The sequence below is a fragment of the Pseudomonas sp. EA_65y_Pfl2_P74 genome (assembly GCF_963970575.1).
Taxonomy (GTDB): Bacteria; Pseudomonadota; Gammaproteobacteria; order Pseudomonadales; family Pseudomonadaceae; genus Aquipseudomonas; species Aquipseudomonas baetica_A.
In genome coordinates this window covers 1-57,082 of the sequence record NZ_CAXAOQ010000028.1, presented here as the reverse complement: position 1 = coordinate 57,082, position 57,082 = coordinate 1, and the positions used below count along the sequence as shown (strand labels likewise).

Sequence of the window (57,082 nt, the reverse complement as noted above, 5' to 3'; positions counted from 1 at the left end):
GACTTCGTACCATCCGGACATGCTCGTTTCTCCTTGGCGGTTGAGAGGTTTCGCGCCAATGAGTAAAGACCAGCCTCAGACTTCTGTCGCCTGAACCAGCCTCTTCGCAAGCAAGCGGCTCCCACATCTGGAACGCATTCCCCGTGTGGGCGCAGGCTTGCTCGCGAATGAGGCGACTCGGCCCCGGCTATTTCACCCGCGCCCGCACCACCGACAACGGCGTCTCAGCCACCCGGCGCTGACTCAGATACCGCGTACAACTCACCCGCAAAAACGACGCAAAGTTCACCACCTCTCCGCGATAATCCATCACCTCTTCGTACAGTTTGGCGATCAACTGGTTAGTGGTCATACCGTCGACCTCGGCGATTTCGCTGAGGATGTCCCAGAACTGGTTCTCCAGGCGCAACGTCGTCACCACCCCGCAGATGCGCAATGAACGCGAGCGCGATTCGTAGAGGATCGGGTCGGCCTTGACGTAGAGCTCGCACATGGGCGAATCCTCGTTACAGGGTGATTTGGGTGCCCAGCAGACCGAGGAACCCGGCCAGCCAGTTCGGATGCGCAGGCCAGGCCGGCGCGGTGGCCAGATTGCCTTGAACGTGGCCGTCGGTCACGGGGATGTCGATGTACGTGCCGCCCGCCAGTCGGACTTCCGGCGCGCAAGCCGGATAGGCGCTGCATTCACGTCCTTTTAGCACGCCCGCTGCCGCCAGCAACTGGGCGCCGTGGCAAACAGCAGCAATCGGCTTGCCGGCCTTGTCGAAGGCGCGCACCAGTTCGAGGACTTTTTCGTTCAGACGCAGGTATTCCGGGGCACGACCGCCGGGAATCAGCAGCGCATCGTAATCGGCCTCGCTGACCTTGGCGAAATCGAAATTGAGTGCGAACAGGTGACCGGGTTTTTCGCTGTAGGTCTGATCGCCTTCAAAGTCATGGATGGCGGTGCGCACGGTGTTGCCGGCAGCCTTGTCCGGGCACACGGCGTGGACGGTGTGACCGACCATTTGCAGGGCCTGGAACGGCACCATGACTTCGTAATCTTCGACGTAATCGCCGACCAGCATCAGGATCTTTTTCGCGGCCATGGGGAGGACTCCTCTGGGAAAGGGCTTGCGGGAGTATTCAAGGTAGACCTTATCGGGACGAGCAGGTAATAACCGACTACTACCGAGTTATCGTTCTTCGCGGGCAAGCCAGCACACAGGTTCTGCGTCGATCACAGGTTGTGTGTGGGACGCAAATACTCTGGGGCGAGCTTGCTCGCGAAGGGGCCCTGACAACCGACAGCTTCGTTGACTGTCAGCACGCCTTCGCGAGCAAGTCGAATCGGCGCACCGCCGCTGTCACAGGATCAGAGGTAACCATCCGCGCGCAGCAGGGTTTCCAGGCAGTGCTCGCTGATGTTGTAGAACGCCTTCAATTCCTGAATCTTCACCAGCAACTGAGCCGGGTCCACCGGTTCGGCGCGTTTGACCGCCAGAATCATCTTGTTCTTGTTGGTGTGATCCAGCGAGATGAACTCGAACACCTTGGTTTCGTAACCACAGGCCTCAAGGAACAGCGCACGCAGACTGTCGGTGACCATCTCCGCTTGCTGCCCCAGGTGCAAACCGTATTGCAGCATTGGCTTGAGCAGCGCCGGGCTCTGGATCTGCAAGCGGATCTGTTTGTGGCAGCACGGCGAGCACATGATGATTGAGGCGCCCGAACGGATGCCCGTGTGGATGGCGTAATCGGTGGCGATGTCGCAGGCATGCAGGGCGATCATCACGTCCAGCTCGCTCGGCGCGACGCTGCGCACATCACCGCATTTGAATACCAGCCCCGGGTGATCCAGCTTTGCCGCAGCGCTATTGCACAGGTTGACCATATCTTCACGCAACTCGACGCCGGTGACTTCGCCCTCGGCCTTCAAGGTGTTGCGCAAGTAGTCGTGAATCGCAAACGTCAGGTAACCCTTGCCCGAACCGAAATCCGCGACCCGCACCGGTTTGTCCAGCGCCAGCGGTGACGAGGTCAGGGCATGGCTGAACACTTCGATGAACTTGTTGATCTGCTTCCACTTGCGCGACATGGCCGGGATCAGCTCATGCTGCGCGTTGGTTACGCCCAGATCCTTGAGGAACGGACGGCTCAGCTCCAGAAAGCGGTTTTTCTCACGGTTGTGCTCAGCGGACGGAGCCTCACGCAATTGCTGAGGTTTGCTCCTGAAGAGCGAAGGCTTGCCCTTTTTGCTGTATTCGAGCTGTGCTTCGTCAGTCAACGCCAGCAAATGCGCATTTTTGAACGAGGCCGGCACCAGCGCGGCGATCATCGCTACGCCTTCCAGCAACGGCAGGTTCTTGGTGATGTCGCGGGTCTTGTAGCGATAAACAAAGGACAGGTTAGGCTGCGCCTTGACCGTCACTGGTTTGATGATGACCCGTTGCAAATCCGCCTCTTCGCCGACGTACTTGGCCAGCACCAGTTTGATGAAGCCGTTCTGTTCGAGGCTGGTTTGCAGCAGTTCGATGAACTGGGCGTGGTGATCCGGCGCAGATGGCGCGGTGGGGGCGGTGACGGACATGAACAAGCGGCCTCGGACGGGGCGAATCGGGAATGGCGGGTATTTTAGGGGGGATGCGGGTTGGGGACACGCTCTTATTTACCGAACGGCATAAACTGCGCCGGCCCCCTCACCACAAGGGACTGCTGCGCCCTGAGATTTAACCCAACACCACCAACCGATTCGGCAATTCATTGCGTACCTGCGTCACCGGCACATGCACTTTGAGCAATTCGCCACACGCCTCGATGCAGGTGACAAACCCTTGCAGCGTGCGCCCCTGCCGCACCTGCTCGGTAAACGCCGCGACAATGGCATCCCAGCTTTTATTGTCCAGTCGCCGGGAAATCCCCTCATCCACCAGAATCTCCACGTACCGCTCAGCCTCGCAGACAAAAATCAGCATCCCGGTGCTGCCCACCGTGTGATGCAGGTTCTGTTCGAGAAACTGCCGACGCGCCAGATTCGAGGCGCGCCAGTGACGCACCCGGCGAGGCACCAGATGAGTGGTGATCTTGGGCAAGCGAAACAACAGGCACAGCACAATGAAAATGCCCCACTGCACCAGCAGCAGACTGCGCATGGTGAGCCAGCCGGTCAGGTAATGCACAACGCCTGGTACCACCAGCGCCAGCAGGCTGGCCCACAGCAACGGGATGTACGCGTAATCGTCGGCGCGGGCGGCCAGCACGGTCACCAGTTCCGCATCGGTGTCGCGCTCGACGCGGGCGATCGCCTCGGCGACTTTGCGTTGTTCGTGTTCAGTCAGTAATGCCATGTCAAAGAGTGCCTGCTCATTATTGTTGTGTGCTCACCAGCCGCCCGACGAACCACCGCCGCCGAAACTGCCCCCGCCGCCGCTAAAGCCCCCGCCTCCACTGCCGCCGCCAAAACCTCCGCCACCACCGGAGCCGCCACGGCCGGCGGGAAGGATACCGAGCATCTGGCAGACAAACACCGTCAGGATGAACAACATCACTAAAAACACGAACAACGTCGGGTGCCGCGAGATGAAATCATCGGAAGGATCACCGCCGGGTTCATACACCGTTGACGGTTCGTCCAGCGGATTGCCCCCCAGCACCACCAGCATCGCCGCGACGCCATCGCTGATGCCTTTGCTGAAGTGGCCGGTCTTGAACGCGGGGGTGATGACTTGATGGATGATCACCGACGCCTGCGCATCGGTCAGCCGGTCCTCCAGGCCATAACCGACTTCAATGCGCAATTTGCGCTCGTCCCGGGCGACGATAAGCAATGCGCCGTTGTTTTTGTCTTTCTGGCCGATGCCCCAGTGCCGGCCCAGTTGCACGCCAAAATCTTCGATGGTGGTGCCTTGCAGATCCGGCAGCGTCACCACGACCAATTGCTCGCCGGTCGCCTGTTCGTGCGCCTGCAACTGCTGGCTCAGTTGCGCACGCACTGACGGCTCGATCATCTGCGCGTCATCCACCACCCGCCCGCTCAGCGCCGGGAACGTCAACTCGGCCCGGGCGCTGACGGCGAACAGCCACAGCATCAGCACCAGGCCCATTTTCAACACACGCATGGGCAACCTCGGATCAGAACTTCACTTCGGGCGCCTTTTCTGCACCGGGGGTGGTGGCTTCAAAGGTTTCGCGGATCGGCAGGTCGCTGTACATCACGCTGTGCCAGAGGCGTCCCGGGAAGGTGCGGATTTCAGTGTTGTATTTCTGCACCGCCAGAATGAAATCGCGCCGCGCCACGGCGATACGGTTTTCCGTGCCCTCAAGCTGCGACTGCAGGGCCAGAAAGTTCTGGTTGGCCTTCAGGTCCGGATAACGCTCAGAGACCACCATCAAACGGCTCAACGCGCCGCTCAGTTGATCCTGTGCCTGTTGGAACTGCTTGAGCTTTTGCGGGTTGTCGAGGGTGCTGGCATCCACCTGGATCGACGTCGCCTTGGCCCGCGCCTCGATCACGGCGGTCAGGGTCGCCTCTTCATGCTTGGCGTAGCCTTTCACCGTTTCGACCAGATTGGGGATCAGGTCGGCGCGGCGCTGGTACTGGTTCTGCACTTGGCTCCAGGCCGCTTTGGCCTGCTCGTCGAGGGTCGGGATGTTGTTGATGCCACACGCGGTCAATAGCGTGGCCAGCACCAGCAATGTGGCGACCTGCAGACGCGAGCGGTTGATTGGGCTGACATTCATCAAAGTGATGCTCCTTGGCACATTTCATTAAAAACCGTCGGCGAAAACTTCGGGACCGGCTCTTGGGGCATAATCGGCCTCGTCACTGGAATGCGACGGGCGAATGGGCTAAAAAGTGCCCTGCGCGTTCACGCTACCGAGTGTCGGCTGTGGTTTTTTGGCTCGGTATTTTTGAGCCGGCACCCGAACAACAATAGTCGCTCCCAACATTTTGGCTGGCCGGCATTGCATTGCCGCTTGGGCCCTTGAGAAAAACATTCATGAAGAAGCTGTGTTTGCTGGGTCTGCTCGTCAGCCTGGCCAGTCATCACGTATTGGCCGCCACGACCCCGGCGCCCCTGGAAAACAAGGACGCGTTCATCAGCCACCTGATGAGCCAAATGACCCTCGAGGAGAAGATCGGCCAGTTGCGCCTGATCAGCATCGGCCCGCAAATGCCCCGCGAACTGATCCGCAAGGAAATCGCCGCGGGCAACATCGGCGGCACGTTCAACTCCATCACTCGCCCGGAAAACCGGCCGATGCAGGACGCGGCCATGCGCAGCCGTCTGAAGATTCCGATGTTTTTTGCGTACGACGTGATCCACGGTCACCGTACGATTTTCCCGATTCCGCTGGCCCTGGCATCGAGCTGGGACATGGACGCCATCGGCCTGTCCGGACGCGTGGCGGCCAAAGAAGCGGCGGCCGACAGCCTCGACATCACCTTCGCGCCGATGGTCGACATCTCCCGCGATCCGCGTTGGGGCCGCAGCTCCGAAGGTTTCGGTGAGGACACCTACCTGACCTCGCGCATCGCCAAAGTCATGGTCAAGGCTTATCAGGGCCAGACCCCGAGCGCCGCCGACAGCATCATGGCCAGCGTCAAGCACTTTGCCCTGTACGGCGCGGTCGAGGGTGGTCGTGACTACAACACCGTGGACATGAGCCCGGTGAAGATGTACCAGGATTACCTGCCACCGTACCGCGCCGCGATTGATGCCGGCGCCGGCGGCGTGATGGTCGCGTTGAATTCGATCAACGGCATTCCGGCCACCGCCAACACCTGGCTGATGAACGATTTGCTACGCAAGGACTGGGGCTTCAAAGGCCTGGCGGTCAGCGACCACGGTGCGATCTTCGAGCTGATCAAGCACGGCGTGGCCCGCGACGGTCGTGAAGCGGCGAAGCTGGCGATCAAGGCCGGCATCGACATGAGCATGAACGACACCCTGTACGGCAAAGAGCTGCCGGGCCTGCTCAAGTCCGGCGAGATCGAACAGAAAGACATCGACAATGCCGTGCGCGAAGTGCTCGCGGCCAAGTACGACATGGGCTTGTTCAAGGACCCGTACCTGCGCATCGGCAAGGCTGAAGACGATCCGGCCGACACCTATGCCGAAAGTCGCATGCACCGTCGCGAGGCCCGTGAAGTGGCGCGTCGCAGCCTGGTGCTGCTGAAAAACCAGAACGAAACCCTGCCGCTGAAGAAAACCGCGAAAATCGCGCTGGTCGGCCCATTGGCCAAGGCGCCGATCGACATGATGGGCAGTTGGGCGGCGGCCGGTAAGCCGGCGCAATCGGTGACCCTGTTCGACGGCATGAGCAACGTGATCGGCGACAAGTCGAACCTGATCTACGCCCGTGGCGCCAACATCACCAGCAACAAGAAGGTCCTCGACTACCTGAACTTCCTCAACTTCGATGCACCGGAAGTGGTGGATGATCCGCGCCCGGCCAACGTGTTGATCGACGAAGCGGTGAAAGCCGCCAAAGACGCTGACGTGGTCGTTGCGGCAGTGGGCGAATCCCGCGGCATGTCACACGAATCCTCCAGCCGCACCGACCTGAACATCCCGCAAACTCAGCGCGAGTTGATCCGAGCCCTGAAAGCGACCGGCAAACCGCTGGTGCTGGTGCTGATGAACGGCCGTCCACTGACCATCCTTGAGGAAAAGGAATCGGCCGACGCCATTCTGGAAACCTGGTTCAGCGGCACCGAGGGCGGCAACGCCATCGCCGATGTGCTGTTCGGTGACTACAACCCGTCGGGCAAACTGCCGGTGACCTTCCCGCGCTCCGTCGGGCAGATTCCCACCTACTACAACCACCTGAGCATTGGCCGGCCGTTCACGCCAGGCAAACCGGGCAACTACACCTCGCAGTATTTCGATGACATCACCGGCCCGCTGTTCCCGTTCGGCTATGGCCTGAGCTACACCGGTTTCAGCCTGAACGACATGGCGCTGTCGTCGACCACCCTGAACGCCACCGGAAAGCTCGACGCCAGTGTCACGGTGAAAAACACCGGCAAGCGCGACGGCGAAACCGTGGTGCAGTTGTACATTCAGGACGTCACCGGTTCAATGATCCGCCCGGTGAAGGAACTGAAGAACTTCCAGAAAATCATGCTCAAGGCCGGCGAACAGAAAGTCGTGCACTTCACCATCACCGAGGATGACCTGAAGTTCTACAACGCTCAGCTCAAGTACGCGGCAGAGCCCGGCAAATTCAACGTGCAGATCGGTCTTGATTCGCAGGACGTGACGCAGCAGAGCTTCGAATTGCTGTAACTATTGAGGCCACACACGCCTGTGTGAGCGGGGCCTTTGTGGGAGGGGGCTTGCTCCCGAATGCGGTGTATCAGCCAAATAAATGCTGAATGACATGCCGCCTTCGGGAACAAGCCCCCTCCCACATTGGAATCCACTGGTTTCGGAGCTGGCGTTAACCGCGCCTGTCCAGCAGGTTGACCACCAACCGATCCACCCACCCCCACACCCGCTGCTTGACCCTGCGCCACAACGGCCGACGCTGCCACTCCTCCAGACTCACCCGCTGACTCAAGCCGAAGTCCTTCTCGAAACTCGCCCGCACCGCCGCCGTCAACGACGGATCGAGTGCCTCCAGGTTCGCCTCCAGATTGAAACGCAGGTTCCAGTGATCGAAGTTGCACGAGCCGATGCTCACCCACTCGTCCACCAGCACCATTTTCAGGTGCAGGAAACACGGCTGGTATTCGAAGATCTGCACCCCGGCCTTGAGCAGGCGCGGGTAGTAGCGATGCCCGGCGTAGCGCACGGACGGGTGATCGGTGCGTGGGCCGGTCAGCAGTAAACGCACATCGACACCACGAGCGGCGGCCTTGCGCAGGGAGCGGCGGATTTTCCAGGTCGGCAGAAAATACGGCGTGGCCATCCAGATGCGTTTCTGCCCACTGTTCAGGGCGCGGAACAGCGACTGCAGAATGTCGCGATGCTGGCGGGCGTCAGCGTAAGCCACACGGCCCATGCCCTCGCCTTTATCCGGCACACGGGGTAACCGCGGCAGGCCAAAATGCGCGGCCGGGCGCCAGGCGCGACGATAGCGGTTGGCGATCCATTGCCGGTCGAACAGCAATTGCCAGTCGATGACCAATGGACCGCTGATTTGCACCATCACCTCATGCCATTCGCTGGTGGCATGGCCTGGGGTCCAGAACTCGTCGGTGACGCCGGTGCCGCCGACCACTGCCGAACATCGGTCAACCAGCAGCAGCTTGCGATGATCACGATAGAAATTGCCAACCCAGCGCCGCCAGCTCAAACGATTGTAAAAACGCAGTTCGACCCCGGCCTGGATCAGGCGCTGGCGCAGAGAATGGGTAAACGCGAGGCTGCCGTAATCGTCGAACAGACATCGCACACGCACGCCGCGCTCGGCCGCCAGCACCAGCGCTTGAACGATGGTTTCGGCACAGGCGCCCGCCTCGACCAGATACAGCTCAAGTTCGATCTGTTCTTTGGCCTGGGCAATGTTCTGGAGCATGCGCGCAAAGAATTGCGGGCCGTCGATCAACAACTCGAAGTGGTTGCCGTCACGCCACGGAAACACTGCGCCGCGCATGTCAGCGCGCCGTGAAGATCAGCACCGCACCCACCGGCACCGACAGGCTGATGGCCGACAGACCGGCCAGTTTGCGCAAGCTTTCAATCCCCGGAGCGAGATCGAAATCCTCGGCATTGATCACCAGCGGCTCCAGCGTCACCACTTGGAAACGGCGGTCATCCAGACGTGTGGCGAGCAACTCGGCCGGATATTCATGTTGCTTGCCGTGCAGGTTGACGGTCAGCGGCAAACGTAATTCAAGCTGAGCGCCAGGGGCCAGATCGTTGATCGGGCGCAGGTCGATCCGGGTGGTGATGGTCGCCGCGGGAAACTGCTCGATCTGGAACAGCTCCTTGCGCATACGCTCGTCACGCAGGGGGATGCCGCTGTTGATCGAATCCAGCTCGACTTCGACTTCGGCGCGACCATTGGGGTCGACTTTGCCGTGCAACACCAGAAAACGCTGCACTTCGGCAAGGCTGGCGTTTTTCGTGCTGACGAACGACAGCCGCGACGACTCGCCATCCAGGTACCAATTGGCCTGCGCTGGCAGCGCAGCGGCGGCCAAAAACAGGCTGGACAGGGTTGCAAACAGGGAACGGTTGAACATTAAAGACTCGTGGGGCCAATAAACCTGAGCCGAACATTAACCGCCCGTGGCGTTATTGCAAACTTTCAATCCCCACCAGTCCATTGACTGGAAAAGTTCCCGTGGGCGGGCTTGCTCGCGAAAGCGCCGGCACAGGCAACATTTGTGGTGACTGACACACAGCCTTCGCGAGCAAGCCCGCTCCCACCGGGGGACGAGCACATCAAGGATTGAGGCGGCAGCCTTGGCGTTCGCCCAACCACCGGGCACTGTTGCTGCGCCCCATGCCGCTGACGGTGATGGTCTTGCTGGCGGGCTCATCGGTGAAACGGCTGGTCGGCAGCCACTGTTTCACATAGCCCCGGCAGTATTCGGCCTCGTTGCTCATCACGTAGCGACACGAACAATATTCCTTGGCGGTGTAGGCACTGATGATGTCGGGAAAGGCCCACAGGTTTTCGCGTTCATATCCGACCCAGCCCAACAGCATGACCGACAGCACCAGCAAGAAGCGCTTCATGGCTGCACCGCCTCCAGCACGCGTTTGATCAATTCGTTGTGGCGATAGCGGCCGTCGCGATCATCGGCGTAGCGCACGATCACCAGGTTTTCGCTGGGGATGACGTACAAGGCCTGGCCCCAATGGCCGAGGGCGGCAAAGGTGTCGGGCGGTGCGTCGGGCCACGGCGATGGCGCGCCGTCCGCCGGGCGATTAAGCCACCAGTGGCCGCCGGGGACGGCTTCGTCCTGATGGGCCTTGTAGCCGGCGAAGGGTTTGAGGTTGAAGGCGAGCCAATCCCTGGGCAGCAATTGCCGATCAGCCCAGCGCCCGTCGCGGGCCATCAACAGACCGACCCGCGCCAGATCCCGTGCGGTCAGGTAGGCATAAGACGAGGCGACAAACGTACCGCTGGCATCGCGTTCCCACACGGCATGACGGATGCCCAACGGGTCGAACAGGGCCGTCCACGGATAGTCCGGATAACGCGGCGGACCGACAATGGTTTTCAGCGCGGCCGACAACAGATTGCTGTCGCCGCTGGAATAACGGAACGCCTGTCCCGGTGCCGCAAAGCGGTCATGATTCGCCGTGAACGCCGCCATGTCGCGATGACCACGGGTATAAAGCATCGCCACCACCGAGGATTTGAGCGGCGCGTATTCGTAGTCTTCCTGCCAGTCGAGGCCAGAGGCCCAGTGCAGCAGATCGGCCATTGTGATGGCGGGGTGTTTTTCCAGCGCCGGGTAAAACTTCACGGCGGGATCATCAAGCCTGAACAGGCCTTCGCCGTACGCCACACCCAGGACTGTGGCCATCAGACTTTTGCTGATCGACCAGGTCAGGTGCGGGGTGTCGGCAGTGGTCGGGCCGGCGTAGCGTTCGTAGACGATCTGGCCATCGCGGATGATCAGCAAGGCGTCGGTGCGGACACCTTGGCGAGTGGTGTCGTCGCGGGGCGGGAAAGCGTAGGCCTCCAGTTTCTCAACCGCAGGGCCAGTGAGCTGCGGGCCCGTCGGCCATTGCTCGCCGGGCCATTGCCCGGCCTGAACGGTGAAGCTGATCAGCAGCAGGAGCAGGCCTTTGAACATGGTGAGAGCTCTTGAAAATAACCTGCTGAGGGTAGTCGGGGTTTATGACAGATGTGTGGTGTTTTCAGGGCCTCTTCGCGAGCAAGTGTTCGAGTTCCTTCAGTTGAAATGCAATCAAACTGTGGCAGCGGGCGTGCTCGCGAAGAGGCCGGTCAGGCCTGCGCCAAAGCCTTGGCCAACCGCTTGGCCCTGGCCCCCGAAGCCAATTGCATCACGCCTTGATCACGCTGCCACATCGCCGCCCACTCGGAATGTCCCTCGCTCAACGCTAGATCGACTTCAGGCTTGAGCGCGTCAAACTGCGCAAACAACCCACCCAGCAACACATGCCCGGCCCGGGTATTGGGTGGCTGGCGACTCATTTCGGCACACCCGGCCAACAACGCCAGCAAGCGTAATTGCAGCGCTTGTGGCCAATCGCTGTCCTGCCCGACGCCATACAACCACGCGGTCATCGCACTCAACACATAGACATCTTCCAGGGTGCGGAACGGTTTGACGTAAGCATCCCAGCCATCCCCGGCGAGCAATTCGCACAGGGCGCCATCGAGGTGGAGCCGACCATGGCTGATGTCCGGCATCAACGGCAGCGCCGGCAGTTTTTCCACACGCACACCGGGTTCGCCGGGATACACCACCGCCAGGCTCAGGCGCGGCGTCTGGCCGGGTTCTTCACTGCGCGCGGCGATCAGCAGCCAGTCCGCCGCATCGCCAGCGGTGACGAAATCCTTGCGCCCGCTCAGATGCAAATCGGTCAGCCGCGTTTGCATATCCGCCGGGCGCAAACTGCGCTGTTCAGTCGCACACAACGCCCCAAGGCTCAGCGGTGCGCTGGGCCAAAGCATGCGCAACGCCGCTTGATAACCGACCAGAAACGCCAGCCCCGGCGTTGCCATCAACCGCCCTCCCGCCACCGCCAATTCGAACGGCGTGACGTTGCCCAGCGTGTGCAACAACGCCGCAAAACCTTCCGCCAGGTCAGCAACGACGGGCAATCGTTCACGGCTTTCAAGCAGATCGGGCCAAGGCATAAGAGGCTCCTCGTGGGTTGTCATATAAGCATCACCAAACGTTCATGGCGATGACACCGGGGCTACATAGCCTGACTTTGCACAACACGGCTGCATAAAGAAAGTCGATCGGCTGCAACCCACGACGGGTTAAAGGCCCGTACGGAGATTCACATGACTCAGATCGCCCGCATCAGCGACACCGGCAATGAACGCCGCCTGCAAGCCGAACGCCTGATCGGCGCCGAGGCCTTGCAGCAAGCCCAGGCCTTGCGCTTCAACGTCTTCAGCGGCGAGTTCAACGCCAAACTGAAAGGCGCTGAACGAGGTCTGGACATGGATGATTATGATGTTCACTGCAGCCACATCGGTGTGCGAGACCTGAACACCGGCCGCCTGGTGGCGACCACTCGTTTGCTCGACCACACCGCCGCCAGCAGCCTGGGCAAGTTCTACAGCGAAGAAGAATTCAGCCTGCATGGCCTGGCGCATTTGAAAGGCCCGATCCTGGAAATCGGCCGCACCTGCGTCGACCCGGCCTACCGCAACGGCGGCACCATCGCCGTGCTGTGGGGCGAACTGGCCGAAGTGCTCAATCAGGGCGGATACAGCTATTTGATGGGCTGCGCGAGCATCCCGATGCAGGACGGCGGCGTGCAGGCTCACGCGATCATGCAGCGTCTGCGTGAACGTTATCTGTGCACCGAACATTTGCGTGCCGAGCCGAAAAATCCGCTGCCGGCCCTGGATATTCCCTCCAACGTGATTGCTGAAATGCCGCCGCTGCTCAAGGCCTATATGCGCCTGGGCGCGAAAATCTGCGGCGAGCCGTGCTGGGACGAAGACTTCCAGGTCGCCGACGTGTTCATCCTGCTCAAGCGCGATGAACTCTGCCCGCGCTACGCCAAGCACTTCAAGGCAGCGGTGTAATGCGCCGTTTGCGGGTGTACGCGCGAGTCGCGCGAGTGCTGCTGGTGGTGACGCTGGGGTTGACCATGGCCAGTGTTTTCGGGATGTTTGAGCGCATTGGCCTGGCCCATTCGATGGAGCGCCGGCAGCGCTGGTCGCGCTTTTTCATGGCGCGCCTGAGCAACGCCCTGCCCTTTCGCGTGAGCGTTCACGGCGAGCTGCCGAAACAGCCGATGCTGTGGGTCAGCAACCACGTTTCATGGACGGATATTCCGCTGCTCGGCATGCTCACGCCGCTGTCGTTTCTGTCCAAGGCCGAAGTACGCACCTGGCCGGTCGCCGGTTGGCTCGCGGCGAAGGCCGGCAGCCTGTTCATCCGCCGGGGTTCGGGCGATAGCCAGTTGATCCGCAAGCAGATGACCCGTCACCTGCAAACCGACCATCCGCTGCTGATGTTCCCTGAAGGCACCACCACCGACGGCCGTTCGCTGCGCACCTTTCATGGTCGCCTGTTGTCGGCGGCGATTGATTCCGAGGTGATGCTGCAACCGGTAGCGATCCGTTATCTGCGTGACGGTGAAATCGACGCGTTGGCACCGTTCATTGGTGACGATGACCTGCTGTCGCACTTGATGCGTCTGTTCAGCAATGACTGCGGCGATGTCGAAGTGCATCTGCTCAAGCCGATTGCCTGTCAGGGGCGCGAGCGGGCGGCGCTGGCGTTCGAGGCACAGCAGGCGGTGCAGAAGGCGTTGTTTGGGGCGATCCCGGACACCCAACAGACCCCGATGCGCCCGGCAATCGCGGCCTGATACACAGGCTCCCACAGCGGCCGTGCCCCCTGTGGGAGCAAGCTCCCACATCAGGTTTTCAAGGGCTCGGCGTGTCGGGCGAAATCCTGAAGTTGTGGGTAGAACAACGCAAAATCCTCACTCAACGGCTCATACAAACGCCGCAATTCCTGCATCGCACCCGCCAGCTCTTGCGGCCGGGTCAAGCGTCGGGAGATCCCGCGCAACACCTGCTCCAGCACTTCAAACTCCTGATAAGACCCCAGCCAGTCATTGGCAACCATGTGCGGCGCGATCTTCGCCAGACGCTCGGGCAGTTGTCGCTCAAGCGATAGCACCCGATAGACGTCCGTCGTGAACTGCTCCAGCGGCTGCTCGGCGTACAAACGCCAGTCTCGCGCCAGACAATGGTCGAAAAACACGTCGAGGACGATCCCGGCATAACGTCTTCGAGTAGCGCAAAACCGCCGCAACGCGACGTCCACCTGCGGATGGCGATCGGTGAAGACATCAATCCGCCGGTGCAACTGGATGGCCGCCTCGACCTCCGGCGCAAACTGCCCCTGCAGCCGGCCTTTGACGAAGTCGCCATACAAACTGCCGAGTAATTGGCCCGGGCGCTGGCCACCGAGGTGCAAATGTGCGAGATAGTTCATGGGCGCAGCTTAGCACTGCGCCTTCATCGTTACACTCAACGTATCGTTATAACCCGATATACCGATTTACACGGTCGTCAGATCAAAAACATATTGGTATATCGCGAAATACCGATTTAAAGTTCGCCTCATCGCGATATAGCGCTACAGACATCACGAGCCAAGCCATGAACCTCGACCTCGACGAAATAATAAAAGCCCTGGCACACCCAGTACGACGAGACATCCTCATCTGGCTGAAAGACCCCAAAGTCCAGTTTCCGGAACAGATTCACAACCACGAGTACGGCATCTGTGCCGGGCAGATCGACCAGCGCTGCGGCCTGTCGCAGTCGACGGTGTCCGCCCACCTCGCCACGCTGCAACGCGCCGGGCTGATCAGCAGCCAGAAGGCCGGTCAGTGGAACTTCTTCAAGCGCAACGAGGACGTGATTCAGGCGTTCCTCGACGCCATCGTCAAAGAGCTCAGCGCTCCCCCAAGGAATTGATGCACATGCCCCTCTCGCTACTTATTCTGGCCTTGAGCGCCTTCGCCATCGGCACCACCGAGTTCGTCATCATGGGCCTGCTGCCCGATGTGGCGGCCGACCTTGGTGTGTCGATCCCCGGCGCCGGCTGGCTGGTGACCGGTTACGCCTTGGGCGTGGCCATCGGTGCGCCGTTCATGGCACTGGCCACCGCCAAACTGCCGCGCAAGGCAGCATTGGTCGCATTGATGGGCATTTTCATTGTCGGCAACCTGCTCTGCGCCATTGCAGGTGATTACAACGTGCTGATGTTTGCCCGTGTCGTCACCGCGCTGTGCCACGGTGCATTCTTCGGTATCGGCTCGGTGGTGGCGGCCGGTCTGGTGGCACCGAACAAACGCGCTTCGGCAGTCGCGTTGATGTTCACCGGCCTGACCCTGGCCAACGTGCTGGGAGTGCCGTTGGGGACTGCGCTGGGTCAGGAAGCCGGCTGGCGTTCGACCTTCTGGGCAGTGACCGTCATCGGTGTGATTGCGCTGATCGGCCTGATCCGCTTCCTGCCGGCCAAGCGTGACGAAGAAAAACTCGACATGCGCGCCGAACTCGCCGCCCTCAAAGGCGCCGGCATCTGGCTGTCGCTGAGCATGACCGCGCTGTTCGCAGCCTCGATGTTCACCCTCTTCACCTACGTCGCCCCGCTGCTTGGCGATGTCACCGGTGTTTCGCCAAAAGGCGTGACCTGGACCCTGCTGTTGATCGGCCTCGGTTTGACGGTCGGCAACATCATCGGCGGCAAACTGGCAGACAAACGCCTGGGCGCCACCCTGATCGGCGTGTTCGTGGCGATGGCGGTGGTTTCCACTGTGCTGAGCTGGACCAGCGTCGCGCTGATCCCGACTGAAATCACCCTGTTCCTCTGGGCGACCGCTTCCTTCGCTGCCGTGCCGGCCCTGCAAATCAACGTGGTGACCTTCGGCAAGGCTGCACCGAATCTGGTGTCGACCCTGAATATCGGCGCCTTCAACGTCGGTAACGCCCTCGGCGCCTGGGTCGGCGGCAGCGTTATCGCCCACGGTTTCGGGCTGACCAGCGTGCCTCTGGCCGCAGCCGCCCTGGCAGTGCTCGCCCTGCTGGTGACCCTGATTACTTTCCGTCAGAACGGCAATGCCGGTCTGGCTCCTGCTACCCACTGATTAACCACTTCACTGACGAGGGTTGTACACATGGCAACTATTTTCGATCCGATCAAACTGGGCGACGTCGAGCTGTCCAATCGCATCATCATGGCCCCGCTGACCCGTTGCCGCGCCGACGAAGGCCGCGTGCCGAACGCGCTGATGGCCGAGTATTACGTGCAGCGCGCCTCTGCCGGCCTGATTCTGAGCGAAGCGACTTCGGTGACACCGATGGGCGTCGGTTACCCGGACACCCCAGGCATCTGGTCGAACGATCAAGTGCGCGGCTGGGCCAACGTGACCAAAGCCATTCACGGCGCTGGCGGCAAGATTTTCCTGCAACTGTGGCACGTCGGCCGGATTTCTCACCCCTCGTACCTCAACGGTGAGGCGCCGGTCGCACCGAGCGCCATCCAGCCCAAAGGTCACGTCAGCCTGGTGCGTCCACTGGCCGACTACCCAACCCCACGCGCACTGGAAACCGCTGAGATCGCCGACATCGTCGACGCCTACCGCACCGGTGCCGAGAACGCCAAAGCCGCCGGTTTCGACGGCGTGGAAATCCATGGTGCCAACGGTTACCTGCTCGACCAGTTCCTGCAAAGCAGCACCAACCAGCGCACCGACAACTACGGTGGTTCCCTGGAAAACCGTGCACGTCTGCTGCTGGAAGTGACTGACGCCGCCATCGAAGTCTGGGGCGCCGGGCGTGTTGGTGTGCACCTGGCACCGCGTGCGGACTCCCACGACATGGGCGACGACAATCTGGCTGAAACCTTCACTTACGTGGCTCGCGAGCTGGGCAAACGCGGCATCGCGTTTATCTGCTCGCGCGAGAAAGAAGGCGCCGACAGCCTCGGCCCGCAACTCAAGGAAGCTTTCGGCGGCCCGTACATCGTCAACGAACGTTTCACCAAGGACAGCGCCAATCAATGGCTGGCGGCCGGCAAGGCTGACGCCGTGGCGTTCGGCGTGCCCTTCATTGCCAACCCGGATCTGCCGGCACGCCTGAAGGCCGATGCGCCGCTGAACGAGCCGCGTCCTGAGCTGTTTTACGGCAAAGGCCCGGTTGGCTACATCGACTATCCGACGCTGTAACTCTTAATGCAGGAACGCAAAAGCCCCGACTCGCAAGAGCCGGGGCTTTTTCTTGGGGCCCGGTATTGGGGCCGCTAACATTCCTTCACACAGGCGACACAAATTCCCTACAAAATGCGTGGCTGGCTACCGATAAACTGCGAACCGCAAACGTATATAAAAACGGGCCAATTGACATAAGCTGTGCCCATTACGCGCTTGTTTTCATCGGCGCAAACTGGGGCTCAGGCGCAGCATGTCCAACCCTGTATCGACCCAGCGCTCGGCTTCGGCATGCAGTTCGAAGCTGTCCGGGGCCAACAGCCAGCCATACAGGAGGCCATCGATATAAGCATGAATGCTGATGGCCGCTCGGGCAGTGTCGAGATCTTCTGGCAACTGGCCGCGATTCACCGCATTACGCAGGGTCAGCCCGATACGCACATTGCAATCGAGACTGGCCGTCCGGCGCTGCTGGCGCAGATCGCACATTTCATCGGTGAATTCGCACTTATGAAACAGAATTTCGTTGATACGCCGGGTCTTCGGGTCCAGAGCAACTTGATGAAACAAATGAATCAGCAGCTTGCGCATGCAGCCCAGCGGGTCGAGTTCATCCTCGCTCTCACTGGCCTTGGCCAGTTCATCCAGCGGCTCGTGCAAGCTATCGAGCATGGCCTGGACCAGGTCGGCCTTGTTGCTGAAATGCCAATAAATGGCGCCGCGCGTGACGCCGGCCATGCTCGCGATATCCGCCAGCGTCGTACGAGCGACGCCCCTTTCATAGAACGCTTTCTCTGCCGCTTCCAGAATCTGGCTGCGGGTTTCTTGAGCTTCCTCTTTGGTACGACGGACCATGACAGTAAAACCTCAAACAGGATGTTTCAGGGATGGCTGAATATCCGCTGAATAACGAGGGGGCGATCTCTCGCGGATCGACTCCCCGGCCTACAATTTCGAACCTTGCGACGTATTTTGTAACAGGGTGGATACGACGCCAAGGTGTTTACAAACAACCATGAACGTAAGTATATTCATTAGCAAGCTACTTATCCACCCGGCAGTTTTTTTTACTTCCACACTTCTTGTGCGCTTTTCGCGCGCCTGACCCGAGGATTTTCATGCAATTCAAGCCAGCTGTTACCGCTCTGGTCACTGCCGTCGCCCTGGCATCGCTGCTCAGCGGATGTAAAAAGGAAGAAGCGGCCCCAGCCGCTCCGCCTCCTCAGGTCGGCGTCGTCACCCTGCAACCACAAGCCTTCACCCTCACGTCCGAACTGCCGGGCCGCACCAGTGCGTTCCGCATCGCTGAAGTTCGCCCTCAGGTCAACGGCATCATTCTCAAGCGACTGTTCAAGGAAGGCGGTGACGTTAAAGCCGGCCAGCAGTTGTACCAGATCGATCCGTCGGTCTATGAAGCCACCCTGAAAAGCGCCGAAGCCAACCTGCGTTCGACCAAGTCGATCTCCGACCGCTACAAGCAACTGGTCGATGAACAGGCCGTCAGCCGCCAGGAATACGACACCGCCGTGGCCAACCGCATGCAATCGGAAGCGTCGCTGCAAAGCGCGCAGATCAACGTGCGTTACACCAAGGTTTATGCGCCGATTTCCGGCCGTATCGGCCGCTCTTCGGTGACCGAAGGTGCGCTGGTCAGCAACGGCCAGACCGACGCCATGGCGACGATCCAGCAGCTCGACCCGATCTACGTCGATGTGACCCAGTCGTCAGTTGAATTGCTGGAACTGCGCCGCGAGCTGGAAAGCGGTCGTCTGCAAAAATCCGGCGACAACGCTGCAGCGGTCAAGCTGACCCTGGAAGACGGCAGCCAGTACAAGCTCGACGGTAAGCTGGAATTCTCCGAAGTATCGGTCGATCCGACTACCGGTTCGGTAACCCTGCGCGCGGTCTTCCCGAACCCCGACCACACCCTGCTGCCTGGCATGTTCGTCCGCGCCCAGTTGCAGGCAGGTGTCAACGCCGCCGCCATTCTGGCGCCGCAACAAGGCGTGACCCGCGACCTCAAAGGCACCCCGACCGCACTGGTCGTCGGCGCCGACAACAAGGTCGAACTGCGTCAGCTCAAGGCCAGCCGCACCGTCGGCAGCAAATGGCTGATCGAAGACGGCCTGAAGGCTGGCGATCGTCTGATCACCGAGGGGCTGCAATACGTGCGCCCAGGTGTTCAGGTCAATCCGACCGAAGCGACCAATGTTGACACCAAGAACCCGGCCCCCGCACAGGCAGCTGATAAAGCCGCCGGCGGCAAAGGGGAGTAACCCATGTCAAAATTCTTCATCGACCGTCCGATTTTCGCCTGGGTAATTGCCCTGGTGATCATGCTGGTCGGGGCACTATCGATCCTCAAGTTGCCGATCAACCAGTACCCGAGCATTGCGCCACCGGCCATTGCGATCTCCGTGACCTACCCGGGCGCTTCGGCGCAAACCGTGCAGGACACCGTGGTTCAGGTGATCGAACAACAGCTCAACGGTATCGACAACCTGCGTTATGTGTCGTCGGAAAGTAACTCCGACGGCAGCATGACCATCACCGCGACCTTCGAGCAAGGCACCAACTCCGACACCGCGCAGGTGCAGGTTCAGAACAAACTGAACCTCGCGACTCCGCTGTTGCCGCAGGAAGTGCAGCAACAAGGTATCCGTGTGACCAAGGCAGTGAAAAACTTCCTCATGGTGATCGGCGTGGTGTCGAGCGACGGCAGCATGAACAAGGACGACCTGTCCAACTACATCGTGTCGAACATGCAGGACCCGATCTCGCGCACTGCCGGTGTCGGTGACTTCCAGGTCTTCGGTGCCCAGTACGCGATGCGCATCTGGCTCGACCCGGCCAAGTTGAACAAGTACAGCCTGACCCCGTCTGATGTCAGTGCCGCGATTTCGTCGCAGAACGTTCAGGTTTCCTCCGGTCAGCTCGGTGGTTTGCCGGCGCTGCCTGGCCAGCAACTGAACGCCACGATCATCGGCAAGACCCGTCTGCAAACGGCCGAGCAGTTCAAGGCTATTCTGCTGAAGGTCAATCAGGATGGTTCGCAAGTGCGTGTCGGCGACGTTGCTGACGTGCGCCTGGGCGGAGAGAACTCCAGCATTTCTGCCCAGTTCAACGGCAAACCGGCTTCCGGTCTGGCGGTGAAACTGGCCAACGGTGCCAACGCCCTCGATACAGCCAAAGCGCTGCGCAAAACGATTGACGATCTCAAGCCGTTCTTCCCGCAAAGCATGGAAGTGGTGTTCCCGTATGACACCACCCCGGTGGTGACCGAGTCGATCAAGGGTGTGGTTGAAACCCTGGTTGAAGCGATCGTACTGGTGTTCCTGGTGATGTTCCTGTTCCTGCAGAACTTCCGCGCCACCGTCATCACCACGATGACCGTGCCGGTGGTATTGCTCGGCACGTTCGGCATCCTCGCTGCCGCCGGTTTCAGCATCAACACGCTGACCATGTTCGGTATGGTGCTGGCCATCGGCTTGCTGGTGGACGACGCGATCGTCGTGGTGGAAAACGTCGAGCGCGTGATGGCCGAAGAAGGCTTGTCCCCGAAGGAAGCGACCAAAAAGTCCATGGGCCAGATCCAGGGCGCATTGGTCGGTATCGCCCTGGTTCTGTCGGCGGTACTGCTGCCGATGGCGTTCTTCAGCGGCTCCACGGGTGTGATCTACAAGCAGTTCTCGATCACCATCGTTTCGGCGATGGCCCTGTCGGTACTGGTTGCGCTGATTTTCACCCCGGCGCTGTGCGCCACCATGCTCAAACCGATTGCGAAAGGTGAACACGACACACCGAAAAAAGGTTTCTTCGGCTGGTTCAACCGCAACTTCGACCGTGGTGTCAGAAGTTATGAGCGCGGTGTCGGCAACATGCTGCAGCGCAAAGCCCCGTATCTGTTGGCCTATTTGCTGATTGTTGTCGGCATGATCTGGCTGTTCACTCGCATTCCAACCGCGTTCCTGCCGGAAGAAGACCAAGGCGTATTGTTCGCGCAGGTGCAAACCCCGGCCGGTTCCAGTGCCGAACGCACCCAAGTCGTCGTCGACGAGATGCGTTCCTACCTGCTGGATAAAGAGGCAGGCGCAGTGGCGTCGGTGTTCACCGTGAACGGTTTCAACTTCGCCGGTCGCGGTCAGAGTTCGGGTCTGGCGTTCATCATGCTCAAGCCGTGGCACGAACGTGACGCCAGCAACAGCGTGTTCGCGCTTGCACAGCGTGCCCAACAACACTTCTTCAGTTTCCGCGATGCGATGGTGTTTGCCTTCGCCCCGCCAGCGGTACTGGAATTGGGTAACGCCACCGGTTTCGACGTGTTCCTGCAGGACCGCGCCGGTATCGGTCACGAAAAACTGATGCAAGCACGTAACCAGTTCCTCGGTCTCGCGGCGCAGAGCAAGGTGCTCTACCAAGTACGTCCGAACGGCCTGAACGACGAACCGCAATACCATCTGGAAATCGATGACGAGAAAGCCCGAGCCCTTGGCTTGAGCCTTTCCGACATCAACAGCACGCTGTCGATTTCCTTCGGTAGTAGCTACGTCAACGACTTCATCGACCGTGGTCGGGTCAAGAAGGTTTACGTGCAAGGTCAGGCTGGCGCTCGCATGAGCCCTGAAGACTTGAACAAGTGGTACGTACGCAACAGTGCCGGGACCATGGTGCCGTTCTCCGCCTTCGCCAAAGGCGAGTGGATCTATGGCTCGCCGAAACTGGCCCGTTACAACGGCGTAGAAGCGATGGAAGTGCTCGGCTCTCCGGCGCCGGGTTACTCCACCGGTGAAGCGATGGCCGAAGTCGAAGCGATTGCCAAGAAGCTGCCGGCCGGCGTCGGTATCTCCTGGACCGGTCTGTCCTACGAGGAACGTCTGTCGGGCTCGCAAGCGCCAGCGCTGTACGCCCTGTCGCTGCTGATGGTGTTCCTGTGTCTGGCGGCGCTGTATGAAAGCTGGTCGATTCCGATCGCGGTCATGCTCGTGGTGCCACTGGGGATCATCGGTGCACTGTTGGCCACCAGCCTGCGCGGTCTGTCCAACGACGTGTACTTCCAGGTGGGCCTGTTGACGACTATCGGTCTGGCGGCTAAAAACGCCATTCTGATCGTCGAATTCGCCAAGGAACTGCATGAGCAAGGGCGCAGTCTGCGCGATGCGGCGATTGAAGCGTGCCGCATGCGTCTGCGACCGATCATCATGACCTCGCTGGCCTTCGTACTCGGTGTTGTACCGTTGGCGATCTCCACCGGCGCAGGTTCAGGCAGTCAACATGCGATCGGTACTGGCGTAATCGGCGGTATGCTCACGGCCACGATCCTGGCGATCTTCTGGGTCCCACTGTTCTTCGTCACCGTGTCGTCCATTGGCCAGCGCAAAAACGCCGGCAAGGATGACGCCAAAGAAACTCCTAAAGAGGCTGGCCAATGAGCAAGTCGCTACTCTCCCTCGCAGTCGCCGCCTTCGTGCTGAGCGGTTGCTCGCTGATACCTGATTATCAGCAGCCTGAGGCTCCGGTCGCAGGCCAGTACCCACAGGGCCCGGCGTATTCGCCGGCCCAGGCACCGGCGCAAGCTGCTGCCGAGCAGGGCTGGAAGCAGTTTTTCCATGACCCGGCCCTGCAACAGCTGATCCAGGTCTCGCTGGAAAACAACCGCGACCTGCGTGTTGCGGCACTGAACATCGACGCTTATGCGGCCCAGTACCGCATCCAGCGCGCCGACCTGTTCCCGGCGGTTTCGGCCAATGGCAGCGGCAGTCGTCAGCGTCTGCCGGCGCGTGCGTCGCAGACCGGCGAGTCGATGATCAGCAGCTCCTACTCCGCCACGGTCGGCGTCAGTGCCTACGAACTCGACCTGTTCGGTCGGGTTCGCAGCCTGAGCGAACAAGCGCTGCAACAATACTTCGCCACCGAAGAAGCGCGCCGCAGCACCCAGATCAGCCTGGTTGCCAGCGTCGCCAATGCGTATATGACCTGGCAGGCCGACAAAGAACTGCTCAAGCTGACGCAAGACACCCTCGGTGCCTTCGAAGAAAGCTTTAAGCTGACCAGCCGCAGCAATGAAGTCGGTGTCGCTTCGGCACTGGATCTGGCTCAGTCGCGTACCTCGGTGGAAAACGCCCGTGCCCAATTGGCGCGTTATACCCGTCAGGTCGCGCAGGATGAAAACAGCCTGACCCTGCTGCTCGGCACCGGTATCCCGGCCAATCTGCAAGCGGCCAAACCGCTGGCCGACGACCTGCTCAGCGACGTACCGCCCGGTCTGCCCTCGGATCTGCTGCAACGTCGTCCGGACATCATGCAAGCCGAGTACAACCTGAAGGCCGCCAACGCCAACATCGGCGCAGCGCGGGCAGCGTTCTTCCCGAGCATCAGCCTGACCGCCAACGCGGGCAGCCTGAGCCCGGATCTGTCCGGCCTGTTCAAGGGCGGTTCGGGTACGTGGCTGTTCCAGCCGCAGATCAACCTGCCGATCTTCAACGCCGGTAGCCTGCGCGCCAGCCTCGACTACGCCAAGATCCAGAAGGACATCGGCGTGGCGAACTACGAGAAGGCGATTCAAACCGGCTTCCAGGAAGTCGCCGACGGCCTGGCCGCCCGCCAGACCTACACCGATCAGTTGCAAGCGCAGCGTGACTTTGTACAGGCCAACCAGGATTACTACCGCCTGGCCGAACGTCGTTATCGCATCGGCGTCGACAGCAACCTGACCTTCCTCGATGCCCAGCGTCAGTTGTTCAGCGCGCAACAGTCGCTGATCACCGACCGCCTCGCGCAGCTGACCAGTGCGGTCAACCTGTACAAGGCCCTGGGCGGTGGCTGGAATGCGCAAACCGCGCAGAACGAACCGCTGAAAGAAGAAGCACCGAAGATGAAGCTGTTCTGATCATCCGGTGAATACAAGAGCCCGCCATTTGGCGGGCTTTTTGTTGCCGGCAGGAAAGTCGTGGAGCCGGCACAACCACCACAAAGCCGCAATTAATCTTGCGTTCGATAATCGCCCAAAACCCGTTTTCCCCAATTGAAACCCCACTGCCGCGCCCCGCACCATTCGCTCCACAAAACCAATAACAACAGGTTCGACAACATGCCCCCGCGCCCTGCCCTGTCTGGCTGATTGCCTTCGCTTGATCTCCCCCATTGCATTCCATGTCTGCCCCCTGAAAGCGGCGGCAGCGCACCCGCTCGACTATAAAAACCAGAGAGACCCAATCCATGACAGCCTCCCCTGCGCCTTACGTATTCCCCGGTTTGATCGCCCTGGCCCTGGCCGGCGCCGCACTGCCCGCCACGGCTGAAGAAGCCGGATTTGTTGAAGGCGCGAAGGTCAACCTGAACCTGCGCAACTTCTACATCAACCGTAACTTCACCAACCCGACCAAGGCTCAGGGCAAGGCTGAAGAGTGGACACAAAGCTTCATCCTCGACGCCAGGTCCGGCTTCACTCAAGGCACCGTCGGTTTCGGCATGGACGTGCTGGGCCTGTATTCGGTGAAGCTCGATGGCGGTAAAGGCACGGGGGGTACGCAGTTATTGCCGCTGGATCATGACGCCCGCCCGGCGGACAACTTCGGGCGCACCAGCGTGGCGTTCAAAGCGAAGTTTTCCCAGACAGAAGTGAAAGTCGGCGAGTGGATGCCGGTGCTGCCCATCCTGCGTTCGGACGACGGTCGCTCGCTGCCGCAAACCTTTCGAGGTGGCCAGATCACCTCGAAGGAAATCGATGGCCTGACACTCTACGGCGGCCAGTTCCGCGCCAACAGCCCGCGCGACGACAGCAGCATGAACGACATGTCGATGTCCGGCAAAGCGGCGTTCACCTCCGATCGCTTCAACTTTCAGGGCGGCGAATATGTGTTCAATGAAAAACGCACACAGATCGGTGTGTGGAATGCCGAACTCAAGGACATCTACAGCCAGCAATACATCAACCTGATCCACAGCCAGCCGCTGGGCGACTGGACCCTGGGCGCCAACCTCGGTTTTTTCTACGGCAAGGACGACGGCAGCGCCCGCGCTGGCGATCTGGAAAACAAGACCTGGTCGGGTCTGTTCTCAGCCAAATACGGCGGCAACACCTTCTATATCGGCCTGCAAAAACTCACCGGCGACAGCGCGTGGATGCGGGTCAACGGCACCAGCGGCGGCACCTTGGCCAACGACAGCTACAACGCCAGTTATGACAATGCCCAGGAACGCTCCTGGCAACTGCGCCACGACTACAATTTCGCGGCCCTCGGCGTGCCGGGCCTGACCCTGATGAACCGCTACATCAGCGGCGACAATGTGCATACCGCATCCACCACCGATGGCAAGGAATGGGGACGCGAATCGGAACTGGGTTACACCGTACAAAGCGGCACGCTCAAGGATTTGAACGTCAAGTGGCGCAACTCGACCATCCGCCGCGACTTCAGCAACAACGAGTTCGACGAGAACCGTTTGATCGTCAGCTATCCGATCAGCTTGCTGTAACCGCACGCCTGCTCCCCCGGTTGATCGTTTTTAAACTGGGGGAGCAGGCTGGATTACTCTCGGGACTCAACGCCCAGTTCATCCCAAACCGATTCGGCCAGATGAAAAGTGGCATTCGCCGCCGGAATCCCGCAATAAATCGCGCTCTGCATGATCACTTCCTTGATCTCGCCACGGCTCACGCCGTTATTGGCTGCGGCCCGAAGGTGCAGTTTGAGCTCACCTTCGCGGTTCATGCCGATCAGCATGGCGATGGTGACCAGGCTGCGGGTATGGCGAGGCAACCCCGGACGCGTCCAGATATCACCCCAGGCGTGGCGAGTGATCATCTCCTGGAATTCCGAGTTGAACTCGGTCAGCGCGGTCAGGCTGCGATCAACGTGAGCATCGCCCAGCACCGCACGGCGCACTTGCATGCCTTCGTCGTAACGTTGTTTCTCGTCCACAAAAACGTCCTCAGTCAGCCTGAAAAAACGCCAACACGCGATCACTGAAATCCGCACCGGCCTGTACGTTGGACAAATGCGCCGCGTAGAATTCGGCGTACTCGGCCCCGTGTACGTGTTCCTGAATGAAACGCCCGCCAGACGGCGGCGTGACCGCATCTTCAGTGCCGGCGATCACCAGCAACGGCACAATGATCGAGGCCAGTTGCTCTCGAAAATCGGCATCACGCACCGCCGCGCAATTGGCCGCATAACCTTCAGGCGACGTCGCCGCGAGCATGTCAGTGATCTTCTTCACCGCAACCGGATTGGCAGCGGAAAAATCAGGCGTGAACCAACGGGCAATCGACGCATCACGCAGTGCAATCATCGCTGCCGGGCCGTCACGCAGCACGGTCTCGATGCGTGGATTCCACACCGATGGATCGCCGATCTTCGCCGCGGTGTTGCACACAATCAGTTTGTGCAGACGATGACCGGCATTGATCCCCAGCCACTGACCGATCAGCCCGCCCATCGACAGTCCGCAGAAATGCGCGCGCTCAATGTGCAGCGCATCCAGCAGCGCCAGCACGTCGCGGCCCAATTGCTCGATGCTGTACGGCCCCGGCGTCACCAGCGATTGGCCGTGGCCACGGGTGTCGAACCGCAACACACGAAAATGCTCGGTGAACGCCGGCATTTGCGCATCCCACATGTGCAGGTCGGTACCCAGGGAGTTGGACAGCACCAGCACCGGCGCATCGACCGGGCCTTCAATGGTGTAGTGCAGTTCGCCATCGGCGAGTTGAACGAAAGCCACAGCCGTCTCCTTCAGACAGTCAAAGCGTTGTGTTCGGCCACCGCCCGTTCGACCCAGACGTGTGCCTGTCCGAGGTAGTGGGCGGGGTTGAGTAAGTGATCCAGTTCAGCATTGCTCAGTTGGGCGGTGATTTCTGGCTCGTCACCGAGCACGGCACGCAGATGCCGTTGCTCGGCCACCGCACGTTTGCAGCATCGTTCGAGCAAGTGATGCGCGGTGTCGCGACCGACCCGTTGCGCGAGGACGATACTGACCGCTTCGGCCAGCACCAGCCCTTGAGTCAATTCGAGGTTACGGGCCATACGGGCAGCGTCCACTTCCAGGCCGTCAGCGAGCAATCGCGCCTGTTGCAGTGATCCCGAAACGAGGCAGCAAATCTCGGGCAGGGTTTCCCATTCGGCATGCCACAGACCGAGGCTACGCTCGTGTTCCTGAGGCATGGCACTGAACAATGTCGAGACCAGGCCCGGCACCCGCGTCGCCGCGCCGATCAGCACCGCAGCCCCAACCGGGTTGCGCTTGTGCGGCATGGTCGAAGAACCGCCCTTCCCCGGCGCCGAGGGTTCGAAAACTTCCGCCACTTCGGTCTGCATCAACAGGCTGATGTCGCGCCCGAGCTTGCCGAGGCTGCCGGCGATCAATCCCAGTGCCGCGCCAAACTCGACCACGCGATCGCGCTGGGTGTGCCACGGTTGTTCCGGCATGGTCAGTTGCAGCTCCTGGGCCAAGGCTTGGGCAATCGGCAAGGCCTGTTCACCGAGCGCCGCGAGTGTCCCCGACGCGCCGCCGAATTGCAGCACCAGCAAACGTGGCTTGAGTTCGCGCAGACGTTGACGACTGCGCGTGACGGCGCCCAGCCATCCAGCGATCTTCATGCCGAGGGTCACCGGTGTCGCGTGCTGCAACCAGGTGCGCCCGGCCAGCGGTGTTGCGGCGTGGCGTTGTGCCTGGACCGCCAACGAGCTCGCCAGTTGTGCCAGATCACGTTCGATCAACGCCAACGCCTGACGCAATTGCAGTACCAACCCGCAATCCATTACGTCCTGACTGGTGGCGCCCAAATGCACATAACGCTCGGCCTCGGCATCCGTTGCGGCGATCTGCTTGCCCAACGCCTTGACCAATGGAATCGCCGAATTGCCCGCCGTGGCAATCGCCTCGCCCAACGCGGCGAAGTCATAGAGCCCGGCGTTGCAGGCGTTTTCAATGGGTGAAACAGCGCTCGTCGGAATCAACCCCACACGCGCTTCGGCCCGGACCAGCGCCGCTTCGAAGTCGAGCATCGCCTGCACCCGGCCCTGATCGCAGAACACGTCGCGCATATCGCGGGCAGTGAAATAGGCATCGAACAATTGATTGCCCGGTCGCTGAGTCATAGAAGTCCTTGCTGGCGCGGGCCACATTGGCCCGCGCGTTTCGGGTTAGAGGTCGTGGTGCAAATATTTAGCCTGTTTCGGCAAGCGCAGGCTGAACAGGAAGGCCACCGCCATCATCAGCGTAACGTACCAGTAGAAGGCGTTTTCCATGCCGCCGGCTTTCAGGCTCAAAGCGACGAATTCCGCCGAACCGCCGAAGATCGCGTTCGCCACCGCATACGCCAGGCCAACGCCAAGGGCGCGCACCTCGGGCGGGAACATTTCGGCTTTCACCAGACCGCTGATCGAGGTGTAGAAACTCACGACGGCCAGTGCCAGCGTGATCAGCACAAAGGCCAGGAACGGGCTGCTGACGCTTTTGAGCGTCAGCAGGATCGGCACGGTCAACAGCGTGCCGAGCGCGCCGAACCAGAGCATCGAATGACGTCGGCCAATCTTGTCGGCGAGCATGCCGAACAGCGGCTGCATGCACATATACAGGAACAGTGCGCCGGTCATGATGTAGCTGGCGGTCTTGGCATGCATGCCAGCAGTGTTCACCAGGTACTTCTGCATGTAAGTGGTGAACGTGTAGAAAATCAGCGAACCACCCGCGGTGTAACCCAGCACAGTAATGAACGCCGCTTTGTGGTCACGGAACAACGCGGTGATGCTGCCGGCGTCCTTGTTTTCACGCATTTGCTTGCTGCTGGTTTCTTTCAGCGAACGTCGCAGCAGCAAGGAAATCACCGCCGCCGCCGCGCCGACCACAAACGGAATCCGCCAGCCATAAGCACGCAGGTCTTCTTCCGTCAGGAACTGTTGCAGGATCACCACCAGCGACACCGCCAGCAATTGCCCGCCAATCAACGTCACATACTGGAACGAGGCGAAAAACCCGCGCTGCCCCTTGAGCGCCACTTCGCTCATGTACGTCGCCGTGGTGCCGTACTCGCCGCCCACCGACAGCCCTTGCAGCAACCGCGCGAACAACAGCAGCAACGGCGCCCATACGCCGATGGTGTTATAGGTCGGCAGACAGGCGATGAGCAACGAGCCGAAGCACATCATCAGTACCGAGATCATCATCGAGGCCTTGCGGCCCTTCTTGTCCGCCAGACGACCGAAGATCCAGCCACCAATCGGTCGCATCAGGAACCCGGCGGCGAACACGCCCGCGGTGTTGACCAACTGCACCGTGGGGTTGTCGGAGGGGAAAAACGCCGGGGCGAAATAGATCGCGCAAAAGGCGTAGACGTAGAAGTCGAACCATTCGACAAGGTTGCCGGACGAGGCACCGACGATGGCGAAGATACGCTTGCTGCGCTCTTCGCCAGTGTAATGGGAAGTGATGGTTGTCATTGTTTTTCATTCAATAGGGACAGTGAGAGTCTAGACATACTTTGCAACACTCCCGTTCCACAGAGATATCCGTCCCCCGCAGAGCGCGGGGACGATCAGCGGGGAGGCGTTCTTCAATAATCGAAGAACACCGTTTCGGCGTCAGTGCCTTGCAGAACCACATTCCACTGATAGACACCCGCCGCATCCGGCTTGGCCAGCAATGTCCCACGGCGCTCGGCCGGTACGCATTCGAGCAGTGGATCATTCACGTTCGCCGGGTCGCCCTCGAAGTAAATCCGCGTCAGCAAGTGCTTGACCAACCCGCGAGCAAACACCAACACCACCAGATGCGGCGCCTGGGTCGAGCCCTTCAAACCCTCGACCGTGCCCGGTTTGATCGTGGTGAAACGAAAGCGTCCTTCGGCATCCACCGGTACGCGGCCGAAACCTTCGAAGTGCGGGTCCAGCGGTTTGTCCTGTTCGTCTTCCGGATGGTCGTATTTGCCGGCCGCATTGGCTTGCCAGACTTCGAGCATGGCGTCGTTGACGATGTCGCCGTTGCCATCGACGACTTGCCCGGTGATCGCCACGCGCTCGCCGAGGGTTTGTTCGACAGCCAGGTGTTCGCGGTTCAGCCAGGTCAGGCCGATGTGGTAATACGGCCCGACGGTGTGGGACGTGGTTGCAGTCAGGGTCATCTTATTTCTCCATCGGCGTGGCTTCACGGCCGCGCAGCACGATGTCCCAGCGGTAACCGAGAGCATAGGAAGGAACAGTTTTTTCCAGATCGAAAGCAGCGATCAGACGCTCCTTGGCCGACGTGTCCGGTACACAGTTGTAGATCGGGTCGTAGGCCAGCAGCGGATCGCCGGGGAAATACATCTGCGTCACCAGCCGGGTGAGGATGCTCGGCCCGAACAGCGAAAAGTGGATGTGCGCCGGGCGCCAGGCATTGTGGTGGTTGCCCCACGGATAGGCGCCGGGCTTGATGGTCTGGAACTGGTACCAGCCGTCGGCGTCGGTCACGGTGCGGCCGGTGCCGGTGAAATTCGGGTCCAGCGGTGCGTCGTGCAGGTCGCGCGGGTGGTTGTAGCGACCGGCGGCGTTGGCCTGCCAGATCTCCACCAGAATCCCCGGCACCGGCAGACCGTTTTCGTCCAGGACCCGGCCGTGGATGATGATGCGCTCGCCCTGCGGTTCGCCGCTGTGCTGAGCCGTCAGATCGTTGTCGGTTTCAGCCACACGCTCGGCACCGATGGTCGGCCCGGTGATCTCCGACAACGAATGTGGCAGATACACCAAAGGCTTCGACGGCGAGCGCAAATTGGTGGATTGGTAGGTCGGGTGCAGGTACTCAGGCTGGGTGCCTTCCTGCGGGCGACGGTAACCAGGCTTGTCAGTCATTTCGCTTTCCTCAGTTCTTTTTCTTGCCGCTGCGCGTCAGACGCGCTCGATGGCCAGGGCCAGGCCTTGGCCGACACCGACGCACATGGTCGCCAGACCTTTCTTGCCACCGGTCTTTTCCAAGTGATGCAACGCAGTCAGCACCAGCCGCGCACCGCTCATGCCCAACGGGTGCCCCAGGGCAATCGCGCCACCGTTGGGGTTGACCTTTGCGGCATCATCCGCCAGCCCCAGTTCACGCAGCACCGCCAAGCCTTGGCTGGCGAACGCTTCGTTGAGCTCAATCACGTCGAAATCGCTGACCGCCACGCCGAGCCGTTCGATCAGTTTACGAACCGCTGGCACCGGGCCGATGCCCATCACCCGAGGGGCAACGCCGGCACTGGCCATGCCCAGCACTTTGGCGCGGGCAGTCAGGCCATGTTTTTTCACGGCGTGAGCCGAGGCCAGAATCAACGCCGCGGCGCCGTCGTTAACGCCCGAGGCATTGCCGGCGGTGACGGTTTTGTCCACGCCGTTGACCGGTTTGAGTTTGGCCAACGCTTCAAGTGTCGTGTCCGCACGCGGGTGTTCATCCTGACTGACCACGGTTTCGCCCTTCTTGTGGGCGATCCGCACTTCGACGATCTCTTCAGCGAAGTAGCCGGCGGCCTGCGCGGCGGCAGTCCGTTGCTGGCTGCGCAGGGCGAAAGCGTCCTGATCCGCACGCGACACCTTATAGTCGTCGGCAACGTTATCAGCGGTCTGCGGCATCGCATCGACGCCGTACTGAGCTTTCATCAAAGGGTTGATGAAACGCCAGCCAATCGTGGTGTCTTCCAGTTTCATGTTGCGAGAGAACGCCGCGTCGGCCTTGCCCATCACGAACGGCGCGCGGGACATCGACTCGACGCCGCCGGCAATCGCCAACTCCATCTCACCGCTGGCGATGGCGCGGAACGCCGTACCAATCGCATCCATGCCCGAAGCGCAGAGACGATTGAGCGTTACGCCCGGAACGGTTTCCGGCAAGCCAGCCAGCAGCAGCGCCATACGTGCGACGTTACGGTTGTCTTCGCCGGCCTGGTTGGCGCAGCCGAGGAATACCTCGTCGATCGCGCTCCAGTCCACAGACGGATTGCGCTCCATCAGCGCCTTGATCGGCACGGCGGCGAGATCATCGGCACGCACGGCAGACAAACCACCGCCGAAACGGCCGATGGGCGTACGAATCGCATCGCAGATATACACATCACGCATCATGCTTCTCCCGGTGCCTGGCCATGGGCGGCGGCGGTGCGCGCTTCGAGATCACGCAGCGCGGTCAGTTCGACGTCAGTCGGTGCCGCAGTCGTTTCAACGTCGTCGGCAAACCGGATCGCCCAACCGGTGGCGGCAACCACTTGCTCGCGGGTGACGCCCGGATGCAGCGCGGTGACCACGAACTCGTGAGTCCCCGCTTCCGGCTCCATGATGCACAGGTCGGTAATGATGCCCACCGGCCCGGCCCCCGGCAGGCCCAGACGCTTGCGTGAATCGCCACCCTCGCCATGACCGACCGAGGTGATGAAGTCGAGCTTGTCGACAAACGAACGCGCCGACTGTTTAAGGATGATCAACACACTCTTCGCCGAACCGGCAATTTCCGGCGCGCCACCGGCACCCGGCAAGCGCACTTTCGGTGCGTGATAATCGCCGACCACGGTGGTGTTGATGTTGCCGAAACGGTCCACTTGCGCGGCGCCGAGAAAACCGACGTCGATGCGCCCGCCCTGCAACCAATAGCGAAAAATCTCACCGGTCGGTACGACGGTGTCAGCGGTTTCCGCCAACTCACCGTCACCGATGGACAGCGGCAGCACACTGGGCTTGGCGCCAATCGGGCCCGATTCGTAAATCAGCACCACGTCCGGCGATGACGTCAGGCGCGCCAGGTTTGCCGCTTTCGACGGCAGGCCGATGCCGACAAAGCACACCAAACCGTTCTTCAAGCGACGGGCCGCCGCGACGGTCATCATTTCGTTGGTGGAGTACGTCATTATTTGGCCTCCGAAGCAGCGGCCAACTTGGCCTGGAACTCGCTGAAGTCAGCGCAGCCATGGATGTATTCGTTGATCCACGCGGTAAACGTCCCACGGTCACGGGCGATCGGATCCCACGCCTGATAGAAACGATTGTCACGCTCGGTGTAACCGTGGGCGTAGGACGGATGCGCACCGCCCGGTACGTGGCAAACCGCGCTCAGAGCCCAGGTCGGCAGGACGCAGGCGTTCATCGGAGCCTTGAGGTCGTCGACGATTTCTTCCACGGTGACGATGCAGCGTTTGGCCGCCAGTGCCGCTTCTTTCTGCACACCGAGAATGCCCCACAACAGAACGTTGCCTTGGCGATCGGCTTTCTGCGCGTGGATCACGGTCACGTCCGGCCGTACCGAAGGCACGGCTGCCAGCACCTCACCGGTAAACGGGCAAGTGACGGACTTGATCAGTGGATTGACCTTCGGCAGGTCGGAACCGGCGTAAGCCCGCAGCACCGCGAACGGCAGGCCAGAGGCGCCAGCCACGTAAGCATTGGCCAGGTCGGCATGGCTGTGTTCTTCGATTTCCAGTGGGTGCGGCCACTGCTTCTCGACCGCGTCGCGCAGACGGTGCAGCGAACCCACACCGGGATTACCGCCCCAGGAGAAAATCAGCTTGCGTGCACAACCGGCGCCGATCAGTTGGTCGTAGATCAGGTCAGGCGTCATCCGCACCAGCGTCAGATCTTTCTTGCCCTGACGAATGATTTCATGACCCGCTGCCGTAGGGATCAGGTGGGTGAAGCCTTCGAGCGCGACCGTGTCGCCGTCGTTGACGAATTGCTTCACCGCGTCGTGCAGCGAAAGGATCTCAGCCATGGAGCGGGCTCCCGTTTTTGTAATGAATCGCCAGTGATAAAAAGGCGCGAGGTTCAGCGCCGGAGTCACTGCAGATTAAGCCTGGGAAAATCGCCAAACAATCCGATAACCGACTGAGTGTTCGTTTATCGAACAGATTGTTATCACCCTAACAATCGGCCGCAAAAGCTTCGCCGAAACGCCGCTCGGAGCAAGCCCGCTCCCACAGGTTGAAATGCATTCCAATGTGGGAACGGGCTTGCTCGCGAAGAGGCCAGAACATCCAACAAATATTCTTACCCTTTAAACTCACGTCGCATCCGCGTGACTGACCATCCCTTTGATCAGCACTGCCGCCGTCGCCAACGCCGCCGGAATCACCAACGCCGTCAAAACCTGCTCAAAGTTCCAGCCCAGGCCCAACAGCGTCGCGCCCATCCAGGCCCCGAGAATCGCGCCAAAACGACCAATCCCCAGCATCCACGACACCCCGGTCGCCCGCCCTTGCGTCGGATAAAACCGCGCCGCCAGCGAAGGCATCGCCGATTGCGCACCGTTCACGCACATCCCCGCCACCAGCACCAGCGTCGCCAGCAATGTGATGTTGCCCAGGCTCTGCCCTACCGCGTAGGCAAACACGCCGGCCAACAGGTAGAACGTGCCGATGACCTTGTGCGGATTGAACCGATCCATCGCCCATCCCACAGCGACCGCGCTCAACACGCCGCCGAACTGGAACAACGCGCCAATGAACGCCGCCTGCTCCATGCTCGCGCCACTGTCACGCATCAGCGTCGGCAACCAACTGGTCAGCAGGTAAACGATGACCAGGCCCATGAAGTAGGTCAGCCACAGCAGCAGCGTGCCTGCGCTGTAGGTGCCAGAGAAAATCACCGCGAACACGTTGCGGGCCTTGACGGTTTTCTGTTCCGGCACGCTGAAGCTTGAGGCCTGGGCGACGACGACAGGATCAATCGGTGCCAAGGTCTTGCGCACCTTGTCGGTGCCACGGTTACGCACTACCAGATAGCGCGCCGACTCCGGCAGCCAGAACAGCAATACGACAGCGAGGATCAGCGGCAGAATCCCGCCGATCAGCAACAGGCTGTGCCAGCCGAACGCTGGAATCAGTTTTGCCGAAATGAATCCACCGCCAGCCATACCCAGGTTGAAGCCGCAGAACATGCTGGTCACCAGCAGCGACTTCTTGCGCTCCGGGGTGTATTCCGAGAGCAGCGTGGTGGCGTTGGGCATCCCGGCGCCAAGACCCAGACCGGTCAAGAAGCGCAGCACCAGCAGTTGATCGAGATTACTGCTGTACGCCGACGCGAGGCTGAACGCACCGAACAGCAGGACCGCGCCCACCAGTACGACTTTTCGCCCAAAACGGTCAGCCAGCGGGCCGGAACCGAGGGCGCCAAACACCATGCCGATCAACGCAGCGCTCATCACCGGGCCGAGGCTGGCGCGATCGATGCCCCAGTCCTGGGACAACGCCGGGGCAATGAAGCCCATCGCGGCGGTGTCGAGACCATCGAGGAACACAATCAGAAAACACAGGATCACCACCCGCCATTGATAGCGCGAGATCGGTTGGGCATTGATGAAGGTCTGCACGTCGAGGCATTGACCTACAGCGGACTGAGGCTGGTTCATTATTTTTATTCCACGCAAAAAACGCAGTCGAACGGCGGCCGGCCACAGAGCGGCACGGTCACAAGAATAGAAGGTGTGAATCAGGCGTTGCGGTGAACCCGGCAATACGGGCTGAAGCTGTGACAGTCGGGGAACGTGCACATGGAGAGTTGCCTCTTGTCATTATTATGGGAGTCGGCAGTCCGGCGAGGCCATTGACGTCAGCGCCGGATGACGCTGCCGCGACATTAATGATCCGAGGGTTTTAGCGTCAATTCGATAAACGCAACACTGTGCGTTTATCGAACAGCTTCATCAGGCGAACAACTGCGCACTGAGGTCGCGACTGGCACTGAGCAGGCCTGGCAGGAAGCGCTGTTCCAGCTCGCTGCGGCTGACGCGGCCGGCGTGGGTACTGACGTTGAGCGCCGCCACCACTTGGCCTGATGCGTCGTAGACCGGCACCGCAATCGAACGCAGCCCTTGCTCCAGTTCCTGGTCGACGATGCACCAGCCCTGCTGCCGCACTTCTTGCAGGCATTCGAGCAACGCCTGGGGCGTGTGAATCGTGCGGCTGGTCTTGGCCACCAGTTCGGCGTGGTCCAGGTATTCACCCAAGGTCGTGTCGTCCAGCGCGGCCAGCAGAATGCGGCCCATTGAAGTGCAATAGGCCGGCAGGCGCCCGCCCACTGACAAATCCACCGAAATCAGCCGTTGAGTCGTCGCCGAACGGGCGATGTAGAGAATGTCGTCGCCCTCCAGCGTGGCCATGTTGCAGGCTTCGTGCAGTTGCTCGCTCATACGGTCGAGGTAGGGCTGAGCCGAGACGGCGAGCGGCGTTGAGGACAGATAAGCGTGGCCCAGGGTCAGCACTTTCGGCAGCAACGAGTAGGTACGGCCATCGGTGGTGGCGTAGCCGAGCTTGATCAAGGTGTGCAGGCAACGGCGCACGGCAGCGCGGGGAATTTCCGTGCGGTGGCTGATCTGGGCGATGGTCAGGTGCCGCTTGCGCTCTTGAAACGCCTGCACCACGGCCAGGCCACGGGCTAGCGAGGTCATGAAATCCGGATCGCCCGTCAACGCCTGGATCCGCTTGGCCGGCGAGGCGACGATCGGCGGCGCCACGGAGGTGAAGGAGTTGCGCATTTGATCGTTCATTTCAGGTCCTTTATCCGGCTCGGATCAGTGGTTATACAAACGGCTCGCGGGCCAATACACAAGCAACGCCCCTCAAGATCGGGCAATTATCGAACCGCCGACCGATAATCGCAACAAACCCGCAGGCCCGCATCACCGCTTGATCCGCTCGCCCAACTTCGCTGACACACTCAATCGCCCCCTTAGTTGATCGAGTAAATGGCGCCAAAAACAGAACGCGTGGCAAATAACGATTTACCTGCACTTCAACTAGCGACAAAAGTTGCGAGTAACAAAACAATCACACATCCAGAACCGTTTTTAACTTGGCAAAGATAGTCATTCCTGAATCGGCCGCTATAATGCACCCCAGTGAGGCCGCGATTTTTTAATCAGCAAGGTCGCCACTGGCTTTCGCGATATCCATCGTCGTCAGCCCCAGCCAGCGCTTGACGCTCATTATTCATGCAACGCCAGCGCTCGCTGAAACAGGAAACTGATGCTGCGTCAGTTTTAATCTGGTGCCGTAGCCGCCTGTAACACGGAAGTCTTGATCGCCCTGCCGATGCCACCAATGCCTGTTCAGGCGTGGCGCGCTCGACGGGTCTGTTCAATTGATTCGTTGCAGTGCGTTTCACCAGATATTTATCTCAACTCAAACAGGTAGCACTGTGACGAAAGACGAACTGCGCGCGGAACTTGAGCGCCAGGAACAACGTTACAAGGAAGTTTATGGCGGGGAAGTCACCACCTACGCCGCTCAGCCCGAACCGGAGCGCAAGCCTTGGCGTAAGCGCGCCACCGTTCAGGATCAGGTCTTCAAACAAGAGATTGAAAAGATCGAAAAGGAACTCAAAGCCGAAGAGCCATGAGCCACCGGTTTTGATTATTTCGAAGGTCGCGTGCGCACCGGCTACAAGCGCGGTGTATCGACGATGCCTTGCCCGCCCGCTATCCGCGGGCAGCGGCGGCTATGCACCGCCCTACAGACCAATGGCATGCTTCAGACAGGTTTCAGAGATATTTCAGACAAGCGTTTGAGCCTGCGACACTGCCTGAAAAATGCTCACCATCAGCAATATTAACCAATAAAATCAATGACTTGAAAAACCCTCCATAACACTGGGTTTTAACGCCCTGCAACAAATTAAATAGAAGAAGAATGTTACCAATGAGCAGGTAGGGCATCGATTTCGAGACTTTTCTGGCATAATCGCGCCCCCTTACGACCGGGTCAGAAAACCTTCATGATCGATTTATTCAGCGGACTGGATGCTTGGGTGCTTGTGAGCCTCTTGCTCGCCCTGACGTTTGTCCTCGCCTTCGAGTTCATCAATGGATTTCATGACACCGCTAACGCGGTAGCCACTGTTATCTACACCAAAGCCATGCCGCCTCATCTGGCGGTGTTCTTTTCCGGTGTGTTCAATTTCCTCGGCGTGCTGCTGGGCGGCGTTGGCGTGGCGTATGCCATTGTTCACTTGCTGCCGGTTGAACTGCTGATCAACGTGAACACGGGCCATGGCCTGGCAATGGTGTTCTCGTTGCTCGCCGCGGCTATCGCCTGGAACCTTGGCACCTGGTACTTCGGTATCCCCGCCTCCAGTTCCCACACCTTGATCGGTTCGATTCTCGGTGTCGGTCTGGCCAATGCCCTGATCAACGATATTCCGTTGGCCGACGGGGTTAACTGGCAGAAAGCGATCGATATCGGCGCCTCGCTGGTGTTCTCGCCAATGGCCGGTTTCCTGGTTGCAGGCCTGGTGCTGGTTGGCCTGAAATGGTGGCGCCCGCTGTCGAAGATGCACAAGACACCGGAACAACGCCGCAAGATCGACGACAAGAAGCACCCGCCATTCTGGAATCGCCTGGTACTGGTGATGTCAGCCATGGCCATGAGCTTCGTGCACGGCTCCAACGATGGTCAGAAAGGCATCGGCCTGATCATGCTGGTCCTGATCGGTATCGTGCCTGCTCAGTTCGTACTCGACCTGAACAGCACCACTTATCAGATCGAACGTACCCGCGACGCCACCCTGCACCTGAGCCAGTTTTACCAGCGCAACGCCGAAACCCTCGGCGAGTTCCTGGCCCTGGGTAAAAGCGTCGAAGGCGACCTGCCGGAGAAATTCCGCTGCAACCCGCAGCAGACCGAACCGACCATCTCCGCCCTGCTCCACACCCTCAAGGGTGTAGCGGACTACCATTCGCTGCCGGCCGACAGCCGCATCGAAGTGCGTCGCTACCTGCTCTGCCTGGACGACACCGCGAAGAAAGTCGCCAAGCTGCCGGGCCTTCAGGCTCGTGAAAAAGCTGACCTGGACAAACTGCGTAAAGACCTGACCACCACCACCGAATACGCCCCGTTCTGGGTCATTCTGGCGGTCGCCATGGCCTTGGGTCTGGGCACCATGGTCGGCTGGAAGCGCGTAGTAAAGACCATCGGCGAGAAGATCGGTAAGCAAGGCATGACCTATGCACAGGGCATGTCAGCCCAGATCACCGCCGCATGCATGATTGGCCTGGCCAACATCTTCAGCCTGCCGGTGTCCACCACCCACGTTCTGTCCTCGGGCGTGGCCGGTACCATGGTCGCCAACAAAAGCGGCCTGCAAGGCGGGACGGTGAAAACCATCCTGCTGGCATGGGTGCTGACCCTGCCGGCAACCGTGGCACTGTCGGCCGGATTGTTCTGGCTGGCGTCCATGGTGCTGGGTAGCTGATAGGCAGCGAAAAATGAAAAAGGCGCGATTCGAAAGGATCGCGCCTTTTTTGTTCATCTCGGGAAAAAGGTCACACGGGCAGAGATTGTGCGATTGGACGGGCCTCTTCGCGAGCCAGCCCGCACACATTTCAAACCGCATACACCAGGGTGGGTCCACAGGCCGCCAGGCACACAAAAAAAAGGGCAACCGAAGTTGCCCAAAATGCCTTGCGTGCTCGTCAATCCAGAAGAACCTACTTCTTGCGCTTGTTCGCATCCTTCCAGATAAAAAATCCAAACCCTGCAAAAAACAGAACCATGAGGCCCACTGTGAGGACTCCGGCAAACACCACGTTATCGAAAAACATGACTGGCCTCCTGGCCCCTGCTCTGCTGCGATGGAGCTAAGTTAACCAATCAGGCAGGCGCAGAAATTGACCGGGGTCAATGCCAATGAAGAAGGGGAGTAAAGGCGGGAAAATAACTGACCTGCATCAAAGGATGCAGGGGGAAATCAACGCTTTTTCGGTTTGTTTTTCGACTTTTTCCTGGCTTTTCCCAACGGCATGGCCTGTTCGAAGGCATTGCGCACTTCATTCAGACGCTTCTCGTTGAGGTCATGCACGCGTTTGGCGCGTTCGGTACTGAGGTCGATCAGTTTGTCGTCTTGGCTCATGGCGTTCGATGCATCGCTTGAAGAAAACACAACTGCCAGATCACCGGCAGGACTGCGTCAATAATGCCGCCTGACGTCAGCGCTGACCAGCCATCAGATCTCGATATCAACCCACATGCCCTGACGCGGTTGATCTTCCATCAGCGGCACCACCGGCACGGTGTTGTCGGCATTGAGTTCTGTGCCTGGCACGGCGAGATGTTCTTCGGGGTCTTCATCCGCTTCGCGGCGGCGACGCTCGCGCTCCTGCTTACGGCGCTGTTCCTCGCGCAATTGCAGCGCGGCCTCTTCCGGGTCGCGCTTTTGCAGGTCGATCGTGCTTTCGCTGGAGCTTTCCTGCACCGGCACCACCGGTGGAATGTCCGGGCGCTGGCGGATCGGGTCCTGCTGGGAAGTGATCGGCACAGCGCTCAGGGGGAGCATCGGTGGCAGCATATAGAGGGTCTCCTGTCAGCAGGCTATCGGCTTGAGCGATCACGGCTTGAGCCGTCGGTCGCAAACTTGTGACCGGATTGGCACTCACAGGTGCCCTGCCACTTCCTGAAACCGACGCATGGCCTAATCTTCCCTGAACATATAAAAGCTGGGCGCGGCTCCTTATCCTTTGGCCTCGGGGCCTCATTCCGTTAAGATAGCCCGCTTTTTCAAGGTGGGAGTCAGGCAGCATGGCGCAGCAGTATCAACCGGGGCAACGCTGGATCAGTGACAGCGAAGCAGAGCTTGGTTTAGGCACCGTTCTGGCACAGGACGGCCGCTTGTTGACCGTGCTTTACCCGGCCACTGGCGAAACCCGCCAGTACGCGCTACGGAATGCGCCCCTTACCCGTGTGCGGTTCTCGCCGGGTGACAGCATTACCCACTTCGAAGGCTGGAAGATGACCGTGCAGCAAGTCGACGATGTCGATGGGCTGATGGTCTATCACGGCCTCAACGCGCAGAACGAAGCGGTAACGCTGCCGGAAACCCAGTTGTCGAACTTCATTCAGTTCCGTCTGGCCAGCGACCGTCTGTTTGCCGGGCAGATCGACCCGCTGGCCTGGTTCTCCCTGCGCTACAACACCCTCGAACACACCAGCCGCCAGTTGCAATCTTCGCTCTGGGGCCTGGGCGGCGTGCGTGCGCAGCCGATCGCGCACCAGTTGCACATTGCCCGTGAAGTCGCCGACCGTATCGCGCCGCGGGTTTTGCTGGCGGACGAAGTGGGTCTGGGTAAAACCATCGAAGCCGGTCTGGTGATCCACCGCCAACTGCTCTCGGGCCGTGCCAACCGCGTGCTGATTCTGGTGCCGGAAAACCTCCAGCACCAGTGGCTGGTGGAGATGCGCCGCCGCTTCAACCTGCAGGTTGCACTGTTCGACGAAGAACGTTTCATCGAAAGCGATGCGACCAACCCGTTCGAAGACACCCAACTGGCGCTGGTCGCGCTGGAATGGCTGGTCGACGACGAAAAGGCGCAGGACGCCTTGTTCGCCGCCGGTTGGGACTTGCTGGTGGTCGACGAAGCGCACCACCTGGTCTGGCACGAAGAAAAAGCCAGCCCCGAGTATTCGCTGGTCGAGCAACTGGCCGAAGTGATCCCGGGCGTGCTGTTGCTTACCGCCACCCCGGAGCAACTCGGTCAGGACAGCCACTTCGCCCGTCTGCGCCTGCTCGATCCGAACCGTTTCCATGACCTGGCCGCGTTCCGCGCCGAGAGCGAGAACTATCGCCCGGTGGCCGAAGCCGTGCAGGAACTGCTCGACAAAGGGCGTCTGTCGCCTGAAGCACACAAGACCATTCACGGCTTCCTCGGCAACGAAGGCGAAGCCCTGTTGACTGCGGTCAACGATGGCGACACCGAAGCCAGTGCTCGCCTCGTGCGTGAGCTGCTTGACCGCCACGGCACCGGCCGCGTGCTGTTCCGTAACACCCGCGCCGCCGTGCAGGGTTTCCCGGAGCGCAAACTGCACCCGTACCCGCTACCGTGCCCGGACGAATATCTGGAACTGCCGTTGGGCGATCACGCCGAGTTGTACCCGGAAGTCAGCTTCCAGGCCCAGCCGGATGCCAGCGAAGAAGAACGCTGGTGGAAATTCGACCCACGCGTCGAATGGCTGATCGATCAGTTGAAAATGCTCAAGCGCACCAAAGTGCTGGTGATCTGCGCCCACGCCGAAACCGCGATGGATCTGGAAGACGCCTTGCGCGTGCGCTCCGGCATCCCGGCCACGGTGTTCCACGAAGGCATGAACATCCTTGAGCGTGACCGCGCTGCCGCCTACTTCGCTGACGAAGAATTCGGCGCGCAAGTGCTGATCTGCTCGGAAATCGGCAGTGAAGGTCGCAACTTCCAGTTCGCTCACCACCTGGTGCTGTTCGACCTGCCGTCGCACCCGGATCTTCTGGAGCAGCGTATCGGTCGTCTCGACCGAATCGGCCAGAAGCACATCATCGAACTGCATGTGCCGTACCTGGAAACCAGCCCGCAAGAGCGCCTGTTCCAGTGGTACAACGAAGCGCTGAACGCCTTCCTCAACACCTGCCCGACCGGCAATGCCTTGCAGCATCAGTTCGGCTCGCGTCTGCTGCCGCTGCTCGAAGAAGCCGACGACAGCGAGTGGCAAGCGCTGATCGACGAAGCCCGCACCGAGCGCGAGCGTCTGGAAGAAGAGCTGCACACCGGTCGCGACCGTCTGCTGGAGCTCAACTCCGGCGGTTCGGGCGAAGGCGATCAGTTGGTCGAGGACATCCTTGAGCAAGACGATCAGTTCGCCCTGCCGATCTACATGGAAACCCTGTTCGACGCGTTCGGCATCGACAGCGAAGACCATTCGGAAAACGCCCTGATCCTCAAGCCGAGCGAGAAGATGCTCGACGCCAGTTTCCCGCTGGGCGACGACGAAGGCGTGACCATCACTTACGACCGCAACCAGGCGCTGTCGCGTGAAGACATGCAGTTCATCACCTGGGAACACCCGATGGTGCAGGGCGGTATGGATCTGGTGTTGTCCGGCTCGATGGGCAACACCGCCGTCGCACTGATCAAGAACAAGGCGCTGAAACCGGGCACCGTGCTGCTGGAACTGCTCTACGTCAGCGAAGTGGTTGCCCCGCGCTCGCTGCAACTGGGCCGTTACCTGCCGCCGGCCGCATTGCGCTGCCTGCTCGACGCCAACGGCAACGACCTGTCGGCACGCGTGTCGTTCGAAACCCTGAACGATCAACTGGAGAGCGTGCCGCGTGCCAGCGCCAACAAATTCATCCAGGCCCAGCGCGATCAACTGACGCCACGGATCAACGCCGGTGAAGACAAGATCACCCCGCGTCACGCCGAGCGCGTGGCCGAGGCTCGCCGCCGTCTGGCGGCCGACACCGACGAAGAACTGGCGCGCCTGACCGCGTTGCAAGCGGTCAACCCGACCGTGCGTGACAGCGAACTGGTTGCCTTGCGTGAACAGCGAGAGCAAGGTCTGGCGATGCTGGATAAGGCTGCTTTGCGTCTGGAAGCGATTCGGGTGCTGGTGGCGGGTTAAACCGCCCTGCTCCACCGCGTCAAGCAAGAAGGCCCGCAGCGATGCGGGCCTTTTTGTTTGCCTGGCAATTAACAGGGTGATGCTGTCGGCCTCTTCGCGAGCAAGCCCGCTTTGGCATGCATTTCAAATGGTGGGAGCGGGCGTGTTCGCGAAAGTGATCATGCCGTCGCCACTGCTCCATCAGGCTCGACGACAGCCACCAGCCCCTCCTTCATCCGCTTGGCATCGCGGACAAAACATCGCGAGGCCAAAAACAGAAACACCATCGTCAAAAACAGCGCCACCGGAATCAGGTACATGGCGTCATGCAAGCCAACGGCTTTATAAGCCTCGGTCATTTGCTCAGCGCCCTCGGCCAACATCGCCGTGTGCGCAAAATGATCCGACAACCCGCCAACCACCACCGGCCCCAAACCACCGCCCAGCAGGTACAACCCGGCAAAGAACAACGCCATCGCCGTCGCTCGCAGACGCGGTTCGACCACGTCCTGTATTGCTGTGTACACGCAGGTGTAGAAGTTATAGGCAAACAGCCAGCCGACGCTGAACACCGCGACAAACACCCCTATTTCGATTCGCCCGGCATGCAGTGCCCACGCCGTACACAGGGTCGAGATGATCAGACTGAACCCCGCGAACAACAGTCGGCCACTGGCCACCCGCTGATGAATCTTGTCAGCGATCCAGCCGCCCAGCGTCAGGCCGATCAACCCGGTGACGCCGACGATCAATCCCGTCGCCACCGCCGCATCCTGCAATGGCATGAGGAAATAGCGCTGCAGCATCGGCACCAGGAACGAGTTACAGGCGTAAGTGGCGAAGTTGAAGCACAACCCGGCCATCACCAGCCACAGAAAAGTCGGAACCGCCAGAACGCGACGGATCGGCTTGTCGACTTTCGCTTGGGAAACCTGCACGGCTTCCGCTGCGCCGCGCGCGGGCTCCTTGATGAAAAACATGAAAATCGCGAGAATCAGCCCCGGTACGGCGGCGATGAAGAACGGCGCCCGCCAGCTATCGAACGCCTTGACCATCGCGCCAATGGTGAAGAATGCCAACAGCAGCCCCAATGGCAGACCCAGCATGAAGATGCCCATGGCCCGCGCCCGACGATGGGCGGGGAACAGATCGCCAATCAGCGAGTTGGCCGCCGGCGCGTAACTCGCCTCGCCGATGCCGATGCCCATGCGCACGATCAGAAAGCTCCAGAAACTGCCGACCAATCCGTTGACGGCGGTCAATGCGCTCCACGTCGCCAGGCCCCAGCCCATCAGTTTGCTACGCGAACCCGTGTCGGCCATGCGCCCTAAAGGCAGGCCGGCGACGGCATAAACGATGGTGAAGGCTGTGCCGATGATCCCCAACTGAAAATCACTGAGGTGCCATTCCATACGGATCGGCTCAATGATGATCGCCGGGATGGTGCGGTCGAAGAAGTTGAACAGGTTGGCAAGGAACAACAGGAACAGAATGCGCCAGGCATTCGCCGCTTGGGTCGAGTTCTGCATGGGTCCGTCTCTTTATTGTTATGGGGCTTCACTGCCGACGCAACCGAGCCCGGAACCTGCAATCTAGTCAGCCGTGCAGAGACTGTCTGTGATCATTCGTGTGCCTGATATCGAGCCATGGCACTGTAACGAAACGTAAGCTCTTGATAACGCTGCAATCCCCCGAAAACAGGGGCTTTTGGCGAAAAAACCTGCCACAAAAAAATAGTTCCGCGCCCCCCTTCCCAAGTCCGTGGCGAAGCATAGAATGGCCGCCGGATCCGTCCGGATCTTCCGATCAATCCCTTTGATACCCCCGCCCATGTCCGAAGTCAGTCCGTGTCTGAATTGCGGTGCCTGCTGTTCCCATTTTCGCGTGTCTTTCTTTTGGGGTGAGTGCTCATCCTCTGGCGGTACAGTTCCTGATGAACTGGTTACACAAATCACCCCAAGCCGGGTGGCAATGATCGGCACTGACCGCAAATCACCGCGTTGCATCTCGCTGGCTGGCGAAATCGGCAACGCGGTGCAATGCACGATCTACGACAAACGTTCGAGCCCCTGCCGCGAGTTCGAGGCATCTTGGGAAAACGGTGAACAGAATACCGATTGCGACGCCGCCCGCGCCCGCTTCGGCCTGCCGCCCTTGCAACAGGGCTGGAGCGAAATCCCTTTGGAAAAGATCGCCTGACACTTAGCGCCAATCGCTATTGCGGTAATTCCGAAATCATTACAGCCAATGTGCCACTACGGCTTCTACAGCAAAAACCGCCTCTATACTCCAGACATTCGCCTGCGTTAACCGCGCGGTAGTGACGACTTCAGAGACGGGGCATGCTATGGAGTGGCTTGGTTTGCAGTTTGTTACCGAGCTGCCGGAGAGCGGGCAGGTCATACTCAATGGCACACACAACCCCTTGCTGATGCTGGCGGCCTATCTGGTCGCTTGCGCCGCGAGTTTTGCCACCCTGGACATGGCCGAACGAGTCGGTCATGCCGAAGACCCGGGCTCGCAGCGGGTGTGGCGCTGGATCGGTGCGACCTGTCTGGCCGGCGGCATCTGGGCCATGCACTTTATCGGCATGCTTGCCTTCCAGGCCCCGATCGACATCCACTACGACCTGCCGATCACCCTGTTTTCGCTGCTGATCGCCCTGCTCGCCTCCTGGCTGGCGATGCACACGTTGGGCGAGGCGCAACCGAGCCTGGTGCACTGCCTCAAAAACGCCCTGCTGATCGGGCTCGGCATCGCCGGTATGCATTACGTTGGCATGGCAGCCATGAAATCGAATGCCACCCTCTACTACCAGCCGTTCCTGTTCGTGCTGTCGATCGTGATCGCCATGGGGGCCAGCTTCGCTGCGCTGTGGGTGGCGCGCTATCTGCGCGACGGCAGTGGCCTGTTTCATCAGATGCTCAAGTACGGCGCCGCGCTGATCCTCGGCGCAGGCATTTTCAGTACGCACTTCACGGCAATGGCCGCGCTGAAACAGGTCTTGGCGCCGGGCAGCGTTCCGTTCCTGCCAGCGCAAACCAACCACCTGCAATTGGGCCTGACCGTGGCGCTGATCATCTTGCTGATCCTGGGCAGTGCAATCAGCGCCGCGCTGGCCGACAGGAAACTGCAGAACAAGGAACACGACCTGCGCCGGGTCAACGCCCTGCTCAGCCAACTTGATCAAGCGCGTATGTCGCTGCAACAAGCGGCCAACTACGACGCCCTGACCAACCTGATCAACCGTCGCGGCTTCAACCAGATCTTCGCCGAGAAACTCAGCCAGAAAACCACCGAGGGCGGCATGCTTGCGGTGATGTTTCTCGACATCGACCACTTCAAACGCATCAACGACAGCCTCGGTCACGACGCCGGCGATGCACTGCTCAAAGTGATTGCCAATCACATCAAAGGCTCAGTGCGCAGCCATGAAGATGTCGTCGCGCGTTTTGGCGGAGATGAGTTTTGCATCCTGATCGGGCTGAACGACCGTGAAGAAGCCCGCAACATGGCTCAACGCATCATGCTGAGAATGAAAGAGCCGATCGAGCTGGCCGGACGGCGCATGGTAATGACCACCAGCATCGGCATCAGCCTGTATCCCGACGACGGTTCCACCTGCGAGGAACTGCTCAAGCACGCGGATCTGGCGCTGTATCAATCCAAGGACGCGGGGCGCAATGGCCTGCATTTTTTCAATTCCAACCTGAAAAGCCGAGCCAGCATGGAGCTGCAACTGGAGGAAGAACTGCGCCAGGCGTTGGGTGAAGAAAACGGTCTGATGCTGTATTACCAACCGATTTTCGAACTGAAAACCGGTCGGGTCACCAAGCTCGAAGCGCTGATCCGCTGGCAGCATCCGTTACAGGGTCTGCTGACGCCGGACCGTTTTATCAGCATCGCCGAAAACAACGGTCTGATCGCCGAACTGGACAATTGGGTGCTGCGCCGGGCCTGCAAGGACCTGGGCGAGTTGTCGCGCCATGGCTGCGAAGCGTTGAAAATCGCCTGGAACTGCTCGCCGCTCAACCTCACACGCGAAGCGTTGGCTGACGAAATCGAAAGCGCGTTGCGCGCGGCAGGTGTCGCGCCGGAGCGCCTGGAACTGGAAGTCACCGAAAACGCCCTGATGGGCAACATCGCCAACACCCTCGTGCTACTGCGGCAGATCCGTGCCCTGGGCGTGTCGTTGTCGATCGACGATTTCGGCACCGGTTATTCATCGCTGGCCTACCTCAAGCGCCTGCCGCTCAACACCCTGAAGATCGACCGCTCCTTCATTCTCGACATCCCCAAAGCCACGGCGGACATGGAGATCGTCCAGGCGATCATCGCCATGGCGCACACCCTGCATTTGCAGGTGGTCACCGAAGGCGTGGAAAGCCTGGCGCAGTACGAATTCCTCGAGCGTTCGGGCTGCGATTTCATTCAGGGCTACCTGCTCAGTCGTCCGGTACCAATGGACGAACTGCGCCCGGTACTGGAAGAAATCAATCAGCGCAAACATTCGCCTGGGGTCAATCCGTTGATTCTGGCGCGCGGTACATTTGCACCAGCGTCGCAGGATCTTTCTCCAGAAAGCCTTGCGCCCCATGCAGGCGCATCAGTTGTGCGGCCAATCCGCTGATCGGCGTCGCCGAACCCTGCTCGCGAGAGAATTTCACCGCCGTGTCGAGATCCTTGAGCAGCGTGCGCACATGCCATTTGATCGGTTCGAAACGGCTTGCAGCCATTTGCGGGGCGAGGATCTGCAACGGTTTGGAGTCGGCAAAACCACCGGCCAGCGCTTCGGCAATCAGGCTTGCATCGACCCCGGCCTGTTCGGCCAGCGCCACCACTTCGGCGATCACCAGTGCATTGCAGGCGACGATCATCTGGTTGCAGGCTTTGGTCACCTGTCCCGCACCGATGCCGCCCATGTGCGTAACGCGTTGACCGAGATTGAGCAGCACCGAGCGCACACGCGCAAGGTCCGCCGCATCGCCACCGACCATGATCGCCAGACTGCCCGCCTCGGCGCCGACCACACCGCCGGACACCGGTGAGTCCATCCAGCGCATACCGGTTTTGTCTGCCAGTTCAGCCGCCATCTCACGCGTCGCCGTCGGTTCAAGGCTGGAAAAGTCCACCAGCAACTGACCGTGCTTCGCGCCCTCGACAACGCCGGCCGGGCCGAACACCACCTCACGCACCACCGCCGTATCCGCCAGGCACAGCATCACCACCTCGGCGTGTTCGCACAGCTCGGCCGGGCTGGCGACTTGTAGGGCACCGGCGTCGACCAGCGCCGCGCACTTGGCCGGATTGCGATTCCACACCGTCAGCGGATAACCCGCCGCCAACAGGCGCCGACACATCGGCAGGCCCATCAGACCGATTCCGCCGAATCCCAACGAAGGTAGCGTTGACATCATTTAGCCTCCTTTTGATTAAAGATCGCCGAATAATGGCCGATTCATCATCGATCAGGAAAGGATTCCCCCCAGCGACAGTCAGGCCAAATCCCTGGCGCTCGGGCTCAATTCGCGCAAAAAAGACGCGAGATCTTATTCCGTGAGGTTCGCTGACATTGGTTATCGAGCCGATCCAGTCCAGGTATATGGCGCACAATGACTTCTAAAAACAATCCCGCCACAGCGGTATCCGATCTGACCGCGAGCCCCGCTGCGAACAGCCCGTCATCGTCCAAGCCATTGGTTCCCTCGCGCCCGCTGTCGACCCAGCAATACCTGTACTTCACCGAAACCAATACCGACCGTATCCTGGACAACCTCGACGGCCTGCGTGATCTGGTGTTCCCGCGTCCGCCACACCTTGAAGGCGACAACGAGCAGCACAACGATCAGGAATTTCCGTCGGTGTGCCTGATCGGCCTCGGTCGCTGCGGCTCCAACATCGCCCTCGATGTCGCTGAGCTGGTGTACAACGCGCGCAAGTTCTATCTCAACGAATTCAACAACGAAGATCGCCTGTCGCCGGACAAGCGCTACGCCGAAAAGGGCTACAGCCCGGCTCAGTGGATCAAAAACAACCTGCGGATCGGCCCGAACAAGGCGAGCAAACCGGTGTTCCTGGTTGAGCCGCTGGTGATGCTCGGCGACCTCGACAAAGACATCGCCGGGCGCATCCGCTTCTCGCGCAAGGGCGAGAAAAGCGGCTTCCTGCGCGACTACAGCAAAATGAAGATCATGGACTTGTCTGAAGTCCACGCCGGTGGCGCCGGTAACGCGCCGATCCTCGGCCAGTACCTGGCCAAGATCATCCTCAACAAGGACACCCAGCGTTTCTCCAGCCCTGACTGGAAAATGATCCACTCGTACCTGATCGACAGCTGCGGCATCAAGGCCAACCAGTCGCGTCTGTACTTTTCGATCTTCAGTGCCGGCGGCGGTACCGGTTCGGGCATGGCTTCGGAATTCGGCCTGGCCCAACAGCACTCGTACATGAACAAGACGTTCGACACCAAGCCGATGGACGAGCATGACGGCAAGAGCGGGCATTCGTTCGTGTTCGAGCCGATCTTCACCAGCGGCATCTGCGTGCTGCCGAACATCTCCGACCACCGCAGCGAAATGTCCGAGGCGCTGCACATCAACGCCGGTCGCTTGCTGTGCAAATACCTGTCGGAAGAATGGGATTTCTCCTACAACTTCGCCAATGAAGACAGCAGCGAAGCCAGCGTCATGGGCCGTATCCGTCCATGGAACGCAATGATGCTGATCTCCAACGACATCATGCGTTACGCCGAAGAAAGCGATGACGGCAACATCCAGAACATTGATGTCAATGCGATGGAGAAGCACGCCAACCAGTACATCTCGCAGCAGATCTTCAATATTCTGACGGCGCAGGCGGTCACGACTGACTACGACCAGAACTATTTCCGCCGCGCCGGCATCGACATCGGCGAAACCATTCGCCTCGACGCCAACGACCTGTTCATGAGTCTGGCCGGCCCGGTGGCGATTGCCTATGCCGAATCGGTGGTGCCGGAAACGCCGCCGCCGAGCAGCGACAAGTTCAAGGTGTTCGACAAAGAACCACAGCGCCTGAACATCGACGATCTGTTCTTCCGCTCGATCGACCTGCCGCACTTCAACAAAGTGACCCAGGCGATCGAGGGCATCAGCTTGCTGCCGATCGAATCCAAGCGTTATCGCGCCTCGCTGGAGCAGTACAAGAACTCCGGCTACGACGCCGCCGCGCTGCACGACCTGCACTTCTTCAAGAACTGCTCGTCGGTGGTCTCGATCGTTTCGCTGCCAAAAGACTACAAGCTGTCGTACATGGACCTGAACCGGTTGAAGACCCACCTCAACAGCCTGTTCCCCAACACCACGCTCAAGCGCTACGCACTGGTGATCGGTGCCTCGGCCAACTTGTCGCTGACCACCCTCATCGCCAAGAGCCCGTGCCTGTCGGATGACTTCCTGACGCTGATCGTGGCGTTCATCAAGCGCTGCTTTGCGAAAAACCCGTACCGTTTCGACGAGACGCTGGACAATTCGATCCTCGACTTCATCATCCATGAGGACTTCGACGAAGACCGCATCGATGAACTGCTCAACGAGTTCGAGAACCCGGCGAAGATCCTCGACACCAACTGGTACGCGATCAAACCGATGTATGAGAAGAAGTATCGCGAGTTGATCAACGACAAAGAGAAGTTTGTCTCGATCAACGATATTCGCCTGTCACGCGATTGCGTGAAGAAGGCGATCAAGTACCTGCGTGAGATTTATCGTCACCGGATTGGCAAGACCAAGGTTATTTCCCTCAATAGCCATACCGGCAAGTCGTTCACGGTCTGATCCAGAACCGAGTCGCCCCTTTCGCGAGCAAGCCCGCTCCCACAGGGGAATGCATTCCAAATGTGGGAGTGGGCTTGCTCGCGAAGAGGCCCTCAAGTTCACTGAACATCTCAACCTTTCCAACATCCAGAAACAATTAAGCAGCCGTTAGGCTGCTTACTAAACTGTTCCCGTTACGTTTACGTCACCGTGATGCCACCCTCGCTTGTGGCCTTTCTTCACGGCAACGTGCCATCACGCTACTCGGCTACACACTTTTCGCTGACGACCGTCCGCACCATCAAGGTGCGACATCAGTGGCAAGCGCCCTTTCCTGGATCAGAATCCACGGTGAAACCACCACCGCCCAGAGCGCCGGGTCACGCTCGAAAATATCCAGTGCCCGCGTTTCAGACAGCTTGGCGACCTTGTCTTCGGCCAGCCAGGCAGCCACTTTGGCACCATCGTCCGAGGCCACGGCCTCGGCAGCGGCGATCAAATCAAGGCTTGGGTCGACCCACAATAGGGCACCCTTGGCAAAGAACGGCTCCAACTCTTTCCAGGTGATAGATGCGGTTTCACCAAGCAGCTTGGCATAGAGGGTGCTAGGTTCTTGATTCATGGGAACTGTCCGGAAAAGAAATCGACGCGAATGATAACGTCGGTGGTCCGCCAGCAAAACCCGGTAGCAAATCGCTTCACCGAACGAAAAGAGCAGGAACGCCAAGGAATGCTGCTGATTGGGATATATGCCCACGAACGCCCCGCCGCAATTCTGTCTTTTTCATTCAAAAATGCGACACCCTCAGGTTTTGTCCCTCGGCGCCCGCTTCCCAGGCTTACAACCGGCGCTCTACACTGTACCGGTACAGTTGCCGGGGGCATTTTCCGGAGGGTATCGCAAAGATATCTGACCCGGTTCTGCTGCTACGGCGCCAGAACTCAAAAAAATTACAACAGTAAGAGTGGAGCACTATGACAAAGGCTACTAAGCAGATTTCCAAACTGTTTGCCGCTATGGTTCTGGCCGGTGTTGCCAGCCATTCGTTCGCAGCTGACACCATCAAAATCGGTATCGCCGGTCCTAAAACCGGTCCAGTAGCCCAATACGGCGACATGCAGTTCAGTGGCGCGAAAATGGCCATCGAACAGATCAACGCCAAGGGCGGCGTCGACGGCAAGAAGCTCGAAGCCGTTGAATACGACGATGCCTGCGATCCGAAACAAGCGGTCGCGGTCGCGAACAAGGTCGTCAACGACGGCGTGAAGTTCGTGGTCGGTCACCTGTGCTCCAGCTCCACTCAGCCTGCTTCGGACATCTACGAAGACGAAGGCGTGATCATGATCACCCCGGCTGCCACCAGCCCGGAAATCACCGCCCGTGGTTACAAAATGGTCTTCCGCACCATCGGCCTGGACAGCGCCCAGGGCCCTGCCGCCGGTAACTACATCGCCAAGTTCGTCAAACCGAAAGTCGTCGCTGTTCTGCACGACAAGCAGCAATACGGTGAAGGCATTGCCACCGCCGTGAAAACCACGCTGGAGAAGGATGGCGTGAAAGTCGCCGTGTTCGAAGGCATCAACGCCGGCGACAAGGATTTCTCCTCGATCATCGCCAAACTCAAGCAAGCCAACGTCGACTTCGTTTACTACGGCGGCTACCACCCAGAGCTGGGTCTGATCCTGCGTCAGTCCGCTGAAAAAGGCCTGAAAGCCAGGTTCATGGGTCCGGAAGGCGTGGGTAACGACTCCATTTCGCAGATCGCCAAAGACGCTTCCGAAGGTCTGCTGGTAACCCTGCCGAAATCCTTCGACCAGGATCCGGCCAACGTCGCCCTGGCTGATGCCTTCAAGGCGAAGAAAGAAGACCCGAGCGGCCCGTTCGTATTCCCGTCCTACTCGGCTGTTGAAGTGATTGCCGGCGGTATCGCTGCCGCCAAGAGCGAAGACACTGCCAAAGTGGCTGAAGCCATCCACGCTGGCACCTTCAAAACCCCGACCGGCGATCTGAGCTTCGACGCCAAGGGCGACCTGAAGGACTTCAAATTTGTGGTTTACGAGTGGCACTTTGGCAAACCAAAAACTGAAGCTTCGCCTCAGTAAGGCCCTGCCTGACTGACTGCCAACAAAGCCCACGGCGTGCCGTGGGCTTTGTTTTACGAATGTATGGGCCGCGCTGGCGTGATCCGCCAGTCTCCCCACCTGAAAATCTCAAAACCGTCATCAGCGGTTCGCTGGCAAAACCCGGATTCGAAGTGGATAAAGATCCACGGGGCCGGGCGGGAAAATGACTCCACCAGTGAAATGCGTATCAGGTTTTTAGGAGCGTTGTAATGCCTGACCTCTATCACTTCTTCCAGCAGCTGGTTAATGGTCTGACCATTGGCAGCACGTATGCCCTGATTGCCATCGGCTATACGATGGTCTACGGCATCATTGGAATGATCAACTTCGCCCATGGCGAGGTGTACATGATCGGTTCCTACGTGGCGTTCATCGCCATCGCCGGGCTGGCCATGATGGGAATCGACAACGTCCCGCTGTTGATGACCGCTGCTTTCATCGCGAGCATCGTCGTGACAAGTTCCTACGGTTACAGCATCGAACGGATCGCCTACCGCCCCCTGCGCGGCAGCAACCGTTTGATTCCGCTGATTTCCGCCATCGGTATGTCGATCTTCCTGCAGAACACGGTTCTGCTGGCGCAAGACTCCAAGGACAAATCCATCCCCAACCTGATTCCGGGCAACATTACTTTCGGGCCAGGTGGCGCACATGAAGTGCTGATTTCCTACATGCAAATCGTGGTGTTCGTGGTGACCCTCATCGCCATGCTCGGCCTGACGCTGTTCATCTCCCGCTCTCGCCTGGGTCGCGCCTGCCGCGCCTGCGCCGAAGACATCAAGATGGCCAACCTGCTCGGCATCAACACCAACAACATCATCGCCCTGACCTTCGTCATTGGTGCTGCGCTGGCGGCCATCGCGGCCGTGCTGCTGAGCATGCAATACGGCGTGATCAACCCGAACGCCGGTTTCCTGGTCGGCCTCAAAGCCTTCACCGCTGCGGTACTGGGCGGCATCGGCAGCATTCCCGGCGCCATGCTCGGCGGGCTGGTGCTTGGGGTGGCGGAAGCCTTTGGTGCCGATATCTTCGGCGACCAGTACAAGGACGTCGTGGCTTTCGGCTTGTTGGTTCTGGTGCTGTTGTTCCGTCCGACCGGCATTCTGGGCCGTCCGGAGGTTGAGAAAGTATGACTAGGAATCTTAAACAGGCGCTGTTCAGCGCTTTGCTGGTGTGGGCTGTGGCCTACCCGGTACTGGGTCTGAAACTGACCATCGTCGGCATCAACCTTGAAGTGCATAACACCAGCCCGGCCATTCTGGCGACCATCGCCATTTGCTCGGTGCTGATGTTCCTGCGTGTGCTGTTCAACCAGCAGATCAGCAAGGCGTGGAAGTCCTCGCCCGGCATGCCGCTGATCCCGGCCAAGGCCAGTAACTTCCTGACCCTGCCGACCACCCAACGCTACATCATCATCGCGCTGATCCTTGGCGCGCTGGTCTGGCCGTTCTTCGGCTCCCGTGGCGCGGTGGACATCGCAACGCTGATCCTGATCTACGTGATGCTCGGCCTTGGCCTGAACATCGTGGTCGGTCTGGCCGGTCTGCTCGACCTGGGTTACGTCGGCTTCTACGCCGTCGGTGCCTACAGCTACGCGCTGCTGTCGCACTACTACGGCCTGAGCTTCTGGATCTGCCTGCCGATTGCCGGCCTGATGGCGGCGACGTTCGGCTTCCTGCTGGGCTTCCCGGTATTGCGTCTGCGCGGTGACTATCTGGCGATCGTGACGCTCGGCTTCGGCGAGATCATCCGTCTGTTCCTGCGTAACCTGACCGACATCACCGGTGGCCCGAACGGCATCAGCAACATCGAGAAGCCAACGTTCTTCGGCCTGACCTTCGAACGCAAGGCGGCAGAAGGCATGCAGACCTTCCACGAGTATTTCGGCCTGCAGTACAACTCGATCAACAAGGTGATTTTCCTGTACCTGGTGGCGTTGCTGCTGGCACTGGCCGCGCTGTTCGTCATCAACCGCTTGCTGCGCATGCCGATCGGTCGTGCATGGGAAGCGCTGCGTGAAGACGAAATTGCCTGCCGCGCGCTGGGTCTGAACCCGACCGTGATCAAGCTTTCGGCGTTTACGCTGGGGGCCGCGTTCGCCGGTTTCGCCGGCAGCTTCTTCGCCGCCCGTCAGGGCTTGGTAACGCCGGAATCGTTCACCTTCATCGAGTCGGCGATCATCCTCGCCATCGTGGTGCTCGGTGGCATGGGCTCGCAACTGGGCGTGATCCTCGCGGCCGTGGTGATGATCCTGTTGCCGGAAATGATGCGTGAGTTCAGCGAGTACCGCATGTTGATGTTCGGTGCCCTGATGGTGTTGATGATGATCTGGCGTCCACAAGGTCTGCTGCCGATGCAACGCCCCCACATGGAGCTGAGCAAATGAGCCGCGAGATCCTTAAAGTCGAAAATCTGAGCATGCGCTTCGGCGGCTTGCTGGCGGTCAACGGCGTGGCGCTGACGGTGAAGGAAAAACAGGTGGTTGCACTGATCGGGCCGAACGGCGCGGGCAAGACCACCGTGTTCAACTGCCTGACCGGTTTCTATCAGCCCACCGGCGGCAGCATCCTGCTTGACGGCGAGCCGATTCAGGGCCTGCCGGGTCACAAGATCGCCCTCAAAGGCGTGGTTCGTACCTTCCAGAACGTGCGACTGTTCAAAGACATGACGGCGATCGAGAACCTGTTGATCGCTCAGCACCGTCACCTGAACACCAACTTCCTGTCCGGCCTGTTCAAGACCCCGGCGTTCCGCAAAAGCGAACGCGAGGCGATGGAGTTTGCCGAGTACTGGCTGGAAAAGGTCAACCTCAAAGAGTTCGCCAACCGGAGCGCCGGCACCCTGGCCTACGGTCAGCAACGTCGTCTGGAAATCGCCCGCTGCATGATGACCCGCCCGCGGATCCTCATGCTCGACGAACCGGCCGCCGGCCTGAACCCAAAGGAAACCGAAGACCTCAAGGCGCTGATCAGCGTGCTGCGCGAAGAGCACAACGTGACCGTGCTGCTGATCGAACACGACATGAAACTGGTCATGAGCATTTCCGACCATATCGTCGTGATCAACCAGGGCACACCTCTGGCTGACGGCACGCCGGAACAGATCCGCGACAATCCTGAAGTGATCAAAGCCTACCTGGGGGAAGCGTAAATGCTGCAGTTCGAAAACGTTTCCACCTTCTACGGCAAGATCCAGGCCCTGCACAGCGTCAACGTCGAAGTCCGTCAGGGCGAGATCGTGACCCTGATCGGCGCCAACGGTGCCGGCAAGTCCACGCTGCTGATGACGCTGTGCGGCTCGCCGCAAGCCCACAGCGGCAGCATCCGCTACATGGGTGAGGAACTGGTCGGCCAGGACTCGTCGCAGATCATGCGCAAGAGCATCGCGGTGGTGCCGGAAGGTCGTCGGGTGTTCGCCCGTCTGACCGTTGAAGAAAACCTGTCCATGGGCGGCTTCTTCACCGACAAGGGCGACTATCAGGAACAGATGGACAAGGTTCTCGGCCTTTTCCCACGCCTGAAAGAACGCTTCAACCAGCGTGGCGGCACCATGTCCGGCGGCGAACAGCAAATGCTCGCCATCGGCCGTGCGCTGATGAGCAAGCCCAAACTGCTGCTGCTCGACGAGCCGTCGCTGGGCCTGGCACCGATCATCATCCAGCAGATTTTCGACATCATCGAAATGCTGCGCAAGGACGGTGTGACGGTGTTCCTGGTCGAGCAGAATGCCAACCAGGCTTTGAAAATCGCTGATCGAGCGTACGTTCTGGAGAACGGCCGCGTAGTGATGCAAGGCACCGGTGAAGCGCTGCTGACCGACCCGAAAGTACGCGAGGCGTATCTGGGCGGTTGAGGCCTTTCGCGAAACAGGAAAACGGCCTTCGCAGACTGTGTGAAAACACACTGATGAAGGCCCAACAAAACGCCCCGACTTGTTCGGGGCGTTTGTTTTTGTGCGGGCAACAGACGAAAAAAGGCCTTTCAGCCCATTAGCGCCATCAACTGGCGGGC

At 60.0% G+C, this 57,082-nt stretch carries 52 protein-coding genes (1 of these 52 cut by a window edge); 21 read left to right on the top strand and 31 right to left on the bottom strand.

Going from position 1 to position 57,082, the window contains the following annotated elements; all coding sequences use genetic code 11:
- The 7 genes from AACY18_RS21145 to AACY18_RS21115 all read right to left on the bottom strand — a co-directional run.
- Positions 1–21 carry the 5' portion of a YegP family protein gene (locus AACY18_RS21145; RefSeq protein ID WP_339465987.1) on the bottom strand. 324 nt of this gene lie to the left of the window's left edge, so only the first 21 of its 345 coding nucleotides appear in the window; its start codon is at positions 19–21; its stop codon lies beyond the left edge, outside the window.
- Between the two features lie 166 nt (positions 22–187).
- Positions 188–493 carry a ribbon-helix-helix domain-containing protein gene (locus AACY18_RS21140; protein ID WP_221731382.1) on the bottom strand — a complete coding sequence of 102 codons (306 nt, stop codon included), beginning with the start codon at positions 491–493 and terminating at the stop codon, positions 188–190.
- A 13-nt stretch (positions 494–506) separates the two neighbouring features.
- Positions 507–1,088 (bottom strand): DJ-1/PfpI family protein, encoded by a 582-nt coding sequence (locus AACY18_RS21135; RefSeq protein WP_339430693.1) that lies wholly within the window; start codon positions 1,086–1,088, stop codon positions 507–509.
- Between the two features lie 266 nt (positions 1,089–1,354).
- Positions 1,355–2,569 carry a class I SAM-dependent methyltransferase gene (locus AACY18_RS21130; RefSeq protein ID WP_339465984.1) on the bottom strand — a complete coding sequence of 405 codons (1,215 nt, stop codon included), beginning with the start codon at positions 2,567–2,569 and terminating at the stop codon, positions 1,355–1,357.
- A 139-nt stretch (positions 2,570–2,708) separates the two neighbouring features.
- Complete coding sequence (locus AACY18_RS21125; protein ID WP_339430691.1) at positions 2,709–3,326, bottom strand: TPM domain-containing protein; 618 nt, start codon at positions 3,324–3,326, stop codon at positions 2,709–2,711.
- Between the two features lie 33 nt (positions 3,327–3,359).
- Complete coding sequence (locus tag AACY18_RS21120; protein ID WP_339465983.1) at positions 3,360–4,097, bottom strand: TPM domain-containing protein; 738 nt, start codon at positions 4,095–4,097, stop codon at positions 3,360–3,362.
- A gap of 13 nt (positions 4,098–4,110) precedes the next feature.
- Complete coding sequence (locus AACY18_RS21115; protein ID WP_339430689.1) at positions 4,111–4,719, bottom strand: LemA family protein; 609 nt, start codon at positions 4,717–4,719, stop codon at positions 4,111–4,113.
- 260 nt (positions 4,720–4,979) lie between these two features.
- Here AACY18_RS21115 and bglX point away from each other — a divergent pair, with 260 nt between their 5' ends.
- On the top strand, positions 4,980–7,271 hold the full coding sequence (gene bglX, locus AACY18_RS21110) for a beta-glucosidase BglX (protein WP_339465981.1): 2,292 nt from the start codon (positions 4,980–4,982) through the stop codon (positions 7,269–7,271).
- Positions 7,272–7,425: 154 nt separating this feature from the next.
- Here bglX and AACY18_RS21105 read toward each other — a convergent pair whose 3' ends face one another.
- The 5 genes from AACY18_RS21105 to AACY18_RS21085 all read right to left on the bottom strand — a co-directional run bounded on the left by AACY18_RS21105 (position 7,426) and on the right by AACY18_RS21085 (position 11,775).
- Positions 7,426–8,583: a phospholipase D-like domain-containing protein gene (locus AACY18_RS21105; protein ID WP_339465980.1), complete on the bottom strand. Its 1,158-nt coding sequence runs from the start codon at positions 8,581–8,583 to the stop codon at positions 7,426–7,428.
- A 1-nt stretch (position 8,584) separates the two neighbouring features.
- Positions 8,585–9,175 carry a YceI family protein gene (locus AACY18_RS21100; protein WP_339465978.1) on the bottom strand — a complete coding sequence of 197 codons (591 nt, stop codon included), beginning with the start codon at positions 9,173–9,175 and terminating at the stop codon, positions 8,585–8,587.
- A gap of 202 nt (positions 9,176–9,377) precedes the next feature.
- Positions 9,378–9,674, bottom strand: a complete 297-nt coding sequence (locus tag AACY18_RS21095; protein WP_339430685.1) for an amidase — start codon at positions 9,672–9,674, stop codon at positions 9,378–9,380.
- Positions 9,671–10,744, bottom strand: a complete 1,074-nt coding sequence (locus AACY18_RS21090; RefSeq protein ID WP_339430684.1) for a serine hydrolase domain-containing protein — start codon at positions 10,742–10,744, stop codon at positions 9,671–9,673. The genes AACY18_RS21095 and AACY18_RS21090 overlap by 4 nt, the downstream gene beginning before the upstream one ends.
- Before the next feature lie 152 nt (positions 10,745–10,896).
- The gene (locus AACY18_RS21085; RefSeq protein ID WP_339430683.1) at positions 10,897–11,775 is read right to left on the bottom strand and encodes an acyl-CoA dehydrogenase family protein; all 879 of its coding nucleotides are present in this window, start codon (positions 11,773–11,775) and stop codon (positions 10,897–10,899) included.
- Positions 11,776–11,928: 153 nt separating this feature from the next.
- On the opposite strand from AACY18_RS21085, the gene olsB reads away from it, so the two are divergent.
- Both olsB and AACY18_RS21075 read left to right on the top strand, forming a co-directional pair.
- Positions 11,929–12,684: an L-ornithine N(alpha)-acyltransferase gene (olsB, locus tag AACY18_RS21080; protein ID WP_339430682.1), complete on the top strand. Its 756-nt coding sequence runs from the start codon at positions 11,929–11,931 to the stop codon at positions 12,682–12,684.
- Entirely contained in the window at positions 12,684–13,475 is a 792-nt protein-coding gene (locus AACY18_RS21075) for a lysophospholipid acyltransferase family protein (RefSeq protein WP_339430681.1), read from the top strand. Before olsB ends, AACY18_RS21075 begins: the two co-directional genes overlap by 1 nt.
- A 50-nt stretch (positions 13,476–13,525) precedes the next feature.
- Here the strand turns inward: AACY18_RS21075 and AACY18_RS21070 are convergent, their stop codons facing one another.
- Positions 13,526–14,110 (bottom strand): acyl carrier protein phosphodiesterase, encoded by a 585-nt coding sequence (locus tag AACY18_RS21070; RefSeq protein WP_339430680.1) that lies wholly within the window; start codon positions 14,108–14,110, stop codon positions 13,526–13,528.
- A gap of 167 nt (positions 14,111–14,277) precedes the next feature.
- On the opposite strand from AACY18_RS21070, the gene AACY18_RS21065 reads away from it, so the two are divergent.
- Genes AACY18_RS21065 through AACY18_RS21055 form a run of 3 tightly spaced genes read left to right on the top strand, consistent with a single transcriptional unit; the run spans position 14,278 to position 16,850 of the window.
- Positions 14,278–14,598 (top strand): ArsR/SmtB family transcription factor, encoded by a 321-nt coding sequence (locus tag AACY18_RS21065; protein ID WP_221731397.1) that lies wholly within the window; start codon positions 14,278–14,280, stop codon positions 14,596–14,598.
- A gap of 5 nt (positions 14,599–14,603) precedes the next feature.
- Positions 14,604–15,770, top strand: coding sequence for an MFS transporter (locus tag AACY18_RS21060; protein WP_339430679.1), 1,167 nt, complete (start codon positions 14,604–14,606; stop codon positions 15,768–15,770).
- Between the two features lie 30 nt (positions 15,771–15,800).
- On the top strand, positions 15,801–16,850 hold the full coding sequence (locus tag AACY18_RS21055; protein ID WP_339465977.1) for an alkene reductase: 1,050 nt from the start codon (positions 15,801–15,803) through the stop codon (positions 16,848–16,850).
- 204 nt (positions 16,851–17,054) lie between these two features.
- Here AACY18_RS21055 and emhR read toward each other — a convergent pair whose 3' ends face one another.
- A complete protein-coding gene (gene emhR, locus AACY18_RS21050; RefSeq protein WP_221731400.1) occupies positions 17,055–17,687 on the bottom strand; it encodes an efflux system transcriptional repressor EmhR in 633 nt (210 codons plus the stop codon).
- 263 nt (positions 17,688–17,950) lie between these two features.
- Here emhR and emhA point away from each other — a divergent pair, with 263 nt between their 5' ends.
- The 4 genes from emhA to AACY18_RS21030 all read left to right on the top strand — a co-directional run bounded on the left by emhA (position 17,951) and on the right by AACY18_RS21030 (position 25,307).
- Positions 17,951–19,108 carry an efflux RND transporter periplasmic adaptor subunit EmhA gene (emhA, locus tag AACY18_RS21045; RefSeq protein ID WP_339430677.1) on the top strand — a complete coding sequence of 386 codons (1,158 nt, stop codon included), beginning with the start codon at positions 17,951–17,953 and terminating at the stop codon, positions 19,106–19,108.
- A gap of 3 nt (positions 19,109–19,111) precedes the next feature.
- Positions 19,112–22,261, top strand: coding sequence for an efflux RND transporter permease subunit EmhB (gene emhB / locus AACY18_RS21040; protein WP_339465975.1), 3,150 nt, complete (start codon positions 19,112–19,114; stop codon positions 22,259–22,261).
- Positions 22,258–23,718 (top strand): efflux RND transporter outer membrane subunit EmhC, encoded by a 1,461-nt coding sequence (emhC, locus tag AACY18_RS21035; RefSeq protein WP_339430675.1) that lies wholly within the window; start codon positions 22,258–22,260, stop codon positions 23,716–23,718. Before emhB ends, emhC begins: the two co-directional genes overlap by 4 nt.
- Before the next feature lie 329 nt (positions 23,719–24,047).
- Complete coding sequence (locus AACY18_RS21030) at positions 24,048–25,307, top strand: OprD family porin (RefSeq protein ID WP_339465973.1); 1,260 nt, start codon at positions 24,048–24,050, stop codon at positions 25,305–25,307.
- Positions 25,308–25,360: 53 nt separating this feature from the next.
- Here AACY18_RS21030 and pcaC read toward each other — a convergent pair whose 3' ends face one another.
- The 11 genes from pcaC to pcaR all read right to left on the bottom strand — a co-directional run bounded on the left by pcaC (position 25,361) and on the right by pcaR (position 36,305).
- A complete protein-coding gene (pcaC, locus tag AACY18_RS21025; protein WP_339430673.1) occupies positions 25,361–25,753 on the bottom strand; it encodes a 4-carboxymuconolactone decarboxylase in 393 nt (130 codons plus the stop codon).
- 10 nt (positions 25,754–25,763) lie between these two features.
- Positions 25,764–26,555 (bottom strand): 3-oxoadipate enol-lactonase, encoded by a 792-nt coding sequence (gene pcaD / locus AACY18_RS21020; RefSeq protein ID WP_339465971.1) that lies wholly within the window; start codon positions 26,553–26,555, stop codon positions 25,764–25,766.
- 11 nt (positions 26,556–26,566) lie between these two features.
- The gene (locus AACY18_RS21015) at positions 26,567–27,931 is read right to left on the bottom strand and encodes a 3-carboxy-cis,cis-muconate cycloisomerase (RefSeq protein ID WP_339465969.1); all 1,365 of its coding nucleotides are present in this window, start codon (positions 27,929–27,931) and stop codon (positions 26,567–26,569) included.
- Between the two features lie 45 nt (positions 27,932–27,976).
- Positions 27,977–29,272, bottom strand: a complete 1,296-nt coding sequence (locus AACY18_RS21010) for an MFS family transporter (protein WP_339430670.1) — start codon at positions 29,270–29,272, stop codon at positions 27,977–27,979.
- Positions 29,273–29,385: 113 nt separating this feature from the next.
- Complete coding sequence (gene pcaG / locus AACY18_RS21005) at positions 29,386–29,952, bottom strand: protocatechuate 3,4-dioxygenase subunit alpha (protein WP_339465968.1); 567 nt, start codon at positions 29,950–29,952, stop codon at positions 29,386–29,388.
- A 1-nt stretch (position 29,953) separates the two neighbouring features.
- Entirely contained in the window at positions 29,954–30,658 is a 705-nt protein-coding gene (gene pcaH, locus AACY18_RS21000) for a protocatechuate 3,4-dioxygenase subunit beta (protein ID WP_339465967.1), read from the bottom strand.
- A 36-nt stretch (positions 30,659–30,694) separates the two neighbouring features.
- On the bottom strand, positions 30,695–31,900 hold the full coding sequence (gene pcaF / locus AACY18_RS20995; RefSeq protein WP_339430667.1) for a 3-oxoadipyl-CoA thiolase: 1,206 nt from the start codon (positions 31,898–31,900) through the stop codon (positions 30,695–30,697).
- The gene (locus AACY18_RS20990; RefSeq protein ID WP_339466015.1) at positions 31,897–32,679 is read right to left on the bottom strand and encodes a CoA-transferase subunit beta; all 783 of its coding nucleotides are present in this window, start codon (positions 32,677–32,679) and stop codon (positions 31,897–31,899) included. Before AACY18_RS20990 ends, pcaF begins: the two co-directional genes overlap by 4 nt.
- Positions 32,676–33,533: a CoA transferase subunit A gene (locus AACY18_RS20985; RefSeq protein ID WP_339430666.1), complete on the bottom strand. Its 858-nt coding sequence runs from the start codon at positions 33,531–33,533 to the stop codon at positions 32,676–32,678. Before AACY18_RS20985 ends, AACY18_RS20990 begins: the two co-directional genes overlap by 4 nt.
- A gap of 288 nt (positions 33,534–33,821) precedes the next feature.
- Positions 33,822–35,168 (bottom strand): MFS transporter, encoded by a 1,347-nt coding sequence (locus AACY18_RS20980; RefSeq protein WP_339465965.1) that lies wholly within the window; start codon positions 35,166–35,168, stop codon positions 33,822–33,824.
- Positions 35,169–35,462: 294 nt separating this feature from the next.
- The gene (gene pcaR, locus AACY18_RS20975) at positions 35,463–36,305 is read right to left on the bottom strand and encodes a pca regulon transcriptional regulator PcaR (protein WP_339430664.1); all 843 of its coding nucleotides are present in this window, start codon (positions 36,303–36,305) and stop codon (positions 35,463–35,465) included.
- 650 nt (positions 36,306–36,955) lie between these two features.
- On the opposite strand from pcaR, the gene AACY18_RS20970 reads away from it, so the two are divergent.
- Together AACY18_RS20970 and AACY18_RS20965 are read left to right on the top strand one after the other, a co-directional pair.
- The gene (locus AACY18_RS20970; protein WP_221731414.1) at positions 36,956–37,156 is read left to right on the top strand and encodes a hypothetical protein; all 201 of its coding nucleotides are present in this window, start codon (positions 36,956–36,958) and stop codon (positions 37,154–37,156) included.
- Between the two features lie 375 nt (positions 37,157–37,531).
- Positions 37,532–39,007, top strand: a complete 1,476-nt coding sequence (locus AACY18_RS20965) for an inorganic phosphate transporter (RefSeq protein WP_339430663.1) — start codon at positions 37,532–37,534, stop codon at positions 39,005–39,007.
- Positions 39,008–39,242: 235 nt separating this feature from the next.
- Here AACY18_RS20965 and ccoM read toward each other — a convergent pair whose 3' ends face one another.
- The 3 genes from ccoM to AACY18_RS20950 form a co-directional block, all read right to left on the bottom strand.
- Positions 39,243–39,356, bottom strand: a complete 114-nt coding sequence (gene ccoM / locus AACY18_RS20960) for a cytochrome c oxidase subunit CcoM (protein ID WP_003222396.1) — start codon at positions 39,354–39,356, stop codon at positions 39,243–39,245.
- 146 nt (positions 39,357–39,502) lie between these two features.
- Entirely contained in the window at positions 39,503–39,664 is a 162-nt protein-coding gene (locus AACY18_RS20955) for a hypothetical protein (RefSeq protein ID WP_339430662.1), read from the bottom strand.
- Between the two features lie 93 nt (positions 39,665–39,757).
- Positions 39,758–40,099, bottom strand: coding sequence for an aspartate-semialdehyde dehydrogenase (locus AACY18_RS20950; RefSeq protein ID WP_339430661.1), 342 nt, complete (start codon positions 40,097–40,099; stop codon positions 39,758–39,760).
- A gap of 230 nt (positions 40,100–40,329) precedes the next feature.
- Between AACY18_RS20950 and rapA the strand changes: the two genes are divergently transcribed.
- A complete protein-coding gene (gene rapA / locus AACY18_RS20945) occupies positions 40,330–43,176 on the top strand; it encodes an RNA polymerase-associated protein RapA (RefSeq protein WP_339430660.1) in 2,847 nt (948 codons plus the stop codon).
- A gap of 158 nt (positions 43,177–43,334) precedes the next feature.
- On the opposite strand, the gene AACY18_RS20940 is transcribed toward rapA, so the two are convergent.
- A complete protein-coding gene (locus AACY18_RS20940) occupies positions 43,335–44,684 on the bottom strand; it encodes a spinster family MFS transporter (protein WP_339430659.1) in 1,350 nt (449 codons plus the stop codon).
- A 301-nt stretch (positions 44,685–44,985) separates the two neighbouring features.
- On the opposite strand from AACY18_RS20940, the gene AACY18_RS20935 reads away from it, so the two are divergent.
- Both AACY18_RS20935 and AACY18_RS20930 read left to right on the top strand, forming a co-directional pair.
- On the top strand, positions 44,986–45,354 hold the full coding sequence (locus AACY18_RS20935) for a YkgJ family cysteine cluster protein (protein WP_339430767.1): 369 nt from the start codon (positions 44,986–44,988) through the stop codon (positions 45,352–45,354).
- Positions 45,355–45,502: 148 nt separating this feature from the next.
- The gene (locus AACY18_RS20930) at positions 45,503–47,785 is read left to right on the top strand and encodes a putative bifunctional diguanylate cyclase/phosphodiesterase (protein WP_339465963.1); all 2,283 of its coding nucleotides are present in this window, start codon (positions 45,503–45,505) and stop codon (positions 47,783–47,785) included.
- Here the strand turns inward: AACY18_RS20930 and AACY18_RS20925 are convergent.
- A complete protein-coding gene (locus AACY18_RS20925) occupies positions 47,676–48,572 on the bottom strand; it encodes an NAD(P)-dependent oxidoreductase (protein ID WP_339430657.1) in 897 nt (298 codons plus the stop codon). The two genes, AACY18_RS20930 and AACY18_RS20925, sit on opposite strands and share 110 nt — an antisense overlap.
- Positions 48,573–48,767: 195 nt before the next feature.
- Here AACY18_RS20925 and AACY18_RS20920 point away from each other — a divergent pair, with 195 nt between their 5' ends.
- Positions 48,768–50,969: a hypothetical protein gene (locus AACY18_RS20920; protein ID WP_339430656.1), complete on the top strand. Its 2,202-nt coding sequence runs from the start codon at positions 48,768–48,770 to the stop codon at positions 50,967–50,969.
- A 280-nt stretch (positions 50,970–51,249) separates the two neighbouring features.
- Here AACY18_RS20920 and AACY18_RS20915 read toward each other — a convergent pair whose 3' ends face one another.
- Positions 51,250–51,570 carry a DUF2288 domain-containing protein gene (locus AACY18_RS20915; protein ID WP_339430655.1) on the bottom strand — a complete coding sequence of 107 codons (321 nt, stop codon included), beginning with the start codon at positions 51,568–51,570 and terminating at the stop codon, positions 51,250–51,252.
- 353 nt (positions 51,571–51,923) lie between these two features.
- On the opposite strand from AACY18_RS20915, the gene AACY18_RS20910 reads away from it, so the two are divergent.
- The 5 genes from AACY18_RS20910 to AACY18_RS20890 all read left to right on the top strand — a co-directional run bounded on the left by AACY18_RS20910 (position 51,924) and on the right by AACY18_RS20890 (position 56,924).
- The gene (locus tag AACY18_RS20910) at positions 51,924–53,051 is read left to right on the top strand and encodes a branched-chain amino acid ABC transporter substrate-binding protein (protein WP_339430654.1); all 1,128 of its coding nucleotides are present in this window, start codon (positions 51,924–51,926) and stop codon (positions 53,049–53,051) included.
- A gap of 230 nt (positions 53,052–53,281) precedes the next feature.
- On the top strand, positions 53,282–54,205 hold the full coding sequence (gene livH, locus AACY18_RS20905; RefSeq protein ID WP_221731425.1) for a high-affinity branched-chain amino acid ABC transporter permease LivH: 924 nt from the start codon (positions 53,282–53,284) through the stop codon (positions 54,203–54,205).
- Entirely contained in the window at positions 54,202–55,458 is a 1,257-nt protein-coding gene (locus AACY18_RS20900) for a high-affinity branched-chain amino acid ABC transporter permease LivM (protein WP_221731426.1), read from the top strand. Before livH ends, AACY18_RS20900 begins: the two co-directional genes overlap by 4 nt.
- On the top strand, positions 55,455–56,222 hold the full coding sequence (gene livG, locus AACY18_RS20895) for a high-affinity branched-chain amino acid ABC transporter ATP-binding protein LivG (protein ID WP_339430653.1): 768 nt from the start codon (positions 55,455–55,457) through the stop codon (positions 56,220–56,222). Before AACY18_RS20900 ends, livG begins: the two co-directional genes overlap by 4 nt.
- Entirely contained in the window at positions 56,223–56,924 is a 702-nt protein-coding gene (locus AACY18_RS20890; RefSeq protein WP_008082262.1) for an ABC transporter ATP-binding protein, read from the top strand.
- Positions 56,925–57,082 lie beyond the last annotated feature (158 nt).

What these genes read in the sequence shown, in the direction of transcription:
- AACY18_RS20910 (WP_339430654.1), top strand. Translation starts at nt 51,924, where the DNA reads ATGACAAAGGCTACTAAGCAGATTTCCAAACTGTTTGCCGCTATGGTT.
- AACY18_RS21090 (WP_339430684.1), bottom strand. Translation starts at nt 10,744, where the DNA reads ATGTTCAAAGGCCTGCTCCTGCTGCTGATCAGCTTCACCGTTCAGGCC.
- AACY18_RS21105 (WP_339465980.1), bottom strand. Translation starts at nt 8,583, where the DNA reads ATGCGCGGCGCAGTGTTTCCGTGGCGTGACGGCAACCACTTCGAGTTG.
- livG (WP_339430653.1), top strand. Translation starts at nt 55,455, where the DNA reads ATGAGCCGCGAGATCCTTAAAGTCGAAAATCTGAGCATGCGCTTCGGC.
- AACY18_RS21135 (WP_339430693.1), bottom strand. Translation starts at nt 1,088, where the DNA reads ATGGCCGCGAAAAAGATCCTGATGCTGGTCGGCGATTACGTCGAAGAT.
- emhB (WP_339465975.1), top strand. Translation starts at nt 19,112, where the DNA reads ATGTCAAAATTCTTCATCGACCGTCCGATTTTCGCCTGGGTAATTGCC.
- AACY18_RS20890 (WP_008082262.1), top strand. Translation starts at nt 56,223, where the DNA reads ATGCTGCAGTTCGAAAACGTTTCCACCTTCTACGGCAAGATCCAGGCC.
- AACY18_RS21055 (WP_339465977.1), top strand. Translation starts at nt 15,801, where the DNA reads ATGGCAACTATTTTCGATCCGATCAAACTGGGCGACGTCGAGCTGTCC.
- pcaG (WP_339465968.1), bottom strand. Translation starts at nt 29,952, where the DNA reads ATGACCCTGACTGCAACCACGTCCCACACCGTCGGGCCGTATTACCAC.
- AACY18_RS21010 (WP_339430670.1), bottom strand. Translation starts at nt 29,272, where the DNA reads ATGACAACCATCACTTCCCATTACACTGGCGAAGAGCGCAGCAAGCGT.
- AACY18_RS21070 (WP_339430680.1), bottom strand. Translation starts at nt 14,110, where the DNA reads ATGAACTATCTCGCACATTTGCACCTCGGTGGCCAGCGCCCGGGCCAA.
- emhC (WP_339430675.1), top strand. Translation starts at nt 22,258, where the DNA reads ATGAGCAAGTCGCTACTCTCCCTCGCAGTCGCCGCCTTCGTGCTGAGC.
- emhA (WP_339430677.1), top strand. Translation starts at nt 17,951, where the DNA reads ATGCAATTCAAGCCAGCTGTTACCGCTCTGGTCACTGCCGTCGCCCTG.
- AACY18_RS20935 (WP_339430767.1), top strand. Translation starts at nt 44,986, where the DNA reads ATGTCCGAAGTCAGTCCGTGTCTGAATTGCGGTGCCTGCTGTTCCCAT.
- emhR (WP_221731400.1), bottom strand. Translation starts at nt 17,687, where the DNA reads ATGGTCCGTCGTACCAAAGAGGAAGCTCAAGAAACCCGCAGCCAGATT.
- AACY18_RS21015 (WP_339465969.1), bottom strand. Translation starts at nt 27,931, where the DNA reads ATGACTCAGCGACCGGGCAATCAATTGTTCGATGCCTATTTCACTGCC.
- AACY18_RS21100 (WP_339465978.1), bottom strand. Translation starts at nt 9,175, where the DNA reads ATGTTCAACCGTTCCCTGTTTGCAACCCTGTCCAGCCTGTTTTTGGCC.
- pcaH (WP_339465967.1), bottom strand. Translation starts at nt 30,658, where the DNA reads ATGACTGACAAGCCTGGTTACCGTCGCCCGCAGGAAGGCACCCAGCCT.
- AACY18_RS21120 (WP_339465983.1), bottom strand. Translation starts at nt 4,097, where the DNA reads ATGCGTGTGTTGAAAATGGGCCTGGTGCTGATGCTGTGGCTGTTCGCC.
- AACY18_RS21060 (WP_339430679.1), top strand. Translation starts at nt 14,604, where the DNA reads ATGCCCCTCTCGCTACTTATTCTGGCCTTGAGCGCCTTCGCCATCGGC.
- olsB (WP_339430682.1), top strand. Translation starts at nt 11,929, where the DNA reads ATGACTCAGATCGCCCGCATCAGCGACACCGGCAATGAACGCCGCCTG.
- rapA (WP_339430660.1), top strand. Translation starts at nt 40,330, where the DNA reads ATGGCGCAGCAGTATCAACCGGGGCAACGCTGGATCAGTGACAGCGAA.
- AACY18_RS20900 (WP_221731426.1), top strand. Translation starts at nt 54,202, where the DNA reads ATGACTAGGAATCTTAAACAGGCGCTGTTCAGCGCTTTGCTGGTGTGG.
- AACY18_RS20930 (WP_339465963.1), top strand. Translation starts at nt 45,503, where the DNA reads ATGGAGTGGCTTGGTTTGCAGTTTGTTACCGAGCTGCCGGAGAGCGGG.
- AACY18_RS20965 (WP_339430663.1), top strand. Translation starts at nt 37,532, where the DNA reads ATGATCGATTTATTCAGCGGACTGGATGCTTGGGTGCTTGTGAGCCTC.
- AACY18_RS20940 (WP_339430659.1), bottom strand. Translation starts at nt 44,684, where the DNA reads ATGCAGAACTCGACCCAAGCGGCGAATGCCTGGCGCATTCTGTTCCTG.
- AACY18_RS21130 (WP_339465984.1), bottom strand. Translation starts at nt 2,569, where the DNA reads ATGTCCGTCACCGCCCCCACCGCGCCATCTGCGCCGGATCACCACGCC.
- AACY18_RS20985 (WP_339430666.1), bottom strand. Translation starts at nt 33,533, where the DNA reads ATGGCTGAGATCCTTTCGCTGCACGACGCGGTGAAGCAATTCGTCAAC.
- AACY18_RS21075 (WP_339430681.1), top strand. Translation starts at nt 12,684, where the DNA reads ATGCGCCGTTTGCGGGTGTACGCGCGAGTCGCGCGAGTGCTGCTGGTG.
- AACY18_RS21085 (WP_339430683.1), bottom strand. Translation starts at nt 11,775, where the DNA reads ATGCCTTGGCCCGATCTGCTTGAAAGCCGTGAACGATTGCCCGTCGTT.
- pcaF (WP_339430667.1), bottom strand. Translation starts at nt 31,900, where the DNA reads ATGATGCGTGATGTGTATATCTGCGATGCGATTCGTACGCCCATCGGC.
- AACY18_RS20915 (WP_339430655.1), bottom strand. Translation starts at nt 51,570, where the DNA reads ATGAATCAAGAACCTAGCACCCTCTATGCCAAGCTGCTTGGTGAAACC.
- AACY18_RS20925 (WP_339430657.1), bottom strand. Translation starts at nt 48,572, where the DNA reads ATGATGTCAACGCTACCTTCGTTGGGATTCGGCGGAATCGGTCTGATG.
- ccoM (WP_003222396.1), bottom strand. Translation starts at nt 39,356, where the DNA reads ATGTTTTTCGATAACGTGGTGTTTGCCGGAGTCCTCACAGTGGGCCTC.
- AACY18_RS21125 (WP_339430691.1), bottom strand. Translation starts at nt 3,326, where the DNA reads ATGGCATTACTGACTGAACACGAACAACGCAAAGTCGCCGAGGCGATC.
- AACY18_RS21140 (WP_221731382.1), bottom strand. Translation starts at nt 493, where the DNA reads ATGTGCGAGCTCTACGTCAAGGCCGACCCGATCCTCTACGAATCGCGC.
- pcaR (WP_339430664.1), bottom strand. Translation starts at nt 36,305, where the DNA reads ATGAACGATCAAATGCGCAACTCCTTCACCTCCGTGGCGCCGCCGATC.
- AACY18_RS21030 (WP_339465973.1), top strand. Translation starts at nt 24,048, where the DNA reads ATGACAGCCTCCCCTGCGCCTTACGTATTCCCCGGTTTGATCGCCCTG.
- AACY18_RS21115 (WP_339430689.1), bottom strand. Translation starts at nt 4,719, where the DNA reads ATGAATGTCAGCCCAATCAACCGCTCGCGTCTGCAGGTCGCCACATTG.
- AACY18_RS21065 (WP_221731397.1), top strand. Translation starts at nt 14,278, where the DNA reads ATGAACCTCGACCTCGACGAAATAATAAAAGCCCTGGCACACCCAGTA.
- AACY18_RS20950 (WP_339430661.1), bottom strand. Translation starts at nt 40,099, where the DNA reads ATGCTGCCACCGATGCTCCCCCTGAGCGCTGTGCCGATCACTTCCCAG.
- AACY18_RS20980 (WP_339465965.1), bottom strand. Translation starts at nt 35,168, where the DNA reads ATGAACCAGCCTCAGTCCGCTGTAGGTCAATGCCTCGACGTGCAGACC.
- AACY18_RS20955 (WP_339430662.1), bottom strand. Translation starts at nt 39,664, where the DNA reads ATGAGCCAAGACGACAAACTGATCGACCTCAGTACCGAACGCGCCAAA.
- AACY18_RS21095 (WP_339430685.1), bottom strand. Translation starts at nt 9,674, where the DNA reads ATGAAGCGCTTCTTGCTGGTGCTGTCGGTCATGCTGTTGGGCTGGGTC.
- AACY18_RS20920 (WP_339430656.1), top strand. Translation starts at nt 48,768, where the DNA reads ATGACTTCTAAAAACAATCCCGCCACAGCGGTATCCGATCTGACCGCG.
- livH (WP_221731425.1), top strand. Translation starts at nt 53,282, where the DNA reads ATGCCTGACCTCTATCACTTCTTCCAGCAGCTGGTTAATGGTCTGACC.
- bglX (WP_339465981.1), top strand. Translation starts at nt 4,980, where the DNA reads ATGAAGAAGCTGTGTTTGCTGGGTCTGCTCGTCAGCCTGGCCAGTCAT.